Origin of the sequence: Natronospirillum operosum, assembly GCF_004768465.1 — a bacterium.
Taxonomy (GTDB): domain Bacteria; phylum Pseudomonadota; class Gammaproteobacteria; order Pseudomonadales; family Natronospirillaceae; genus Natronospirillum; species Natronospirillum operosum.
The window spans coordinates 1-56,583 of sequence record NZ_SRMF01000011.1 but is presented as its reverse complement, the minus strand read 5'-3'; the positions used below and the strand labels follow the sequence as shown (position 1 = coordinate 56,583).

The window sequence follows — 56,583 nt, the reverse complement described above, 5'->3', positions numbered from 1 at the left end:
GATGGTTTCCTCGACCGTACCGGTCCCCTCGGCCACCGCATTGAGGACAGTGAACTGCGCCTGCATGTCGGTGGGAAAGGCCGGATAGGGTGCCGTGGTCACGTTGACGGCCTTGGCCCGCCGCCCTTCCATGTCCAGTGTAATGCTGTTGTCGTCGGTCTCGATGAGCGCACCCGCTTCCTGCAGTTTGCGCAGCACGGCTTCCATGGTTTTCGGGTCGACATTCTTCAGCTTCACGCGACCACCGGAAATGGCCCCGGCGACCAGATAGGTACCGGCCTCGATGCGGTCCGGACAGACGGTGTGGTCACACCCGTGCAGCTTCTCGACACCCTGTATCACCATGGTGTCGGTGCCGATGCCTTCAATCTGCGCGCCCATGGCGACCAGGCAATTGGCCAGGTCGACCACCTCCGGTTCACGGGCTGCGTTTTCGATCACGGTTTCGCCTTCCGCCAGCACCGCCGCCATCAGAACGTTCTCGGTGCCGGTCACCGATACCGTATCAAAAAAGTACTTGGCGCCCTGCAGTCGTCCGTCGACCCGGGCCTTGATATAGCCATCTTCCATCGCCACCGTGGCCCCGAGTGCCTCCATGCCACGCAGGTGCAGATCGACCGGCCGACTGCCGATGGCACAACCGCCGGGCAGCGATACATTCGCCTCGCCATAGTGCGCCAGCAGCGGCCCGAGCACGAGTATCGAGGCGCGCATGGTCTTTACCAGTGAATAGGGCGCGGTGCAGTCCTTCAGCGTCCCGGCATTGATCTGGACCCCCATGTCCTCATTGATCAGTACCTCCACGCCCATGCACACCAGCAGCTCGATCATGGTGGTGATGTCATTCAGGTGGGGCAGATTGCGCAGGGTAACCGGTTCATCGGTCAACAGTGTGGCCGCCAGTATGGGCAGGGCAGCGTTCTTGGCACCCGAGATACGGATGCTGCCGGAGATGGGTTCTCCGCCGGTAATCAACAACTTGTCCATGGGTTCAGTCCGCCGCTCCCAGATCCATCGTCACCGCGTGAATGGCGCCGCTCCGGATGTGTTCATTCAGGTGTCCATAGACAATCTGCTGCTGCTTCACCGGCATCTTGCCCTGAAACACCTCGCCCCGGGCCCGAACATGAAACTTGGCATCGCCACCGGTGACCTCAATGGTACAGTCCGGAAGCGCGGCTTGCAGAATCTCTTTGACCTGCTCTGGGGTCATGGCACACCTCACTGATAAAAGGGCTGGCATTATAGGGTAAATGCGCTCCGTTCACCACCGGAGCAGTTGCAGGTTACCCCCGAATTACCGTCTAATGCGGCCTTTGGTCACGACTGGCTGGACTGAACCCATGCTTATTCCAATGCTGGCCTTTGGCGCCGGGCTGGTGGTGCTGATCTGGAGCGCCGATCGCTTCGTTGCGGCGGCGGCGGCGCTGTCGTTGCGCCTGGGTGTATCGTCACTGGCGGTGGGGCTCACCGTGGTGGCCCTCGGCACCAGCGCCCCGGAAGTATTGGTCTCCGGCAGCGCGGCCTGGCAGGGCAGCCTGGGTGTGGCTCTGGGCAATGCTCAGGGGTCCAATATTGCCAATATCGGCCTGGTCCTGGGGCTGGTCCTGATCCTGGCGGCCCAGCCGGCCATGCCGGGTCTGGCTGGCCGGCAGTCCATTGCCCTGCTGCTGGCCATGGCCGCGCTGGGCGTGGCGCTCTACGATCTGCATCTGCAGCGCCCGGAAGCGGGCCTGCTGCTGTTCGGGCTGCTGGTCTTTCTGGCCGGCACGGCGCATCAGGCGCGCCGGGATCGCCGGCTGGCCAGAGAGCTGCAGCAAACTGCCGTCGGCGAGCTGACCGCGACCGGTTCGCCCTGGCGGCTGTCCGCGGTACTGGTGTTCACCCTTGTGCTGCTGCTGGCCGGCGCCCAGCTTCTGGTCTGGGGCGCCGTTTCCACAGCCCGCCAGTTGGGCCTCAACGAACTGGTGATCGGCGCCACCATAGTGGCGCTCGGCACCAGCCTGCCGGAACTGGCCACCGCGATCAGCAGTACACTGAAACGGCATCACGGCATGACGCTGGGCAATCTTCTGGGCTCGAATGTATTCAATATATTCGCCGTGATCGGGGTTGCTGGTATGATAGGACCCGGGCCGCTGGACGCGGCCGTCTGGCAACGTGACTATGTGTTCTTGCTGCTGACCGGAGGCCTGCTGTTGCTGCTGATTGCGGTCTACAGCCGCCGCCGACAACCCATACCACGCATCTATGCCTTGCCATTGCTCGCACTGTACGGACTTTACCTGCTACTCAACTACAGGGCCCTGATTGCATGACCTCCAACCACGACTACCTGACGGCCGCGCGACGGACCATCACCATGGAAGCCGAGGCCCTGACGGCACTGACAGAACGCCTGGATGAACAGTTCATCAGGGCCTGCGAGCTGATTCTGCAAACCCGGGGGCGCGTGGTGGTCACCGGCATGGGCAAATCCGGTCATGTGGGCAACAAGATTGCCGCCACCCTGGCCAGTACCGGCACCCCGTCCTTCTTCATGCATCCCGGTGAGGCCAGCCATGGTGATCTGGGCATGATCACGCGCCAGGACATCATCATTGCCCTGTCCAACAGCGGTGAAACCCACGAAATCATCGCCCTGCTGCCCGCCATCAAGCGGCTGGGCATCGGTGTCATCGCGATCACCGGCCAGGTCGAGTCCACCCTGGGGCAGGAAGCCGACGCTGCCCTCGACAGCGGTGTGGATGTCGAGGCCTGCCCGCTGAACCTGGCGCCCACCTCCAGCACCACCACGGCCCTGGTTCTGGGTGACGCCCTGGCGATCGCCCTGCTGGAAGCGCGCGGTTTCTCGGCCGAAGATTTCGCCTTTTCTCATCCCGGCGGCAGCCTGGGCAAACGTCTGTTGCTCAAAGTCGCCGATATCATGCAGACCGGCGACCGGGTGCCGCGTGTCGGTGCCGACGCCTCGTTGCAGGAAGCCCTGCTGGAGATGACCCGCAAGGGCATGGGCATGACCACCATTACCAGCACTGAAGGCCACCTGCTCGGAGTCTACACCGACGGCGATCTGCGGCGCACCTTCGAGCGGCAGTTGGACCTGCACAGTGCCCGTATCCGGGATGTCATGCACTCCGGGGGCAAAACCATTGATCCGGGTGCGCTGGCGGCCGAGGCCCTGTTCCGCATGGAGCAGGCGCAGATCACGTCACTGATTGTTGCCGAACAGGATGGCCCCATACTGGGCGTGGTTCACATGCATGACCTCCTGCGTGCCGGAGTCGCCTGATGAGCCGCTGGCTGGCCCTCCTGTTTGCCGCCCTGGCAGTGGGTATCGGCATCCTGCTGCTCAACTGGCAGACACCCGACGCGCCGCCCGAGACGGATGAGCCAACCGCCACTCCGCCCCAGTTGATCATGGACGGCCTGCGCCAGATCACCACGGCAGCGGATGGCACCTGGCGTTCCACCCTGCATGCTTCGCAGGCGCGCTATTTTGAAGCTGATGACCGCCTGGAGCTGGTGCTGCCGCAGCTCTGGCAACAACGGGACGACGACCAGCAGGAACTGAGGGCCGACTTTGCCGAGCTGCTGGCAGGCAACCTGTGGACGCTGTCTGACAATGTACTGATCATCAACAACCCGGGTGCCGCTGACGCGGCACTGATCCATACGGAGTATCTGGAATATGATACGCTGTCGGACATAGCACAAACGCAATGGCCGGTCCGGATCGAACAGACGGACCGGCTGTTCACCACAGCCGTTGGCATGACCCTGAATTTTACCGCGCAGGAGTTCGAACTGCATGAGGACGTGCGTACCCGCATCATTCCGGAGTCGGCGCAAGATGACCGCTGAGCGCAGCCGGCACTGGCTGGCACGCCCACTGGCCGCAGCCCTTGTGCTCGGGGGTCTGGCGGCCGGCGTCAGTGCGCTGCCCGGCGACCGGGAGCTGCCGATCGATATAGAGGCAGACCGCAACCGGGGTAACCTAGCCGCCAATGAAATCGTCTATCTGGGTGATGTTCGCATCACCCAGGGCGCCATGATCATTGTCGGCGACGAGGTCCGCATCTACCGCACGGACACCAACGAGGTCCGGCGCATGGAGGCCTTCGGCGCGGAACCGGCCCGGGTTTCGGACCGTCTGCAGGAAGATCAGCCCTACACCCATCTGTTCGGGCACGAGGTCATCTATGATGCTGAAGCAGGCTATATCACCGCTACCGGAGAAGCCCGACTGCAGCAGGGCCGCAATCTGGTGACCGCCCATTACATCCGCTACGACCTGGAAACAGAGGAATTCGAATCCGACCGTCAGGCCCCGGACGGTTCCACCGGGGCGCGGGTCAGCATGTGTCTGATCCCCGACTCCGAAGACACAGAAGAGGAACTCAGCCCCGATGCCGAAGCAGCTCAGCGCCCGTCATCTTGCGAAGCAATACGGTAAACGCCGGGTTGTTACCGATGTGTCTCTGTCGGTAGCCACCGGTGAGGTCGTCGGCCTGCTGGGTCCCAACGGCGCCGGCAAGACCACCTGCTTCTACATGATCGTTGGTCTGGTGCCGGTCGACGGCGGTGACATCCTGCTGGATGACCGTTCCATCACCGGCCTGCCGATGCATAAACGCGCCCGGCTCGGCCTGGGCTATCTGCCGCAGGAAGCGTCCGTGTTTCGCAAGCTGACCGTGGCCCAGAACCTGATGGCCGTGCTGGAACTGCGCAAGGAACTGACCCGGGCCCAGCGCCGCGAGAAGATGGAAGCGCTGCTGGAGGAGTTCACCATTACCCATATTCGCGACAGCCAGGGCATTGCGCTGTCCGGAGGCGAGCGGCGGCGCGTCGAAATCGCCCGCGCCCTGGCTTCGGAGCCCGACTTCATTCTGCTCGACGAACCCTTTGCCGGCGTTGACCCGATTTCGGTGACAGACATCAAGAGCATTGTCTACCACTTGCGGGACAAGGGCATTGGGGTACTCATCACCGATCACAATGTGCGTGAAACCCTGGATATCTGCGAGCGTGCTTACATCGTTGGAGGTGGTACTATAATTGCAGAGGGCGGTGCCGACGATATACTATCCAACCAGAAAGTTCGCGAAGTCTATCTGGGCGAAAACTTCCGCCTGTAAACCCGTTTTCAATTATCCGTTGGCATGACCAGCCTGGGCCAACTTGAGGCTGTATCAGGAGCATTATGAAGACCAGTCTGCAGTTAAAGATGAGTCAGCAGTTGACCATGACGCCGCAACTGCAACAGGCTATTCGACTGTTACAACTTTCGACACTCGATCTGCAGCAGGAAATTCAGTCAGCACTGGATTCCAACCCGCTGCTGGAAGTCGAGGAGGAAGTGCTCCCCGAGAAACCCGACCTGCCCTCGGACAATACCGACTATGACCGCAATGCCCAGCAGGAAGCGGCAGAGGCACAGACAGAAGAATCTCCGGAACTGAACTGGGAAGAGCGCATACCGGAGAATCTGGCGGTCGACAGCAACTGGGATGATATCTATCAGCATACGCCCACATCGGCGTCAGCACCCGGCCCGGATGATGACTACAACTTCGAGAATCAGACTGTTACCGGGGATGACCTCTACGACCACCTGATGTGGCAGCTCAACCTGACCCCGATGAGTGAGCGCGACCAGATCATTGCCCGCGCCATTCTCGATTCGGTCGAGCCTTCGGGCCTGCTGTCATCGACGCTGGAAGACATTCACAGCGGCCTGGTCGATGACCTGAGCCATGACGGCGATCCGCTGGAAATGGATGAAATGGTGGCCGTGCTGCATCGGCTGCAGCAGTTCGAACCCGCCGGTGTCTGCGCCCGCACGCTCAGTGAATGCCTGACCATTCAGCTACAGCAGTTCCCGGAGGGCACGCCGCTGGTCAGGGAGGCGGTGCAACTGGTCAATGAACACACGGCGCTGCTGGTCAGCAAGGACTACCAGCAGATCATGCGCAAGATGCGCATCAAGGAAGATCAACTGCGCGATACCCTGTTGCTGATTCAGCAGACCAACCCGCGCCCAGGTTCCGTCATCGCCAGTGGCGACTCCGAGTATGTCATTCCCGATGTCGTCGTCACCAAGGATCAGGAGCGTCAGCGCTGGCGCGTCGAGCTCAATCCGGAAATTGCCCCCCGTCTGCGCGTCAACAGTGACTACGCCTCCATGATCCGCCGCGCCGACAACAGTGCCGACAACACCTATATCAAGGACAACCTGCAGGAAGCCAAGTGGTTCATCAAGAGCCTGCAGAGCCGCAACGAGACCCTGCTCAAGGTGGCCACCCAGATTGTGGAGCACCAGAAAGGATTCCTCGAGTTTGGCGAGGAAGCCATGAAGCCGCTGGTCCTGCATGACATCGCCGAGGCGGTCGAGATGCACGAGTCCACCATCTCCCGTGTCACCACGCAGAAATACATGCACACACCGCGTGGCGTGTTCGAACTCAAGTACTTCTTCTCCAGCCATGTCAGCACCAACAGCGGCGGCGAATGCTCCTCCACGGCCATCCGGGCGCTGATCCGCAAGCTGGTTGATGCGGAGAATACCCGCAAGCCACTGAGTGACAGCAAGATCGCCAACCTGCTCAAGGATCAGGGCATTAACGTGGCCCGGCGCACCATCGCCAAATACCGGGAGGCCATGGGCATTCCGCCGTCAAATGAGCGCAAAAGTCTGGTCTGATCAAATGCTGTAGTTGATCTGCAAAGCAGCTACACTTATCAATAGAGGTAGCCGCTTCAGACACGGACCGGAACTGGCTGCTGCGGGTCCGGTCAGGGTTCAACCAACGGCACCGAGGCCAGTGGATCGCGGTGCCACGACATCCGTCAGAAGGAGTCAATCTATGCAAATCAACATCAGTGGTCACCATGTGGAACTGACTGACGCTCTGCGTGAGTATGTCAACACCAAGATGGATCGCCTCGAGCGACACTTTGATCAGATCAGCAATGTGCAGACGACCCTGAGCGTAGAAAAACAGCGGCAGAAAGCCGAATCTTCTGTCAACATCAAGGGCGGTCAGCTGTTTGCCGACGCCGAGCATGACGACATGTATGCGGCCATCGACCTGATGATCGACAAACTGGACCGACAACTGCTTAAACACAAGGAAAAGGCCGTCAACCGTGCCCACGGTAATGGCCGCTGATACTTTATGACCGATCTCGAGCACATCCTGACTGTCGAGCGCACCCTGGTGGGTGCGCCCGGCAACAGCAAAAAGAAGGCCCTCGAGCTGATCAGCGAACACCTGCAACAGGCGGAACCCGGCCTGCAGGCTGATCAGATATTCACCAGTCTCAATGAGCGCGAGCGTCTGGGCTCCACCGGCTTCGGCAATGGTGTCGCCATTCCCCACTGCCGGCTGGAGGGCTGCCGGCAACCCGTGGGGATGCTGGTGCGTCTGGCCGAAGCCATCGACTTTGATGCCATGGATCAGAAAAAGGTCGATCTGCTGTTCGCGCTCGTCGTCCCGCAGGAAGCCAGCAACGAGCATCTGCAGCTGCTGTCTCGCATTGCCGAACGATTCAGTGATGATGACCGACTGACCAGACTGCGGGCAGCAGACACCCCGGAGGCGCTGTTCAACGCCTTCGTTCGCGACTGAGGCACCCACACCACCATGGAACTCGTTCTGATCAGTGGCCGTTCCGGCTCCGGCAAAAGCAGCGCGCTCAACGTGCTGGAAGATGTCGGCTACAACTGCATCGACAATCTGCCGGTCACCCTCCTGCCCGAGCTGGCCAGAGACATGCAGGCAGGTCATCTGGGCGAAAAGGTGGCCATCTGCATTGATGCCCGCAATGCACTGAAATCGCTGCAGCGTTTCCCCGACATCGTGCGTCAGTTGCCCGCCGCGCTCAGTCTGGATATCGTCTACCTGGATGCGCAGGATGAAACCCTGTCCAAGCGCTTTTCGGAGACCCGCCGCAAGCACCCGCTGACCAGTGACTCGGTGTCACTGATGGAAGCCATCCGCAATGAGCGGGAACTGCTCGATCCCATCATCAACATGGCACAACTGAATATAGACACCACGGGGCTGTCGATCTACGAACTGCGTGACCAGGTCAAGACCCGGGTGTCCGGCACCAGCCGCCAGAAGATGGCGCTGCTGTTCATGTCATTCGGTTTCAAGCACGGCGTGCCGCATGATGCCGACCTGGTCTACGATGTCCGCTGCCTGCCCAACCCCTACTGGGACCCGGCCCTGCGCAAGTTTTCGGGCCTGGATGAGCCGGTACAGAAATTTCTGCATCAGGAACCCGATGTGCATGACATGATCGGCAGCATAGAGGGCTATCTGGACCGCTGGCTACCCGCCTACGAAGCCAACAATCGCTCCTACCTGACCATTGCCATCGGCTGCACCGGCGGCCAGCATCGCTCGGTCTTTATTGCCCAGCATCTGGGGCGTACCTATCGGCAGGAAGAACTGACCGTGCAGGTCCGTCACCGTGAGCTGAAATCCACTCTGTCATGATCCGCGAGTCTGTCACCATCATCAACAAACTGGGCCTGCATGCCCGCGCCTCGGCCAAGCTCAATGCAGTGGCGCAGCAGTTCGAATCCAGTATCCAGATCGAGAAGGCAGGCCAGCGGGCCGACGCCAAGAGCATCATGTCCATCATGATGCTGGCCGCCAGCCAGGGCACGGAAATTCTGGTTGAAGTGGAAGGCCCGGATGAAGAAGCGGCGTTCGCGGCTGTCAAGGCCCTGATCGACAATTATTTTGAGGAAGGTGAATAACCGGCATGAGCACTTCATCAGAACGGCCGTCGCCGTACGAACTCCCGGCAGACGACGAGATCGAATGGGTCTCCAAGTCGGAGATGAAACGCGAGGCTCAGCGCACCGAAGCCCTGGCAGAACAGTTGATCGGGCTGTCCCAGAGCCGCCTGCAGAGTCTGGAGCTGCCCTCTCCGGTAGTGCAGGCGGTGCGGGAAGCACGCCGGCTCACCAAGCCGGATGCCGTGCGCCGGCAGACCCGTCATGTCAGCCGCCTGCTGCAGAAGCTGGACCTCGACCTGCTGAGCAGCCGCCTGGCGCTGTTCGATCCGGACAGCGATACCTTCCGGCAGATCAACCAGTTGGCAGAGCGCTGGCGTGATGACCTGCTGCAGGACAGCGCGGCGCTGACCCGTTTCCTCGAAGACTACCCCGAGGTAGATCGGCAGGCGCTCAGACAACTGATAATGAACACGCAGCGCGAACTCAAAAAGCAGCCTGCAGAGGCACCGCCCAGTCCGACACTGCAGAAAAACCGCAAGCGATTGCTGCAGACCCTGCGTACCGCCATCACTGAACAGTTCCCCGGCTGAGCGACCTTTACACTCGCAAGGCACCTGCACATGATCCGGTTGTAAATAGCCGCCGTAATTCTGGCAAACAACCGAAGGCTGTCTCATGATGATGAGTAGACACACAACAAAAACAGGCGGTACCCGGACCGTGACAGCAACTGACGAATGGGCAGATTGCCTGGAAGCCATTGCTGAGCATCAGGACCGTAAGTCCTTTGTTCATCTATTCAATCATTTTGCGCCCCAGATCAAGGGCTATGCCCGCTCCAGCGGCCTGACCGGCATGGGCGAGGCGCTGGCCGATGAGTTGGTGCAGGAAACCATGACCAACCTCTGGCGCAAGGCACACCTGTTTGATCGCTCCAAGGCCTCGGCAACTACATGGGTGTTTACCATCGCCCGTAATCTGCGGGTTGATCTGCTGCGGCGCCAGAGCAAACACCACACCACCCTGTCGTCCGATGACCTGTGGCTGGAGCCACATACCGAGGGCGACGGATCAGACTGGGTAGCACAGAGCAATATGGAGCGACAGATTCGCCTTGGCATCGCCCAACTGCCAGTCGATCAACGGCAGGTGATCGGCAAGGTTTTCCTGGAGGACAAGTCACACCAGGAGGCGGCAGAAGACCTCAACCTGCCTTTGGGTACAGTAAAATCGCGTATCCGCCTGGCGCTGAAGAAGCTGCGCGTCGGCCTGGAGGTTGATAGCCATGAGTAATTTTCACCCTGATCAGACCAAGCTGGCCGAATATGTCGCCGGCACGCTGAGCTATCACGAGACACTTCTGATCTCGGTACACCTGCACTATTGCAAGGAATGCCAGCAGGCCGTGCAGCGTCTGGAAGCGCTGGGGGGCGTCCTGCTGGATGATCTGCCCGGTGAGCCGGTCGGTGAAGACCTGCTGCAGGCCACACTGGCTTCCATTCAGAATGACGAGCCAGTCCATCGGGCACGGCGCGAGGAAGTTGGCCGCTACTATCGACACCCGGAGGTGCCGGCGCCGCTGCAGAAACTGGTGCCCAGGGGCTTCGACGCCCTGCCCTGGCGCAAGCTGCTGCCCCACCTGCAGGTGTGCGATATCGAGCTCAGCCCGCAGGGGCCGAAGATCTCGTTGCACCGGATTCGTCCCGGCGGCCGCATTCCACGCCACACACACCGGGGCTCCGAATACACAGTGGTGCTCAAGGGCGGTTTTTCCGACGCTCTGGGGGACTACAACCCGGGTGACTACCTGCACCGTGATGCCGATCACGAGCACGAACCGGTAGCGGCCGAAAGTGAAGAGTGCATCTGTCTGACCGTGACTGAAGATCCGCTGAAAATGACCAGTTGGAAGTGGCGCTGGATGAACCCCTTCCTGAGCTGAGTCGGCTGGCCAGTGGGTGCGTTGCACCCATCGCCTGTCAACTGGCGTGACTCATTTTGATATGAGGAATGTCGTCTTCCAGATAGGGCAGACCCTCGGCCCGAAAACCCAGCGCCTGATAGAACCCGCGCAACCGGAGCTGCGCCCCGATCCAGATGGGACATCCGGGAAAGTGATTCCGGGTGACCGCCAGCGCCTGCTGCATCAGTTCCTTGCCGGCCCCGGAACGGCGGCTCGCGGCCGGCACCAGAACCCGACCAATCCAGACCCTGCCAGCACTGTCCGGTGGCAGGATGCGCGCATAAGCCGCAAGGCCTTCGGCGTTCCAGCCCTGCAAATGCAGTGCAGTCTGATCTTCATCGTCCAGTTCGGGGTAGGGGCAGATCTGCTCCACCACAAAGATATCGACCCGTGCTTTCAGAATGGCATACAGGCTGTGCGTCGACAGCGCCGCAAACGGATCAGCCCGCCAGACCACCGAGCCCGGTGGAGATTCGTATCCGTTTGCCGCTGTACGCTGGCCGTCAATAAACATGGGCTGACCTGCCTCCTGCTTCAATAGTTGTGATACCAGAACGCAGTTTAACCGGCCGCCCTGCTGCTGCAAGCCATTCGCCTGCCAGTCCGGCTTTGCCAGTCTCCGGCAGAGCGGCTAGAATCGGCCGAGTCCAGCCCTGACCAACACTTGGAGAATTGCATGGCAACCCCTGCCCAGGCCGCAATCAGCCAACAGCCCATGATCGGCCACCACCCGGGCTGCAACCCGACCGTATACACGCTGCAGCGTGACGGCATCGAGGTGCAAATCACCGACGCCGGCGCCAGCCTGTACCGGCTGCGGGTGCCGGATGCTCAGGGTCAGCCTGATGATATCCTGTGCGCACCGCGCCTGGCAGAACACTTTGTAGCCAACCCGGCCTACATGGGCGCCACCGTCGGTCGCTATGCCAACCGCATCGCCGGGGCCCGCTTCACGCTGGACGGTACCGAGCACAGCCTGGTGGCCAACGAGGGCGACAATCAACTGCACGGCGGCGAGGGCTGGCATCGGCAGCTCTGGCAAGCCGATATCCTGGATACCGACAGCGGGCCGTCGCTGAAGTTCACCTATCGCTCTGTGGCCGGTGAAGGCGGCTTCCCCGGTACCGTGGTGGCCCGGGTACGCTACAGCCTGCTGGCGGATCGCACCCTGCAGATCGCCTACTACGCCGAAACCGATGCCCCGACCGTCGTCAACATGACCAACCATGCCTACTTCAACCTGCATGGGGCCCACTATCAGGGGCTGCGCGGTCACCATATGCGCATACCGGCCCGTCAGATCACCGAGACCGGGCCGGGCAACCTGCCCACCGGGCGTCTGCTGGATGTGGCCGGCACCCCCTTTGACCTGCGTCAGGCCCAGGATGTCGGCATGGTGGTGGAAGGCCAGCCAGAGGCGCTGCAGGCGACCCAGGGCTATGATCACAACTATGTGTTCACCACCGAGAACACGGAGCAGTTGCTCGACATGGCCATAGCGCACAGCACGCTCACGGGCCGCACGCTGCGCATCAGCAGCACGCAGCCCGGCATGCAGTTCTATACCGGCAATTTCATGGGCGGCCAGCCGGGGCCGGAGCCCGACCGCCCCTATGACAATCACCAGGCCTTCTGCTGCGAGCCGCAGCACTTCCCGGATACGCCGAACCAGCCCGGGTTCCCGACCTGCGTGATTACACCTGACCGGCCCTACCGGCAGACCCTGGTCTATCGCTTTGGCGTCGAAGACTGACGCAGGCGCTCAGCGCCGGACAAACAGCGCCACCAGCAGTTGAAAGTACATCTCGGTCAACTGGTCCAGATCGGCCGCACGCACACATTCATCAACCTGATGGATGGTGCGGTTGATCGGGCCCAGTTCCACCACCTGTGAATTCATGATGCTGGCAATAAAGCGGCCGTCCGAGGTGCCGCCGGCCGTAGACAGCACCGGCGGCCGGCCGCGGACGGTTTCTACCGCGCGCACTGCGGCTTCGACCAACGAGCCCTCGTCGGTCAGAAAGGGCAGCCCCTTGACCTCGAAATCAAGCCGATAGTTCAGGTCATGCCGGTCCAGAATGGCCCGCATCCGCTCCTGCAGTTGCTCGGCAGTGACCTCGGTGGAATAGCGAAAACTGAATTGCACACGCGCCTCACCCGGAATCACATTGGTGGCCCCGGTGCCGCTGTTCATGTTGGCCACCTGAAAACTGGTGGCGGGAAAATATTCGTTGCCCTGATCCCATTCCGTGGCCGCCAGCTCTGCCAGTGCCGGCGCCAGCCGGTGCACCGGATTGTCCGCCAGATGCGGATAGGCCACATGCCCCTGGCGACCATGCACGGTCAGGTAGCCCAGCATGGACCCGCGGCGCCCGTTCTTGATCACATCACCCACGACTTCGGTACTGGAGGGCTCACCGACCAGTGCCATGTCGATATTGTCCCCTCTGGCCTTCAGCGCTTCCACCACCTTGACGGTACCATGGTAGGCATCGCCTTCCTCGTCACTGGTAATCAGAAAGCCGATGCGCCCGTCATGATCTGGATGGGCTTCCACAAAGCGCTCGGCGGCCACCACCATGGCGGCCAGCGAGCCCTTCATGTCGGCGGCGCCCCGGCCATGCAGATAGCCGTCGACCAGCCTGGCGGCGAAGGGCGGATGCGTCCACTGGCTCTCATCCCCGACCGGCACCACATCGGTGTGACCGGCAAAGGCCAGCAGCGGCCCGCTGTCACCCCGGATGGCCCAGAAATTGGTGACGTTCTCGAAATTCATGTCCTCACACCGAAAGCCGGCACGCTGCAGACGCTCGCGCATCATGGGCTGACAGTTGCCATCTTCGGGGGTAATGGAGGTCTCGCGAATCAGGGCCTGAGCCAGCTCTATCGTCGGGGTCATGGGCAAGTCTGTCACCAAATCTGTACAATGAGCGCGCGAGTATAGCAAAGTCGTCATTTCCTCAACAGGCAGCCCCCGTTCGTCATGACAGCAACCCCAACCCGCCGCCTGCGCGACTGGCTCAGGCGACAGGCCAGCCAGGCAGCCCGGCACTGGTCACTGTTCACCTCCGGCAGCCTGCTGCTGATGGGCGGCCTGTTCCTGATCATCATGTCGGAACGCCTGCTGACGCCATCACTCCAGCAGGAACTGGTGGCCGCCCTTGGCGTACTGATCGCCGCCATCGGTGCCCTGCGCGCAATCTATGGCTATTTGTGTATTGGCCTGTTTAAATTGCTGAAATACTTTCTGTCGGACGATTGATGCAGAGCGACATCGAAATCTACCTGCCTGACACCGACCCGCAGGCTATCTGCCAGTGGTTGCGGACTGTGTTCGGACGGGCCCCTGAGCCGGTGAACAGCAGCGACCGCAACAAGGTGCTGCGTTATCGGCTCGCCGTCAACGGTGTCATCATACCGCTGCTGTTGGTGACCCGGGGCGGCTGGACTTCTGTATGGTTCAATTCGGAGCGCACGCCCTGGGCCACTGATCTGGACTGCGCGCGCGCTGCCGTGGCGCATCTGGGCGGTCGGGCCCGCTGTACCGACGGCGGCTGGCAGGAAGGTGATGACCCCGATCGTTTTCTGGAAGTCACTATCAACGGCGTAGAGACGGTAATCTGGCAGGATGGCTAAACAACACAATTTCGATATCCGACGCCCGTCCGGCTTCTGGGCCTGGCTGCGCCGGCTCCTCTTTGCAGCGCTGAGCGGCCTCGGCCTGATTCTGATCTGTATCGCCGCCATTGATGTATGGATTTCACTGCAAGCCAGAGGCAAGCTGACCAGCGACCTGGAACAGTTGCGCCCGACCGATTACGGTGTGGTACTGGGCACCGCCAAGTTTTACCCCGGCGGCGGTCTGAACCCGTTCTACCAGGCCCGTATCGATGCCACGGTGCAGCTTTATCAGGCCGGCATGATCGAGCAGGTGATTGCTTCCGGCGACCACAGCACCCCCTTTTATGACGAACCGGGCATGATGCGGGATGACCTGATACAGCGCGGCATACCGGCGCAGATCATCCTGCGTGATGGCGGCGGCATTCGCACCCTGAATTCCGTACAGCGCCTGCAGACCGAATTCGGTCAGACCGACATCATCATCATCAGCCAGCGCTTCCACCTGGAGCGGGCCCTCTACCAGGCCCAGGCGGCAGGGATCGATGCACAGGGGTTTGTCGCCGCTGATGCGCCCCTGAACTGGCATGCCAGGGTGCGCGCGCGCGAAGTACTGGCACGGGTTTCAGCCATGATCGACATTCACGTGCTGCGCCGGACCCGGACGCCCATGCTGCATCCCTGACAATCAGAGTTCCATGGCCCTGATGGCGTCCATGGCGCTGCTGGCCCGGATGATGCCAGCGGGCTCTATCGGCAATCCGGCGGCAGCCAGCACCTCGACCGTCCAGGTATTGCAGGTGCGGCGCAGGTGGAAGCGCCCTTCACCGGTAAAGAACAGGCTGTCAGCATAGAGTCCCGGGCCACCGGGTTCCACCGCCCCGTCCTCGGTGCGTGCAAAGGAGTCAGCGATAAAGTCGTTCATGGCCTCCATGCCCTCCTGATCCACCGTCAGGTGCTCGACCTCACTGGCCGGAAAATAGCGCTCCGGATGGTCCGGCAGCGCCACCACATGCATCACCGAATCGGTCGGCCACAGGGCCGCCGGTGCCATCAGCCAGGGGCTGTCCTCACCACGCTGATAATACTCCGCATCCCCCCAGCCAAATTCATAGTAGGGCGCCTCGCCAAGGTGATCCGGCACAAAGTCGAGCGCTGCAGTCAGGTCCTCGGCGGCGATCACTATGCCGGTATGCCAGCTGTAGCGGGTCACGTGCACCTCGCTGGCCACTGCGGGCAGCATCAGCAGCATGCCGACCCCCATCACAGCGAGCCACCGTCCGCTCAGACGAAGCCAACCCGGTGCTCTGCTGTTCCCCTGCCACATAGGCACCTCGATACGCCTGCAATACCTTCAACATAGGCCAGCCTCTCGAGGCAGGCAACCTCTTGACCTTCCAGTTACAGGAAGCATTAGCCTCTGACTCGCATCCTGACAAGGCAGTTTCAAAAAAATGTTTACAACATTAAGTTTACAGTGTTAACTCGGCATAAAGTTAACAGAGTAAATATCGACAGGGAGAAATCATGCAAGACTTTATACGAAGCTGGTCGGAGTGGGTGCTGCGCCTGCGCCATGCCATCATTGGCGGGGTCATCCTGCTCTGTGGTCTGGCTTTCTGGCCCATCAGCCAACTCTACTACGACAATTCCAATGAACTGTTTTTCCTCGAGGGTGACCCCAATCTGGTGGCCTACAACAACCTGATCGATCTGTTCGGAGACCCGGAGTATCTGTCTGTCAGTGTCCGCGTGCCGGCGCATCAGCAGGACGTCTTCCACCCCGACACGCTGACGCTGATCGAGGAGGTCACCCGGTTTCTGGAGCGCCGCCCGGAGGTGACTCAGGTCCGTTCGCTGACGCGCTATCAGCACACCCACTCCGGCAGCGGCATGCTGGCCACCGACGACGTCATCACCAGTCTGGAGTCGACCGACGCGCTGGACCGTGCGCGCGCGATCATCCGCCAGCAGCCCATGGCGCTGGGTACCCTGGTCACCGAGGACCTGCAGCATACGCGCGTGGTGGCCCGCACCCGCTACGAATCCAATGGCGGCCAGTTGGAGGTCGAACTGGTACAGGCACTGCGCACCTTTCTGGATTCGGACACCCTGAGCATCGCCGAGCACTCGGTGCATCTGAGCGGGCAGCCGGTGTTCACGGAACAGTTTGAAACCCTGAGCAAACGCGACCAGGCCTGGCTCAATCCGCTGATGGCACTGGTCATGATTGTGCTGCTGTGGCTGAGCTTCCGCTCCATTGTCGCCACCCTGCTGCCCTGGACCATCATCGGTACCGCCATCCTGTTGGTCAGCGGCTTTCAGGGCCTGATGGGCTGGCCGCATACAGTGGTGGAGTCGGCACTGATCCCGACCCTGATCATTATCGGCGTCGGGCTGTCCGTGCATGTTCTGGTCACCTTCTTCCATCAGCGGGCTCAGGGTCTGGCCCCGCCGGAGGCAGCCGCCGCCATGGTGCGCAAGCTGTGGACGCCGACCTTCTATACGGCCCTGACCACGGCCGCCGGTTTCCTCGCCCTGAGCGTGACGCAACTGGTGCCGGTGCGGGAGTTTGCCTGGCTGGGCGCCGTCGGTGCCATGACACTGTTCCTGCTGTCCATGACGCTGTTTCCGGCCCTCCTCAGCCACGTCAGCGCCTTTTCGATCCGTACTGAGCGCATCATGACCGAAGGCGCCATTGCCCGCTTCACGCACTGGGTGCCCGGGTTCACGCTGCGCCATCGTCGAAGCCTGCTGGCACTGGGCGGCGGGCTGTTGGTCACCAGTCTGGCCATCGTGCCGCGCATTGAGGTGGACTCCAACTTCATCACCTATTTCAAGCAGGACAACCCGACCCGCTCCGATCTGCTGTACTTCAACGAGACCTACAACGGTATTCAGAATATCGACATCATTGTGGACAGCGGCACACCAGGCGGCATTCACGAGCCCGCGTTTCTGCAGCAGTTTGCCGACCTCCAGACCTGGCTCGAAGCCCAGCCGGAGACAGGAAATGTCAACACCCTGGTCGACTTCCTGCGTACCACCAATCAGGCCCTGAACGAGGACGACCCGGCACACTACCAACTGCCGGACAACCGCCAGATGGCGGCTCAGTTGCTGTTTCTGTATGACAATACCGGCCCGGAAGAAGATCTGAGCGACATCAAGGACTTTGACGAGCAGTACCTGCGGCTCAGCGTGCCGGTGCTGAACATGCCGGCCAGCGCCACCAGCGAGTTTCTGCAGCGCGTCAGTCGGCACCTGCAGGAGCAGCATGCCGAACTGCCCGTGCAACTGACCGGCAGCCTGGTCATGTACAACGCGCAGGACCTCTACATCGCCGAGGGCATGTTCCGTTCCTTCATGATCGCGCTGCTGATCATTGCACTCAGCTTCATGGTGCTGTTCCGCTCGGTGAAGTACGGGCTGATCGCCCTGGTGCCCAGCGTGGTGCCCATCATCATGACCGGCTCGCTGCTGGTGCTGCTCGGCATACCGCTCAACCTGGGCACCATGGTCGTGGGTGCCATGACCATGGGTATAGCGGTGGATGACGCCATCCATGTCATGAACCGCTATCTGACCGCGCGGCGGTCAGGGGAAAGCACCTACCCGGCGATTCTGCGGGCCATGACCGAGTCCGGCCGGGCGGTGATCTTCACCTCCATCGTGCTGATCATCGGTTTCAGCGTCATGCTGCTCGGCTCCTTCGTGCCCTATATCTATGTGGGTCTGTTCGCCGCCACCATCATGGCCCTGGCCCTGATCGGCGACCTGATATTCCTGCCAGCCGTCCTGCACTGGGTCGATCGCGCAGCGACAGACCGCTCCGACACTCCAACCTATTCTCCCCCCGCCCTGACCAAGGAGGTCTCATGATCATTCTCACAACCCGACTCATGCTCGTTCTGCTGCTGGCCGCCCTGATGGCCACAGTGCTGTCGGCACAGGCTGAAACGCCCGAAGCCCGCGACATCATGACGCAGGTGGACAATCGCTATACCGGTGACTCGTCACATGCCGAGGCACAGTTGATCCTGATCGACCGCCGCGAACGTGAGCGCGTGCGCGACCTGGTGATGTACGAGTTGGAAGCCGAGGGCACCAGCAAGTCCATTGTGTTTTTTCGCTCTCCGGCCGATGTGGCAGGCACGTCCTATCTGAGCCATGACCATGACGGAGCCGACAATGATGCCTGGCTGTACCTGCCGGCGCTGGGCCAGGTCCGGCGCGTGGCTGCTGGTGACCGGGCCGGTGCCTTCATGGGCAGCGACTTCAGCTATTCCGACATGGATGGTATGGAGATCGACTGGTGGCAATACCGGTTGCTGGACGACAGCCAGACCGTCAACGATCACCCGGTGTGGCATCTGGAGGCCGTGCCGCACCCCGACCATGCCGACCAGGTGCTGGAGGAAACCGGCTACGAGCGCGCCCGGATCTGGGTACGACAGGACAATCTGGTGCTGATCCGTGGTCAGTACTGGCTGGCCGACTCCGACCGCAGCAAGTACTTCAGCGCCTCGGAGCTGACGGAGATCGACGGCATCTGGACCCCGCTGCGGCTGCAGATGGTGACCACTCGTAATGGCGAGCGCGAGCACTCCAGTGTGCTGTCCATCAGTCACATCGAGTACAACAGCCACAGTGATGCCGATCTGTTCACCACCCGGGCCATGGAAAGGGGGCTGGAATGAGCCTGCTCACGCTGCCCCGACTGCTGACCCCGTTGCTGCTGGCCCCCCTGCTGTCAGTGTCGGTGCAGGCGGATGATTTCTTCGGCGATGTGTCCACGCGCTCGACACCGCAGTCCACGCCGGGGAGCTCGATCAGCTACCGGTTCTGGATCCAGCAGCAGGCCGCCTTCGGCCTGGCCGACCCGGACCCCGGCTTCAGCCGTGACCAGGCGGACTGGACGCGGTTTGAAACCGAACTGTTCGGGCAGGCCAATCATCGCATTGGCGCCTGGCGACTGCAGGCCTCGGGCGCGTTGATCCATGACTGGCTGCCGGACACCCGTGATCAGTTGGACTGGCCCGGTTACGACTTCACGGATGATCAGGAAGACGCCCGGCGCTGGCAATGGCGCCTGCGCGACACCCATGTGTCCCGGACCTGGGGCGACCTGTGGTTGCGCGGTGGCTACCAAACCCTGGCCTGGGGTGAGGCCGAAACACTGAATGTCATCGACGTGGCGGGCCGGCGGGACGAACGCTGGCCCGGCCAGGCCAGTCTGGACGACCTGCGCCTGCCGGTGCCGGCGTTGCAGGCCCAGTGGCACAGTCTGGACGCCGTGGTGTTCTGGAATGACCAGCCGCACAGGCAACCTGCTGCCGGTGACGATTTTGACCCCTGGACCGGCCTGCGCAATGCCGGTGCTGATGTGAAGACCATTGATGCCGACAACCCGGCCGGGTTGGCCCTGCGCTGGCAGCATCGATGGCCCGGCACCGACCTGCAACTGATTGCTGCCGACGTCAATGCCTTTCAGCCTGCCCCTGTTGAAGTGCGCACCGAGATGATTGGTGGGCAGCCCGTGCCGTCGGAACTGCGCCTGCAGATGCCCCGCAACCGGGTTCTGGGCGCTGGCCTGCAGCACAGCCGCGGCAACTGGGTCTGGCGCACCGAGCAGGCACTGCATACCGATGTACCGCTGGTGCCGGAACAGCCGGTGGCAGCATGGCCGCAGGCCGACCAGTGGCGGGCCATGTGGGGAGCCGATTTCAGCGGCTGGCGCAATCTTACCCTGACCGGCGAGGCCGCCCTGACCTGGACTCCAGATCGCCCTGCCGACGTGCGCCAGTCGGAGTGGCACTGGGCGCAGTCACTGCGCGCCAGCCATCAGTCTTTCAGCGACCGGCTGACGCTGGAAGGCCAGGCTGCGCATCTGGGTGCGGACCAGGGTGGCCTGCTGCGTGTGGGCGCCCAATGGGACCTCAGTGATCACTGGAATCTGGAGGCCACCGGCGTGGCCTATGTGGCCGATGATGATCAGTTGCTGGACCCGTTTCGCCAGCAGGATGCCGTAATCTTCCGCGTCCGCTGGTTGCCCTAAGAGGGTGGGCGCAACAGGGAAGTTGCGCCGCTATTCTGTTAAACTGCTCTCTGATACAGAGAACGGTGCGGAGAGCGTCTGGATGGTCTTTAGCTGCAAACGCGGGTACCACCACGGCAACCTGAAAACGGCCCTGATCAAGGCCGCCATGAAACAGCTTCAGGAAGACAGCCTGGAGAGCCTGAGCCTGCGGGGTCTGGCCCGCAGCGTCGGGGTCACGCCGACGGCAGCCTATAATCACTTTGCCGACAAGACCGCCCTGCTGGTGGACCTCAAATCAGCCGCCCTCAGCCAATTCGACAGCTTTCTCGCCGATGCCCTGAAGGATATTCCCGCTGACCAGCCCGAACAGCGCATTCGTGCCATGGCCCATGCCTATCTGGCCTTTTCCTCGGTCCACCCGGCTCTGTTCAATCTGGTCTTCAACTGGGTGCCCGATCTGGAGCGGCTGACTGAAGAATTCATGGTCGCCGGCGGTCGCGGCGAAGAACTGCTGCGCGAGGAAATCGTGGGTTTTCTGCAGCAGCAGGGACAGCAGCCGGATGACTATCAGGCGGCCATCGCCAGCCTCAGCGCCTGGTCCATGGTGCATGGCATCACTACACTGCTGAAATCATCCACGGTCGAAGCCATCATCTACTGCCACAACTGGCCGGAAGACCTCAATGCACGCGACTGTGATGGCTGCTACCGCATGCTGGATCATCTGGTGGATCTGACCCTGGCCGGGCTGCGCACAGGCATCCCGCTTATTGAGCGACACCCCCCATCCCCAGCATAGCCATCAACTGATTCCCGCCGGCGACATAGAAGGTAATCAGTATGCCCTCTCCGATACCCACCGCCACCAGACAGCGCACCAGTGACAGGCGCAGCGTGGCGGCACAGTAGATAATGACATCGGTCGGTACCGCCGGGAAAAAGCTCCAGCCTATGATCACCGGCTCCCCATGCTTTTCCATCAACCGGCTGAGCTGGCGTGCCCGCGCTGCGTAGCGTTCCCGCACCAGATAGTCGAAACCGAAACCACGCACCATGACATAGACAATGGCCGATGAGGTCAGAATGCCGATCATGTTGAGGGACCAGACCCAGACCGGGGGAAAGACAGCAATACCCATGAACAGCAAGGGTGTGCTGGGAATCAGGAACAGACCACGCAGTGACAGAATCAGCGTGTAGACAAGACTGGCCACCAGCAGGTTGTCATTGAACCACAGGCTCAGGTGATCTGCCGACAGGCGATGCCGGAACAGCAGAAACAGGCTGAGCGCCAGTGCAGCCACAGAGGCCCATGCAATCAGAGCAGCATAGCGTCCCTGCCCCCGCAGCCAGCTTTTCACCTCATAGCACTCCCTGCTCGATCATGGCATCTGCCACGCGTCGGAAACCGGCAATATTGGCCCCGACCACCAGATCACCCGGCGAACCAAAATGCTCAGCCGCCGCGCTGGCCCGATCATGAATATCCCGCATGATGCCCTGCAGACGCCGATCGACCTTGTCGAGCGGCCAGGCCTGCATGCTGGCATTCTGCGCCATTTCGAGCTGACTGACTGCGACGCCACCCGCATTGGCCGCCTTGCCCGGCCCATAGGCTGCTTTCGAATCCTGCAGCAGCGCCACTGCCTCCGCCTCGCAGGGCATGTTGGCGCCCTCGGCCAGGCAGACACAGCCATTGCCCAGCAACACTTCGGCATCGGCCCGGGTCAGTTCATTCTGGGTGGCACAGGGGAAGGCTGCCTCAGCCTTGTACCGCCAGACGGCATGACCGTCATCCGGATATTCATCGGCCGGGGTATAGTCCGCATCCGGATGATCATCCAGATAACACTTGAGGCTGACCCGACGCTCTATCTTCAGCTCTTTGAGCAGCTTCAGGTCAATGCCATCCTGGTGATACAGCGTGCCACGTGAATCGGTGACGGTGACTGGCACGGCGCCCAGATCATACAGCTTTTCCACCGTATGAATGGCCACATTGCCGGCCCCGGAGACCAGACAACGTTTGCCTTTCAGCGTGTCATTCCGGGCCTGCAGCATGTTCTCGGCAAAATAGACGCAGCCATAGCCGGTGGCCGCCACCCTGCCCTCGGACCCACCCCACAGCAGACCCTTGCCGGTCAGCACGCCGTCAAACCGTGTCGTCAGTCGCTTGTACTGGCCGAACATATAGCCGATCTCGCGCGCCCCGACACCGATATCCCCGGCCGGTACATCCGTGGTGGCACCGACATGACGCCACAGCTCATTCATGAAGGACTGGCAGAAACGCATGATTTCCAGATCACTGCGCCCGCGCGGATCGAAATCGGAGCCGCCCTTGCCACCGCCCAGGGCCAGCCCGGTCAGCGCATTCTTGAAAATCTGCTCAAAGCCCAGAAACTTGATGATGCTGGCATTGACTGACGGATGAAAACGCAGGCCGCCCTTGTAGGGTCCAAGGGCCGAGTTGAACTGCACCCGATAGCCCTTGTTGACCTGAACCTGTCCGTCATCGTCCACCCAGCTGACGCGGAACATGATCTGCCGTTCCGGTTCCACAATGCGCTGAATGATACCTTCACGCTGGTACTGCGGGTTGTCGTTCAGCAAGGGTCGCAAGGTATCCAGTACCTCCTCAACCGCCTGAAAGAATTCGCTCTCGGCCGGGCTGCTTTTCTTCAGGCGATTCAGGGTGTCTTCAACATAGGGCATAGGAAATTCCTGTGAGTCTCCATGAATTTGGGCATCGGAGGCGGTGCAAGTCGACAGTAGACGGCCGACAGAATTAAAGCAGGCAACCGGGCACTCAGTACACTGTCATTTGTCACCCATCTGCTGCTTGTGCGGTTTTTCGAACAGCGCCACATCAGGGTGGGTCAGGCGAACCGGGGCCTGCCAGCGCCGGGAGAGCCACTGCAACGTCGCGATGCTGAAAAAGATGACGTGGGTCGGGTCCCGGGTATAGTGCCAGCCTGCAAAGTGTGCCTGACTGACCACTCGCTTGGTCTGCACGGCCAGCACCCCACCGGGTTTCAGGCATTGCCACAGGCGCTGCAGCCAGGCAGCAGGGTCATGCAGATGTTCCAGCACCTCGGTGGCGGTAATAAAGTCATACTCCCGAGTCAGCACCGACTCGTCCGGATAATAAAACAGGTCGTACAGGGCCATGTCATAGCCCGCTTCCTCGAACATACGGGCCAGGGCCGGGCCGGGACCACAGCCAAAATCAAGACCGCTGGCCGGCGGCGCAACCCGTTCACGGACCGGGTTCAGTGTACGTGACAGGAAGCGCCGGTAACCCGGGTCATCAGGGCGATTGTCATGCTGGTCATATTCTTTTTTTTCTGCCGCTGCAGACAGCCAGAATGGCTTCGGCACCTGTACCAGGCTGCATGTCTCACACACCCAGTAGATGCGCCGGCTGTCCTGATGATACAGCGACAGCCGCTGCGAACCGCAGAGCGTGCAGGCGTCGGGGGCCGGAGAATGAAGCGTGGCGGCGGAATGGGTCACTGCGCTGACCGAGTTTGGCATTTGGCCAAAGGGTAGCATATCGGTCCACAGTCCACAGTCCACAGTCGACAGTCCACAGTCGACAGTCGACCGTCGACTAAAATCTATTCGAACAGCTTCAACTGCGTCGGTGCGCCTTCCCCCGGCTGTTGCAGCCGATACCCCACGCCGAGCAGGCGCACCGGCATGGCGCGGCGGGCCCAGCCTTCCTGCAGCAATTGCTCGAACAGGGCATCATCCGGCTTCGGGTGGCTGTGCTCCACCGTGGTCTGGGTGAAATCGGCAAACTTCACCTTCACCAGAGCGCCCTGGATACGGTAGCCCTGCAGCCGGGCATAGCGTGCCGTGAGGTCCTCGATCAGTTCCGGCAACCGGTCCTGACAGGCGGCCAGGTCAGGCAGATCTTCCCGGTAGGTATGCTCGGTGCTGATCGACTTGCGCTCCCGGCTGACCTTGACCGGTCGCTCATCGCGCCCGTGAGCCAGTTCATGCAAACGCTGACCAAAGCTGCCAAAGCGTTCCAACATGGTCTGCAGGCTGAGCTTGCGGATATCACCGCAGGTGAACAGCCCCTGAGCATGGAGTTTCTCCGCCGTTCGCTTGCCCACCCCGTGCAGCTTGCTGACCGGCAGGTCATGTACAAAGGCTTCCACCTCCTGCGGCAGGATCACCTTCAGCCCGTCGGGCTTGTTCCAGTCACTGGCTATCTTGGCGAGAAACTTGTTGGACGCCACGCCAATGGAAACGGTCAGGCCGACCTCGGCCAGTACCTGAGCCCGAATGGCTTCCGCCATGCGGGTGGCGCTGCCCTGGCAGGCTGTGCTGTGACTGACATCCATAAAGGCTTCATCCAGCGACAGCGGCTCGATCAGGTCGGTATAACGGCGATAGATATCAAAGATCTGCCGGGACACCGTCTTGTAGACGTCCATGCGACCGCGCACCAGCGTCAGATGCGGACACAGACGCAGTGCGCGCGCACTGGACATGGCAGAGTGAACACCATAGGCCCGGGCTTCATAGTTGCAGGTGGCGATCACACCGCGGCCGTCAGCCGAACCGCCCACGGCCAGCGGGATGCCCCGGTACTGCGGGAAATCGCGCATCTCCACGGCGGCGTAGAAGCAGTCGGCATCACTGTGCAGTATCTTGCGCATGACAGGCCCCGCTCAGTCGAGCAGAATCTTCTTGGCCTCGTTGATCCGCGCCGCCAACCAGTCACTGCCCCCGCGATCCGGGTGCAACTTCTGCATCAGCCGTCGGTGCGCCATGACAATGTCGTCGCGCGTAGCGTCTTCTTCCAGGCCGAGGATGTCGAGCGCCTCGCGGCGGTTCATCGGGCCACCGCCCGAGGCAGAACCCGATTGTTCTTCCTGCTGGCCCGCCCCCGCACCCTGTTGCGGGTCGTCGGCACGCCAGCTGTCGCCAAAACGCTTGTCGAGGTAGGTTTCCAGCAGGCGGGCCGAGTCGGCATCCCGCTGGCGGCAGAACTGCAGCAGTTCAATAAAGTCGGACTCACCCAGGCTCACCAGTTCGCGACCCTCCATGGGGCCCTGCAGCACTCGCCCCTGCATCTCGCCGCTGTCATGGTCCAGTGCCATCTCCAGCACATCGGTAGTGACCTTGGACTGATTGCCCGGCTTGGGCTGACTGCGCCCCCCGCCCATGCCGGGAATACCGCCACCCATGCCACCCGGGATACCACCGCGGAAAATGCGCCCGAGCAGAAACGCCGGCAGCAGACGCCGCAGGAAAGGCACCATGGCGGCCAGCAGACCGAACACCAGATGCAGACGGCCAGTCAGAGCCAGAAAGATCACTCCGACCAGGGCGCAGGCCACCAGTACCTTGATCAGCGCCTGCCGGCGCTGACCCGGTGGCTGGGCACGCATATAGACCCAGCCGGCAAAGGCCATCAGGAGAGCAAACAGGATGAGCGGCAAACGGTTTTCTCCGTGCAATCAGACAATATGGACAGGGAGAGTGTAACCCGATGTAGCGCCGGCGTCAGTGCAGTCAGGCGGTTCCGTCACTCAGCGAATCTGCTGCGTCAGCCGTTTCACATCCGCACTGCCGCGCCGGGAGAAATCTTCCAGCGCCCGGCTGCCGCCAGACGCATAGACCGCCACCGCCGCCAGCAGTTCCTTCAGCACCCTGGGGCTGCTGCGATCAAACGGCACATAGGCGCCGCCGGACAGTTTGCTGATCTGCTCGAAGACAGCTTTGGCGTGCGCGTCATGCCCTTCATGAAACATGAACACGGGCGTGCGCAGCATGCCCAACTCGCCGGCGGTGTGGCACAGCTGATCGACCGGCTCTTCACAGCAGTCGCCAATGAAAATGGCGGCTTTCACCGGTGTATCACGAGTCTCGGCGGCGGCATGGCTCAGTACACGGCCGATCTGGGTGCGCCCGCCCAGGCAACGGACCCCATTCATCAACTGCAGCAGTTGATCCGTCTGACTGACAAAGCGGGTGGCCTTGAATTCACCATAGCCCCGGTAGTAGCAGAGCTGGATGGCCAGCCCGCCCAGATCCCGGGTGGCAGAAAAGAGTTCGCTCTGCAGATCACAGGCCTGATCCCAGGTGGGCTCACGGCTGGCGGTCGCATCCAGCGCGAATATCAGGCGGCCCTGACCCGTGCCGCCGCTCTGCGGCATGGTGCGCACTTCATTGATGAACTGGTCGATGGCCGTACTGTCGGACTTGGGACGCAGTGACTTGTCAGACATGACATTCCCATTGCTACTCATGATCTGTAAAGAATAGTGTTTCCGTGCCCGCTTGCCCACCGGGCAGGTCGACCCTCACCGAGACTTTACTCTGCGGGGGCCCAGGCCTGCGGGGGTCAACGGTAGACAGTTGGTATTAGTCGACAGATGACAGTCGACTAAATTCACTTTCAACTCACAACCTTCGACTCACAACTTGCTAGGCCTTCGGCTGCCCCAGCACCTGATAGGACACCGCCGTCAGATGCGAGCTGATCCGCTGCAGGTCACGCAGAATATCCATAAACACCTGCGTGGCTTCCATGTTGTCTCCGACGCCACCGGTGAGACCCTCGATATGCTTGCGACGCTGCCGCAGGATATCCGCCCGGTAGGTGCGCTTGGTCGCCAGCAGTTCCTTGGCCAGTTGCTCGCTGTCACTGGTGAACACGGCCTGCGAGAGACGGAAAGCATCGACGAGTTCTTCGTGCAGGCGCGCAATGGTCTTGCGCTGCTCGGGGCTGAACTCGATGTTCTGGCGCAGCTTGGTGTTGGCCAGGTGCATCAGACTGGACTCGATAATGTCGCCTATGTGTTCCAGGTTGGTCATGAAGTCGATAATGCGGTTGCTGCGCTTGCGCAGCAGGGCCTGCAGTTCTTCGTCCTTGTCTTCCTCGATGGAGACAATGTACAGCAGAGCCTCCCGATGGAGGTTGTCTATATCATCATCCAGCAGGCGAATCTGCCGGACCACTTCCGGGTCCTTTAGGGCTTCCAGGCTGTAGTTCAGCATCTTGTAGACGATGTCGGCGATGTGCAGTGCTTCATTGCGTGCATTGGCCAGCGCCCGATCCGGGTTCTGCCGGTCATTTGCAGACAGGTAGATGGTGCGATGGCCCTGCTCATTGATGGAAAAGCGCTTCTTCTCCCCGGCCAGCATCCGCGGCTCGGCCCGGCGCACAATGAGCGGCAGCCCGGCCAGCAGGATCAGGCCTGCAACCAGGTTGAGTGCGAAGTGGAACAGTACTATCCCCTGGGCGCCCTCCGGCAGCAGGTCCAATACCGGTGCTTCCGCCACCCAGAGCAGAATCATGCCGGCCACCACGACACAGGTCCGGAAGCCCAGGTTGGCTACCACTACGCCACGCCCGGCACCCTTCATCGCCCAGCCGGCCACCAGAGCCGGCATGGCACCACCCAGATTGGCCCCCAGAATCAGCACCAGGGCCAGCCCCGGATCGATGGCACCGTCCTGAACAAACTGGGCCAGAATCAGGATGACGGCAAGCGTCGAATGTATCAGCCAGGTCAGCAGGGCCATCAGAATCAGGGCCAGTGAACTGTCTGCGGCCACGGTATCGAGAACGACGCTGAGCAGTTCGCTGTCATGCAGGACGGAAGTAACGCGACTGATCAGGGTCAGCGCGAGCAGGACCAGACCAAGCCCGATAACGATCCGGCCGATATGCTTGTTGACGCGATTCTGGCTGGTAATGAACAGCATGTAGCCGAGGAACAGCAGGGGTGCTGCGAGCACGCGCACATCCAGATTCAGGATCAGGGCGGCGATACTGGCACCCAGCTCGGCGCCCAGTACAGTGGCCAGGGCGGCGCTGACGGTCATCATGCCGGAGGATGCGAAGCCGGCGATCATGAGCACGACTGCGGTCGAGGACTGTAGCATCAGGGCGCTGCCGGCACCCACGGAAAAAGCCTGGGGCCGCGTTCGGGTGGCGCGCCGCAGCACTCGCTCCAGCTTGCTGCCCAGCAGTCGACTGAAGCCGGTCTGCACCATGCGAATGCCCCACAGCAACAGGGCAACGGCACCGGCAAGTTCAAGAAATGCGGTCATGAGATCCTTTCATCGCCAAAAGGACAATGATAGCAGGCGTCAGGTTGGCTGTCCTGTGGTGCACGCGTCTGCAGGCCGTGTGCTGCGTCCACACAGGTGTACTGGGGCCGGTGCCGCGTGATGCCCTTGCCAATCGGACCGTCGCCAAGCTCGGGCACATGCCTGTGAGACACGCAAAAAACTCATACCAGGCAGGCGACTCCATACGTGCCACCGTACCGTAGGCTGTGGCCCTTGGCCACGCATGCGTGAGCAAGCCCCGAAACGTCGGACCGCACAGCCCGTAGAAGAGCCTATGCTTGGAGACCGCCTTGGCCAATCGCGCACGGGGTGCGCTCCTACCTTACGATGGGTGCCTGAATTTCGTAGGAGGCCAGCCTCCTGGCCGATGGCGGCGCCAGCCGCCTGTAGAAAGTAGCCACTGATGGTGCGGCCGCCGGGCGGCGGTGCCCTGACCGCAGACCGTCTCCGCACAGGGATGTGCGGAGTCGAGCTGTCAGGGACGACGTTTTTTGCGTGTCTGCGGTCAGGGCACCCCGCCATCAGGCGGCATTGGCACCCTTTACTACTTGGCAACCATTATAAGTATGCGTGGCCAGGGGCCCACAGCCCACAGATGTGGCTCAGGGCAACATGGTGGCGCCCATAAGATCGCGGTCGATCTCGCGGGCGGCTTCGCGGCCTTCGTTGATGGCCCAGACGATCAGGCTCTGCCCGCGTCGGCAGTCGCCGGCGGCGTAGAGGCCATCGACACTGGTGCGGTAGTCGCCGTAGCCCGCGTTGGCATTGGACCGCGCATCGGTATCGACACCGAACTGCTCCAGCAGCGGCTGCTCCGGGCCCAGAAAGCCCATGGCCAGCAGCACCAGATCGGCGTCCAGCTCACGCTCACTGCCCTCAACCGGCTGCGGCCCCATACGGCCGTTCTCATCTTTCTTCCACTCGATGCCGGTCAGATGCAGTTTCTTTACCTGGCCGTTCTCGCCGCTCAGCTTCTGCGTCAGCTGCAGATACTGACGCGGGTCTTCACCCTGCACCGCAATCGCCTCGGCCTGACCATAGTCGACCTTGAGCGTGCGCTTGAATTCCGGCCAGGGGTTGTCCGGCGCGCGCTCCAGCGGCGGCTTGGGCATGATCTCCAGTTGCGTCACGCTCTTGCAGCCGTGGCGCAGCGAGGTGCCCACACAGTCGGTACCGGTGTCACCGCCGCCGATGATGACCACATGCTTGTCCCTGGCGGAAATGAAGTTCCCGTCTTCATGATCACTGTCGAGCAGGCTTTTGGTGTTCGGCCCCAGGAAATCCATCGCGAAGTGCACACCCTCCAGGTCCCGTCCCTCGATCGGCAGATCGCGCGGCTTGGTGGCGCCGGTGGCCAGCAGCACGGCATCGAAATCAGCCTGCAACTGTTCGGCCGTGACATCCCTGCCCACCTCGGTATTGACGCGGAACTCGATGCCCTCTGCGCGCAGGATGTCGATGCGGCGATCCACAATGTGCTTTTCCAGCTTCATGTTCGGAATGCCGTACATCAGCAGACCACCGATGCGGTCGGCACGCTCGAAGACGGTAACCGAATGGCCTACAGAGTTGAGCTGGGCAGCTGCGGCCAGCCCGGCCGGGCCGGAGCCGATCACCGCCACCGACTTGCCGGTGCGCTCGCTCGGCGGCTCCGGCTGCACCCAGCCTTCCTCGAAGCCGCGTTCGATGATGGCATTCTCGTGGTGCTTGATGGTCACCGGCGGCTGGTTGATGCCCAGCACGCAGGAATCCTCGCACGGCGCCGGACAGACCCGACCGGTGAATTCGGGGAAGTTGTTGGTCTTGTGCAGCCGGTCCAGCGCCTCGCGCCAGCGATTGCGGTAAATCAGGTCATTCCACTCGGGAATCAGGTTGTTCACCGGGCAGCCGCCCACCTGGGGCGCCTCGGCCGATTCACCCGAGTGGCAGAACGGCACCCCGCAGTCCATGCAGCGCGCACCCTGCTGGCGGATCTCCTCCACCGGCATCTCGGTGTGGATTTCCTGCCAGTCGATCAGCCGCGCCTTGGGGTCGCGATCAGCCGGCAGTTCACGGCCATATTCCAGGAATCCAGTCACTTTACCCATGGTTGTAATCCTCCGTCGCTCAGTGGGCAGCCATCTGCTTCAGGTGCATGTCAAACGCCTCGACGGCGACTTCGTACTCGTCGTCAAGCTGCTTCTCTTCACGCACCTGTTGCATGTAGCCCTGCATGCGTTCGTAGTCGACGGGCATGACCCGCACGAACTCCTGCACCGAGCGTTCCCAGTTCGCCAGTACCTCGGCGGCCACATCGGAACCGGTATTGTCGTAATGCTTCTGTATCCAGTCTTTCAGTTCGGCGATCTCGTCGGCCTCTTCCACCGGACCCAGCTTCACCATTTCCATGTTGCAGCGGCTGGCAAAGGCGCCGGACCGGTCCAGCACATAGGCCACGCCACCGGACATGCCGGCCGCGAAATTGCGCCCGGTCTCGCCCAGAATGATCGCCTTGCCACCTGTCATGTATTCACAGCCGTGGTCGCCCACGCCCTCGACCACCGCCGTCACACCCGAGTTGCGCACACAGAAGCGCTCGCCGGCCTGACCGCGGATAAAGGCTTCACCACTGGTGCCACCGAAGAAGGCCACATTGCCGACAATGATGTTGTCACGCGCGGCAAATGTTGCTTTCTCGTCCGGGTAGACAATCATCCGGCCACCCGAAAGCCCCTTGCCGAAGTAGTCATTGGCATCTCCCGCCAGCTCGAAGGTCACACCACGCGCCATGAAGACGCCGAAGCTCTGACCGGCCGAGCCGTTGAACTTCACATGAATGGTGTCGTCCGGGAGGCCGTCGGCTTCGTAGCGCTTGGAGATCTCGTTGGACAGCATGGCACCGACACTGCGGTCGGTATTGCGAATGCCGTAGTCCAGTGTCACCTTCTGCTGCTGTTCCAGCGCTGGTTCGGCATCCCGCATCAGCTTGCGGTCGATGATGTCGTGAATCAGATGCTTCTGCTCCACCGACTTGTACAGCGTATCGCCGTTCACCGGTTCGGCCTTGACCAGCAGCGGCGACAGGTCCACATGCTTGAATTTCCAGTGGCTCAGGTTGTCGCGCACCTTCAGCACCTGACTCTGGCCCACCATCTCCTCGATGCTGCGGAAGCCGAGTTCGGCCATGATCTCGCGCAGGCCCTCGGCCATCATGGTGAAGAAGTTCACCACATGTTCGACCTGACCCTCATAACGTCCGCGCAGCACCCGATCCTGGGTGGCAATGCCGACCGGACAGGTGTTGGTGTGGCACTTGCGCATCATGATGCAACCTTCCACTACCAGCGCAGCGGTGGCCACACCCCATTCCTCGGCCCCCAGCAGGGTGGCGATGGCGAGGTCACGCGGTGTCTTCATCTGGCCGTCGGCCTGCAGCGTCACGCGACTGCGCAGGCGGTTGGCGACCAGCGTCTGGTGTGCCTCGGCCACGCCCAGTTCCCAGGGCAGACCGGCATGCTTGATGGAGCTCAGCGGTGAGGCACCGGTGCCGCCGTCATGGCCAGCAATCAGCACCACATCGGAATAGCCCTTGGTGACGCCCGCAGCGATAGTACCCACGCCGGCCAGCGATACCAGCTTGACGTTGACCCGGGCGTCGCGGTTGGCGTTCTTCAGGTCATAGATCAGTTGCGCCAGATCCTCGATGGAGTAGATGTCATGGTGCGGCGGCGGTGAAATCAGGCCGACCCCGGGCGTGGACAGGCGCGTGCGACCGATCCAGGCATCCACCTTGTGGCCCGGCAACTGGCCGCCCTCACCGGGCTTGGCGCCCTGTGCCATCTTGATCTGCAGTTCATCGGCATTGGTCAGGTAGTGGCTGGTCACGCCAAAGCGACCGGACGCCACCTGCTTGATGCGCGAGATCATGGAGTCGCCATTGTCCAGCGGCTTGAAGCGCACCGGGTCTTCACCGCCCTCGCCGCTGTTGCTCTTGCCGCCGATGCGGTTCATGGCAATGGCGAGCGTGGTATGCGCCTCCCAGGAAATGGAACCGAACGACATGGCGCCGGTGGCAAAGCGTTTGAAGATGCTCTCTGCCGGCTCGACCTCATCCAGCGGAATCGATTTCCGGTCGGATTTGAAATCCAGCAGGCCGCGCAGCGTGTAGGCCTCGGTCGCCTGATTATTGACTGTCTGTTCGTACTCGCGGAACAGGTCGCGGTCATTGCGCGCACTGGAGTGCTGCAGCAGCCGAATGACCTTGGGGCTGAACAGATGGCGTTCGCCATCCTTGCGCCAGCTGTAGTCACCGCCACTGCGCAGTATCAGGTTGTCCGGGGCATTGTCGATGTTTGGATAGCCCAGACGATGTGTCAGCAGTCGCTCTTCGGCGATCTCGTCGAGACCGATGCCTTCGATGCGGCTGATGGTGCCGGCAAAGTAGTGGTCGATCACTTCGGAACTGAGCCCCAGGGCCTCAAAAATCTGCGCCCCCTGATAGGACTGCAGGGTCGAGATGCCCATCTTGGAGAAGATCTTCAGCAGGCCGCCATTGACCGCCTTGGTAAAGCGGCTGACCAGCTCTTCATTGCTCCAGTCCTCCTCCACGGCACCGCTGTCACGCAGGTCATACAGTGACTCGAAGGCCATGTAGGGATTGACGGCTGCCGCGCCATAGCCCAGCAGCGTGGCAAAATGATGGGTTTCGCGCACATCACCGGCCTCGACCACGATGCCGGTGTGCGAGCGCAGCCCTTCGCGGATCAGGAAGTGGTGCACGGCCCCCACGGCCAGCAGCGACGGAATGCCGGCATGGTCGGTGCTGACTTTGCGATCACTCAATACCAGAATCGAATAGCCGTCTTCCACTGCATCGCGCGCATGGCGGCACACCCGGTCCAGAGCGCGCTTCAGTTCACCCGGTTTGCCGGTGGCCCGGAAGGTAATGTCGATGGTGGCCGACTGGAAGCGCTTGTGATCAATGTGCTGCAGCTTGCGCAGTTGTTCATTGGTCAGCACCGGCTGCTTGATTTCGACCATGCGGCAATGCGCCGGCGTTTCGTCCAGCAGGTTCAGCGATTTGCCGACAAAGGTTTGCAACGACATGACCATCTCTTCGCGGATCGGATCGATCGGCGGGTTGGTCACCTGGGCAAAGAACTGCTTGAAATAGTTGGCCAGATGCTGCGGCTGATCCGACAGCACGGCCAGAGGGTTGTCAGCACCCATCGAGCCCAGCGGCTCCTTGGCGGTACCCACCATCTGTGTCAGGATGACACTGAGGTCCTCCTGCGAATAGCCAAACGCCTGCTGACGACGGCGCAGGCTTTTCGGGCCGTGCGGGCGCTCCTCGATATTGGACGCCGGCAGATCGTCCAGCACAATCTTGTTCTTCGCCAGCCACTCGCCATAGGGCTGGCTGGAGCAGACGCCTTCCTTTACTTCATCATCACTGATGATGCGACCTTCCTCCAGATCGGCAATAAAGATCTTGCCGGGCTGCAGGCGGCCTTTCATTTTCACTTTGGACTGGTCCACCACCAGCGCCCCGGTTTCGGAGCCCATGACGATGGTGTCGTCCTCGGTAACCAGATAGCGCGACGGGCGCAGGCCGTTGCGGTCCAGCGTGGCGCCGATCACCCGGCCATCGGTGAAGCTGACCGAGGCGGGGCCGTCCCAGGGTTCCATGATGCAGGCATAGTACTCATAGAAGGCCCGCTTCATGGGCTCCATGTCTTCCTGCCGCTGCCAGGCCTCCGGAATCACCATCATCATGACCTTTTCCAGCGGCCGGCCGCTGAGCACCAGCAGTTCGATCACCAGATCCATGTTGGCGGAATCCGACTGGGTGTGGTCACAGATGGGCTTGAGCATGGCCAGCTCTTCATCGGTGAAGACATCGCTGGACAGCAGATCGTCACGGGCGCGCATCCAGTTGATGTTGCCCTTGACGGTGTTGATCTCGCCATTGTGCGACAGATAGCGGAACGGCTGGGCCCGGCGCCAGGCCGGGAAGGTGTTGGTCGAGAACCGGCTGTGGTGCATCGCCAGTGCCGTCATCGACTTTTCGTTCTGCAGATCCAGATAGTATTCACGCACCTGGGCGGTGGTGAACTGACCCTTGTAGACCATGGTGCGGGTCGACAGCGACGCAATATAGAAATGGTCTTCCACGTTTGCGACTTCACGGCGCACAACAGCTGCGGTGTGCTTGCGCAGGATGTACAGTTTACGCTCGAGGACCTGTTGCTCGAGATTCTGCGGCGCCACGACAAAGACCTGCTCGATCTTCGGTTCATTGTCCAGCGCTGCCTGCCCGAGTGTGCTGTTGTCGGTCGGCACTTCGCGGTAGCCCAGCAGCGTCAGGCCCAGTTTCTCGATACTCTGGTTGATAATGCTGCGGCAGGCTTCGCGCGCACTGGCATCCTGGGGAAAGAAAATCATGCCGGCGCCATAGGCACCGGGCGCTGGCAGCTCAATGCCCTGGCCAGCCAGCTCATCCTGCAGCAGTTCGTGCGGAATCTGGATCAGGATACCGGCGCCGTCACCGCTTTTGACGTCATAGCCGGTACCGCCTCGGTGTTCCATGCAGGTCAGCATGGACAGGGCGTTCTCGATGATGTCATGGCTGCGTCGCCCTTTCAGGTTGGCGACAAAGCCGATGCCACAGCTGTCGTGGTCCAGCTCCGGCCGGTACAGGCCGAGACCATGGCGGTAATCGTGCTGCTGGTTGTCGTGCTTCATAACCTTCAATCCTCTGTTGCCGGGCCAGGCTGGCGGACCCTTGCGACCGACCGGGAACATCTGAAAACTGCTGTCCCGCAAAGCCAGGCATCAAAAATACTTTCCGGACCTTGCGCAGACGTCACTTTTTTCGGATGCCCCCTGACGACCATTCGCGTTCTTGTATCAGGGTCATTCGCCCGCAGTCACCAGACAGGTAACTGCGCCAAAACGGTGCGCTAACCTATCACAGGCAACGAAATGAATTCAGGCAGGCACAGGCTGTAGCCCGGGCTTTCAGGCTCACTTTTTTGTTTATAACGGTATAAATTACAAAAAATCACAATCATTGCACAGCAAATGAACCCAATTTGACCCTGGTGGTCTCGTCTGGCTACAATAATTGAATGAACGTTCAATCAACTGAATATCAATTCAATTTTCGTCTGACGCTGCACGGACTTTCTATTTTATGCCGAGATTCAATGTCGAACCCATCCGCCGCCGTCAACTGATCGAAGCCACGCTGCGGGTGATCGAAGACCATGGCTTTCAGGGCACCACTATAGGCCGCATCAGCGCAGCTTCCGGCCTGTCGGTCGGTATTGTCAGCCACTATTTCGGGGGCAAGCAGGGCCTGCTGGAAGCCACCATGCGCCACCTGCTGACCGAGCTGCGCAACGATATGCGACGCTTCATGGCCGACTACCCGCGCACTCCGGAAGGTCGCCTGCAGGCGATTGTGGATGCGAACTTCTCCGGTGTGCAGACGCAGTCCAAATCCGCCCGTACCTGGTTGATCTTCTGGTCACAGGCAGCCCATTCGCCGGACCTGGCCCGCCTGCAGCGCGTCAATGAACGACGTCTCTACTCCAATCTGGTGCACAGCCTGCGCCCCCTCTTGCCGGCGCACGCAGTGTCCGGCACGGCTCATACCATAGCGGCCATGATCGACGGTTTCTGGCTGCGCACCGCACTCAGCGAAGGGCGCATCGGCCATACGCAGGCAGTCGAACTCTGCAAGGCCTATATCGATCAGGCCATCCATGCCGGTGCCGAACACGAGCCCACTGATACCTACCCTGCGCAATCTGGAGCAACACGATGAATGATACGGTTCTGACATCCTGGGTTGATGGCCAGCCGCTAAGCAATGCCGGCGGCGAAACCTTTGCGGTCACCAACCCCGCCACTGGCAAGACGGCCTATCGGGTGGAACAGGCCGATGAAGCCGTGATGGAAGCCGCCGTACAGGCGGCCCGCAAGGGGTTCGTGGCCTGGTCCGCGCTCTCTGCCATGGAACGCAGTCGTATTCTGCGTCGTGCGGCCGATCTGCTGCGCGAGCGCAATGACGAGCTGGCACGCCTTGAAGTGATCGATACCGGCAAGCCATGGCAGGAAGCCAGCGCCGTCGATGTACAGACCGGCGCCGACGCCATCGAATTCTTTGCCGGCGAGGCTCCGGGACTGGAAGGCGCCACTCAGGATCTGGGCGGCGATTTTTATTACACCCGCCGCGAGCCCCTGGGGATCTGTGCCGGCATCGGCGCCTGGAACTACCCGCTGCAGATAGCCTGCTGGAAGGCAGCGCCCGCCCTGGCCTGCGGCAACAGCATGATCTACAAGCCGTCCGAGGAGACACCGCGCGGTGCCGTGGAGCTGGCGCGTATCTTCCAGGAAGCCGGGGTGCCGGATGGTGTTTTCAATGTCATCCAGGGCGACTACCGGGCCGGCCAGATGCTGACCGGCCATCCTGATATTGCCAAGGTGTCATTCACCGGCGAGTCCGGCACCGGGCGCACCGTCATGGGGGATGCGGCCAAATCCCTGAAGCAGGTGACCATGGAACTGGGCGGCAAGTCACCCATGCTGGTGTTCGACGATACCAACCTGGATGACGCGGTCTCGGCCGCCATGCTGTCGAATTTCTATACCCAGGGTGAAATCTGTACCAACACCACCCGGGTCTTCGTGCAGCGCTCGGTTTACGACGCCTTCATGGAACGCCTGCTGCAACGCACTCGTGACAACATTGTGGCCGGCGACCCGATGGACCCGGAGACCAATCTCGGCGCCCTGATTTCCGAACGCCACATGGAAAAGGTACTGGGTTATATCGAATCGGCTCAGACCGAAGGCGCCACCCTGGCCATCGGAGGTCATCGCATTACCGACGGCGCCTGTGCCCACGGCTACTTCGTGGCACCCACGGTTTTCACCGACTGTACAGATGACATGACCTTTGTGCGTGAAGAGATTTTCGGCCCGGTGATGGCCGTGCTGGTGTTTGACGATGAAGACGAAGCCATCCGCCGTGCCAATGACACCGATTACGGCCTGGCCGCCAGCGTGTTCACCCGCGATATCCAGCGTGCCCATCGGGTGATTCACCAGTTGCAGGCCGGCATCTGCTGGCTCAACAGCTATGGCGAATCACCGGCTGAAATGCCGGTCGGCGGTTACAAGCTGTCCGGCCTGGGCCGCGAGAACGGCCGCGCCACCCTGGCGCATTACACCCAGATCAAATCGGTCTACGTCGGCATGGGGCCGGTGGAAGCCCCGTTTTGACAGACCTCGGTACCTCCTGGAGAACAGTGAACAGCGCCCTATGAAATTCGACCGCAGTTTTGATTACGTGATTGTGGGTACCGGCTCCGCCGGTTGTGTGCTTGCCGCCCGGCTGACCGAAGACAGGGACAGCCAGGTGCTGGTACTGGAAGCCGGCCGCCGCGACGACACCTGGAAAATCCACATGCCGGCGGCATTGATGTACAACCTGCGTGATGCCAAATACAACTGGTATTACCACACCGAGCCCCAGGCCCATATGGACAATCGCCGGCTGTACTGGCCGCGCGGCAAGGTCTGGGGTGGCGGTTCCGCACTCAACGCCATGGTCTACATCCGCGGCCATGCACTCGACTATGACCGCTGGCACGACGAAGGCGCCACCGGCTGGACCTATGCCGATGTGCTGCCCTATTTCCGCAAGGCAGAAAGTCGCGAGCAGGGCGGTGACGACTGGCGCGGCGATACCGGTCCACTCAGCGTGCATACTGGCGATGAGCCCAATCCGCTGTTTCATGCCTTTCTGGAAGCCACGCAACAGGCCGGCTACCCACTGACCGACGACATGAACGGCTACCAGCAGGAAGGCTTCGGAAAGATGGACATGACCATCCGCAAGGGCAAGCGCTGGAGCGCCGCGCAGGCTTACCTGCGCCCTGCCCTCTCACGCCCGAACCTGACCGCTGAAACCGGCGCCATGACCACCCGCATCCTGTTCGAAGGGCAGCGCGCCGTTGGGGTGGAGTATGTACAGAACGGCAAGACACTGCGCGTCCGGGCCGAACGCGAAGTGATCGTCAGCGGTGGCGCCATCAATTCACCGCAGTTGCTGATGCTGTCCGGCATCGGCCCGGCTGAACATCTGCGCGAGCACGGCATCGAGGTGCAACAGGACCTGCCCGGCGTCGGCCAGAACCTGCAGGACCATCTGGAACTCTATGTCCAGCAGGCCTGCAAGGAACCGATCACGCTGTACAAGTACACTACCCAGCCCGGCATGGTGCTGGCCGGCATGCAGTGGTTCCTGAATCATGACTGGGGCGCCTGTCGCTCGGCGCACCTGGAAGCCGGCGGTTTCATTCGCTCCGAGCCCGGCGTGAAACATCCGGATATCCAGTATCACTTCCTGCCCTCGCAGGTCATTGATCACGGCCGCAAGGACCCCGAACTGCATGCCTATCAGGCCCATGTCGGCCCCATGCGCCCGGAGAGCCGCGGCTGGCTGAAACTGAAATCCGCCGACCCGCTGGCGCACCCAATCATCCAGCCCAATCTGCTCAGCACCGAGCGTGATCGCTGGGAAATGCGCCAAAGCGTCAGGCTGACCCGGGAGATCTTTGCCCAGGACGCCTTCAAGCCCTTCCGTGGCGAAGAGCTGCAACCGGGACCGGAGTGCCAGTCCGACGCCGAGATCGACGCCTTTGTGCGCCAGCATGCGGACAGCGCCTATCACCCGTCCTGCACCTGCCGCATGGGCAGTGCCGACGATGCCATGGCCGTGGTCAACGAGCAGGCCCAGGTACACGGCATCGAGAACCTGCGGGTGGTCGATGCCTCCATCATGCCCAGCATCGTCAGCGGCAATCTCAATGCCCCGACCATCATGCTGGCCGAGAAATGCGCCGACCATATTCGTGGTCGGCAGCCTCTGGCGCCTGCGGACGCGCCGGTCTGGATTCACCCCGAATACCAGAACAAACAAAGATGACAGAGTCCGACAACCGCAACGACATACAAGAGAGAAAAATGAGGATCACGACAATGACTACACGACCACTGATTCTGGCCAGCGTGACTCTGGCCACCATGACACTCACCGGCCAGGCTCTGGCCGTCAGCGACCAATGCCGCACAGTAGAGTTTTCCGATGTCGGCTGGACCGATATTACTGCCACCACAGCACTGACCTCCGAGGTGCTGGAAGCCATCGGTTATGAAGCCAATGATACGGTGCTGTCAGTGCCGGTCACCTACCGCTCACTGAGCAACAACGATATCGATGTATTCCTCGGCAACTGGATGCCGACCATGGAAGCCGATATCGCGCCCTATCGCGAGGACGGCTCGGTAGAAACCATTCGCGCCAACCTCGAAGGGGCCAAGTACACCCTGGCCGTGCCGCGCAATGTCTATGCGGCTGGCCTGACCAGCTTCGAGAACATTGCCGACTTTGCCGACGAACTCGATGGTCGCATCTACGGCATCGAGCCAGGCAACGATGGCAATCGCCTGATTCAGGACATGATCGACGCCGATGCCTTCGGGCTGGGCGACTTCCGCCTGATGGAGTCCAGTGAAGCCGGCATGTTGAGCCAGGTGGCCCGCGCCGAGCGCCGCGACGAGTGGATCGTCTTCCTGGGCTGGGAGCCGCATCCCATGAATGCCAACCACGACCTGGAATACCTGGCCGATGGCGATGACTGGTTCGGCCCGGACTTCGGCGGTGCCACCGTCTATACCAATACCCGCGCCGGCCTGGTGGATGAATGCGCCAACCTGGGCACCTTCCTGCACAATCTGGAATTCACCCTGGACATGGAAAACGAAGTCATGGCCGGCATCCTGAACGACGGCCAGGACCCGCGGGTAGCGGCTCGCAGCTGGCTGGAAGCCAACCCGGGTATTCTGGAGGCCTGGCTGGACGGCGTGCAGACCGTGGATGGTGAGGACGCCCTGCCGGTGGCCCGCGCCGCCTTCGGTCACTAACAGGTCGGGCCGCCTGGCGGCCCGCGTCGTTCTCCCCTTCCTCCCGGAGCCTGGGCATCGCAGTGCCCCAAGATCGGCTCCGGCGGGGAAGCACTGTGCAGGACACCTCTCATGATGCAATGGTTCTATGACAACAAGCTGCCTTTCGGCCGCTGGATGGCCAACCTGATCGACTGGATGGTGGACAGCGGCAGTCTGTTCTTCGATGCGATCTCCGACAACCTGGCGGATCTGATTCACGGCCTGACCGGTACCCTGCTGTGGTTTCCGCCGCTGGTGCTGATAGCCGTGTTCACCGCAATTACCTATGCTGTGCAGCGGCGTCGGGACTTGCAGTGTTCACCGCTATCAGCTTCCTGCTGATTCTCAATCTCGGCTACTGGGTGGCGACCATGGCCACCCTGTCACTGATTCTCTATGCCACCCTGATCTGTATCGTGATCGGCCTCCCGACCGGCATCTACGCCGCGCACCATCCGCGGCTCTATCGTGCGCTGCAACCGGTGCTGGATCTGATGCAGACCATTCCGCCGTTCGTGTACCTGATTCCGACCCTGACCATGTTCGGTCTGGGTGTGGTGCCGGGTGTCATTTCCACCGTGGTGTTCGCTATCGCTGCGCCCATCAGGCTGACCTACCTGGGTATTTCCCAGGTACCGAAGGAATTTCTGGAGGCAGGGCGCGCCTTTGGCTACACCCAGCGCCAGATCCTGTTTCGCATCGAACTGCCGGCCGCCATGAACAGCATCGGCGCCGGCATCACCCAGTGCATCATGCTGTCGCTGTCGATGGTGGTCATCGCCGCTCTGGTCGGCGCCGATGGTCTGGGCGTACCCGTGGTGCGTGCACTCAACACGGTCGATATCGCCCGCGGCTTCGAAGCCGGTCTGGCCATTGTGCTGGTGGCCATCTGGCTGGACCGTCTGTTCCGCCAACGCTCCAGACATGAGGCAAGCTGAAATGATTGAACTCAATAATGTCAGTGTGGTCTTCGGCCAGCGCCCGCAGCGTGCTCTGGAGATGCTGGACCAGGGCGCCGACCGGGACGCCATCAAGGCCGAAACCGGGCAGATTCTCGGCGTACAGGAAGCCAACCTGACCATACCGCGCGGAGAAATATGCGTGCTGATGGGGCTCTCCGGCTCCGGCAAATCCAGCCTGCTGCGCACCGTCAACGGCCTCAATGCCGTGACCCGGGGCGAGGTGCTGATAGAGCATGAGGGTCAGCAGGTCGACTTTGCCAAAGTCGATGCAGCCACCCAGCGCGACATCCGCACGCGACGGATTTCCATGGTGTTTCAGAGTTTTGCCCTGATGCCCTGGCTGACTGTGGAGGAAAATGTGGCCTTCGGTCTGCGCCAGCAGCACCTGAGCAAGACTGATCAGCAGGCCAGGGTGGATCACCAGTTGGCGCTGGTCGGTCTGGATGCCTGGCGCCATGCCTACCCGGATGAACTGTCCGGCGGCATGCGCCAGCGTGTGGGTCTGGCCCGGGCACTGGCGACCGAATCGGATATTCTGCTGATGGATGAGCCCTTCTCCGCCCTGGACCCGCTGATTCGCCATCAATTGCAAAGCGAACTGCTGGAGCTGCAGGCAAAACTGCAGAAAACCATCCTGTTCGTCAGCCATGATCTGGATGAAGCCCTGCGTCTGGGCAATAATATCGTGATCATGAAGGATGGCCGCATCGTGCAGCAGGGGCCGCCGGAAGACATCATCCTGTACCCGGCCGATGACTATGTAAAAAGCTTTGTCGCCAACACCAACCCACTCAACACGCTCGAGGCCGGGTCCGTCATGCGGCGCCTGGACGATATTCCGGCCGATGCCGACAACAACCGCTGTATCAGTCAGCGGCATGATGTCTGGGTCATGACCAGCGAAGATATCATGGCGACCCGGGTCACCATGGGCGGCGAGTCATTCAGCACTCAGCGCTGGCAGCCCGGTCAGGCTATCGAGTCGCTGGACCGGCTGCCGACACGGATTCCGGCCGCCACACCCATGCGCAACGCCGTGGAGATCTGCTATGTCACCGGGCACAACCTGCTGGTGGAAGCTGACGGGCGGCTGGTGGGCGCGCTGGGAGAACGGGAAATCTACCACACTCTGCTGAGCAAGCATCTGAGTGACAGCTGACAGGCCGGAAGCGCACCGGCAGGACAAAAGGTGCGCTTTTACAGCCCAAAGAATGTCAACTTCTGATATAAAAACTGCTCCCCAGGTTCAGTATGCTGAACAGGCTTGTCCGTCAGGGTAGTTGGAGCCCACAGGAATAAAGGGCACCACCTGGCATAATGTCACCGCAGAGAGGACCTCACCATGACGGCATGCCACTCCCCCATTAGCCATCTGCCCCCGCAAACCGACCTTATGAAGCCCCACTGGGTGGGCCGGGGCGTCGACCTGACGCCGTTGAAAGCGACCATCAAACGGCACTGGGTGCCACGCAAACTCGACTTCGAGCGACTGGAGGCCAACGAGGCATCCACTATCGGCCTCAACCTCCGTCGCTGCCGACTGGCGTTGCAGGCTCATCAGTACGAAATTGCCGCCCTGCTGAATGTCTCGCGAACACAATACCGCAACTATGAAGATGGGCGGCACCAGTTGCGTCTGCTGACCACGGCCCAGTACATGATGCGCACCGGCATACCGCTGCACTACCTGCTTGCCGGCAGTTGCTACGAACACCTGTTCAGCCATCTGACCCTGCGGCGTGAGTTCCTGCCGCTGCAAAGCTATGTCGGACGTTGCAGTGACGGCGCCTTCAACGGGCTGGCAGCCCTGCTGTGTCATCAGTTGGAACTGGACCAGGCAGCACCGCCCGAACTCGAGTTGCACTGGCCCGAGAATTCACAGATCGATGCCGAACTGGATGCCTACTACCAGATCATAGGTGAAGGCCTGTATCAGCTCCGGCAGATCGTCGGCATCGGACAAGAGGAACTTGCCGAGCTGCTGGGCATCACCTACAGCACATTGTCAGCCTACGAGCGCAACCGGCTGCAGGGCGTGCGTCAGTTCGGCACCCATATGGCCATGCGCCTGTGGGCGGCCACCGGCATCAACCCGCTGTGGATCACCTGTGGTTCCCATTTCTACGCTCGCCGCTGGCTACAGCATTTGCGCATGGAATACCTGCACGGGCTGTTCAGTCGACACCCCGACAGCCTGTTGCATCAGGTGCAACAGGTGGTGCAGCAACTGCCCGGCGTGGCATGGCCGGGAGAGATTCAGGGTCATGGCTGATAGTAACCGGCAGCGGAACGCTCGAAATAACGCTCATAGCGGCCATCTTCCCGGAAGTCGGCCAGGGTCCGGTTGAACAGGGACAGCAGCGGCTCTGACTCCGGCAAGGCGGCGGTCAGCAGGAGGAAGCTGTAGTCGCTGTGAATCGGTCTGGGGTGGTGGGTCAACTGCGCGGCTTCTTCTGCCGACAGCGTGCTCTGTATATTGGCGTAACCGACATTGATCTCCTGAGGGTAGAGGTCAATACGGCCGCGCAGCAGCTTCTGCAGGTTGAGCGCCTCGTCTGCCACCCAGTCCACCGAGAAGATGTTGTCAGCATGGGCCCGGTCAAATGCCGGCCCATAGCTGTAGCCATAGACGCCGCCCATGATCAGAGCACGCAGATCGTCAAAGGAGTTCCAGTCGAAGTCGTGGCCTGCGCGGTGAAAAAAGACAAACGTCTCTTCCAGCACCGGATCGCTGTACAGGAAATCATCATGGCGCTCTGCCTGATCCATCCAGACCGCAGTTCCATGCGCCTGGCCCGCTGCGGCATGCTGATAGGCTCTGGCCCAGGGCATGAACTGAAACTCGACATCAATATCATGCTCTGCGAACACATCGCGAATCAGGTGGGCAATAAAGCCCTGCTGATAATGATCCTCAACCAGGAACGGAGGCCAGCCACCGGTAGTCAGAAGAATATGATCCGGCAGCTCTACCGACGCCTGATCCGAGGCCAGGGAACTGCCAGCAGCCGAAACAACCAGCACCGCTGCCAATACCAGCCCGGCAACAGCTCCCCGTTCTGCACGGCGTAGTGCTTTTCTCATGACTGCTGCCTCTGCGCATGAACCGCATCACACTCAGTCTAGCAGTGACCGCTGTCACCGTCACTCGGTGGGCGTGATCTCCGTACCGTCGGCAAAACGGGCAAAGCGGCCACGATCTTTCGCATGCACCTGATCACGGTCCGGCCACGGCCAGCCACCGAATTCATCGCGACGGAAGTCGGCAAAGGCCTGATGAATTTCCTGCTCTGTGTTCATCACAAAGGGACCATGACTGGCGAAGGGCTCGGCAATCGGGCGACCCTGCAGCATCAGGGCCCAGGTGACGTCCTCCCCTGCCCGCAGTCGGGCCGCCTGATCGGAGTGCAGCACGGCACCCTGCTGCGGCCTGATGGTCTGCCCTTCGACCGTCAGCAGTGAACCTCGGTAGACATAGAGGCAGCGGTTCAGACCCGGACTGGCCGCCGGCAAGGTCCACTCGGCGCCAGGTTCCAGGCACAGTGTCCACACGGCCACCTCGTTGGCGGCATCGGCAGCCCAACTGGCAGGCGGCGGTGGCGGGGCCTGCAGATCCTCCAGCCGGCCGGCAATCAGATTCACCTCGGTCACACGCCCGGCGCTGTCCTCGTGCCGATAAACGGGCACATCCTCGTTCCACAGCATGGCGAAATGAGGCTCTGTCATCTTGTTGCGTGCCGGCAGATTGATCCAGATCTGAAACAGTTCCAGCTCATTGCCGGCCTCATCATTCAGCAGCGGAAACATCTCCGAATGCTGCACGCCGCGGCCTGCCGTCATCCACTGGGTATCACCTTCGCCGTAGCGGCCGGCGGCACCCAGGGAATCCGCGTGGTCGACAAAGCCCCGCGTAACCACGGTAATAGTCTCGAAGCCTCGGTGCGGGTGCGCCGGGAAACCCGGGATACGCTCCCCGTGATACATGCGCCAGCCATCCCGGATTTCAAAATCCATGCCCAGATTCCGACCCGCCAGCGAGGCGTCAGGCCCCATCTGCCCATTCCCCCGCGGGAAGTGATCTTCATGATGCACACAGAACAGAAACGGGTCGGCAGTCTGCCAGGGAAACCCGAGATCCAGCACACGTTTCAGGGCGGAGCCGCTCATACCAGTCATCCTCGGAACAATCAATTCAGGCTGCACATATACATGGGGCTGCCCCGACTCGATCACAACCGCTTTCCGTCAAGTTGCTCAGAAGGCCTCGCCGAAATTGATGACCAGGCCACCACGGCCGTCTACCCAGCCCATATCCACACGAATGTTCTGCCGGCGTTCATTGCTGATCGAATAGCGCAAGCCGACCCCGCCGCCGCTTTTCCAGTCTTCGTCCCACCAGCGACCCGGGTTGCTGGCGACCTGTCCGGTATGCACAAAGGTGGTGGCTGCAAAGCGGGGACTCAGCGGCAGACGGGCTTCAAGCTGGGTGGCCACTGTCGTTTGGTGTCGATACTGCCCGTCGCGCAGACCGCGCATCCACTGACTGCCGGTGAGTGTCGGCATGTACAGAAACGGCGTGTTGTCGGTGGCGGCCTGCACCTGCCCCCCGAGTGCCAGGATGACATCGGCCGGGATCTGGTAGTACACGGCCGCACTCTGACTGGCCCAGGCAAAGGTTTCGCTGTCGTCATCCCGGGCGACCGTCGCCTCGGTGCGTGCCCAGGTGCCCATGGTTGGCCAGCTCATGCTGTCCCGTGAATCCCGGGTCAGGCTGCCTTCCAGCCCGAACAGGCGGCCACCCTCGGTCCAGGCCACATCATCCAGCAGCGGATCCTGCGGGTCATCAAACTCGACCTCGGAAACAGCGGCTATGCCACCGACACCCACCCGCCAGCGGCTGTCGAGCGGGTAGGACCAGGCCAGCCGGAAGCGCAGAGTTTCCTCATCATAGCCGGCGCCGTCCTCCAGAAAGGTGGCCCGGTAGCCGAAAAACTCATTGGGGAAGTAGCTGGCATGAATCTCGGCCTCGAAGTAGTCTCGGCGTCCGGATACAACACCCGGTATGCGCAGGCCCACCGAGCCCATGGCCTGCCGGTTCTCCGTCCCCAGCAGAAACAGATTGACCGCATAGCTGTCTGCCACCGGCTCGCTCTCCCAGATGGCCGCCACGCCCAACTGAACCCCGGTGTCCGGCTGACTGCCGAACACCGGCAGCACAATATAGTCTGCTGCCAACACCGTCTGGGCCTGCAACAGCCCCAGCATCAACAACCCTCTGACAAGCCCCCGCCTCCACACGACTCCGCGTCGCGTTCCGGCCTCGACCCGACTGGCGACAATCTGACTTGCGGCAACACGGTGCCGGTTAATTGGGGCAACCATCAAAACTCCCTCATGCATGGTGAATGACTGTCTGCAACGGCCTGCTCATTACGCAGGCTGCCGACAAACCGATCCCTGGACGACCTGTGCCGCAACAACAGCCATTGTGCCCGGGCCGCCACTGCCGTTTGGTCGGCAGATATGGCAGCATAGCCCGCCTGCACAGGATCAAGGAAGTGACAGATGACACATACATACAGAGAATACAGAACCGTACTCGGCATCAGTCTGCCGTTGCTGGCCTATTATTTCTCTGAAGTGGCCATTGGACTGACTGATCTCTATATCGTCGGTCAGCTCGGCAGTGTCGAACTGGCCGCAGTCGGCCTGGGCAAGACCATCGTCTTCGGCTGGTTGGTAATGGGGTTCTGCATCCTGTCCATGGTATCGGTACTCAGTGCCGAGGCACTGGCGCAGGACCGGCCCGGAGATGTGACCCTGACCGTGGTGCAGGGTTTCTGGCTGGCCTTGCTGATTGCCCTGCTCGGCATTCTGGTGGTGATACTGACACCCTGGGTCTTGCGCCAGCTGGACTATGAAGCCGCCATGCAGACGGAAATCGAGTCCTACCTGTTCTGGGTCGCCTGGATGCTGGTGCCCGGTCTCTGGTTCGCTGTGGTACGGAACTTTCTGACCGTCATGAAGCGGGCTTCGGTGTTTCTGCTCGTGTCCATCGCCGCCGTGGTGGTGAACTACCTGCTGAACCAGTTGCTGGTATTTGGTCGCTTCGGCTTTCCTGCCCTGGGCGTAGTCGGTGCTGCCGTGGCCACTGTACTGGTCAACGTTCTGTCACTGCTCATCCTGCTGGCCTATGCCTGGGCGGCAGAGCGCGCCTACAGCCTGGACTTTCTGCGTCAATTGCTGGTGCTGCGCTGGCGACGCCTGTGGGAGCTGACCCGGCTCGGACTGCCGGCGGGCGCCATGCAGTTGCTGGAAAGCGGCTTCTTTATAGTGATCTCGATGCTGATCGGTATCTATGGCGCGGCCTGGCTGGCGGCCAACAATGTGGTGCTGGCGGTGATCGACGTCAACTTCATCATTGCGCTGTCCATGGGTGAAGCCCTGGCCGTGCGCATTGCCTATTACAAGGGGGCCGGTGACAGGGTGATGGTGCGCCGTCTGGCCTGGTTCGGTTACGCCGTAACTGCCGCCGTGACCCTGTGCATCATGTTGCTGCTTCTGCTGCGCCCGCAGTGGGTGGTGGGACTGTTCATGAACCCCGACGCGGAGGGCTATGCCCAGACGCTGGAATACGCCGTGATTCTGGCCGGTATCGCCGCGCTGTTTCTGATCTTCGACGGTTATCAGGTGCTCTCGACCTGGATGCTGCGCGGCCTCAAGGACACCGTGGTGCCCGTCGTGATTGGTGTGGGCGGCTACTGGCTGGCCGGTATTGGCCTGGGCGCCCTGCTCAGTTTCGGTCTGGGGTTCGGCCCCACCGCCCTCTGGTGGGGCTTTGCCATCGGCCTGACCACGGCCGGTGCCCTGCTGGTAATACGGGTGATGATCAAGACGCGTCCGGTCTGACGCTCTGGTGGCTCCAGATCGAAACATCGCAACGCCGCTATCAGAGCGCTTCAGGGGCTCCCGGAGGGCGTGCCTCTGCGGCCCCTGGCCTGTGTTGACATCCCTTGAAGTGGGCCCACCACGCCAGCGGGATGTCGCCTTGGCCAGACACCGCAGACCGCACACAGAGAGTTGTCGAACTAACCAGACAGGACACTAGACTACTGTCAGAATATGGCAGTAGTCCCGAGTAGAATGATCTGGACTCAGCAACCCTATGTCGGCCACCTTGCGGAGAACCCCATGTCCAGTGCTGAACGACTGTTTGACCTGCTGCAGGCCCTGCGCCGGCGCCGGCGCCCCGTGACGGCTGCCGTGCTGGCGGACGAGTTGGGGGTATCGCAGCGCACCCTGTATCGGGACATCAATCGCCTGAAAGCCATCGGGGCTGATGTGCAGGGTGAGCCGGGCATGGGGTATGTCCTCAAACCCGGTTTTCTGTTGCCGCCACTGATGCTGTCCGAAGAGGAGATCGAAGCCCTGACCCTGGGCCTCAGTTGGGTGCGCAAGGGTGATGATCAGGAGTTGTCGCTTGCTGCCCGCGAGGCCCTGAGCAAGATCGCCTCCATCCTGCCCGCAGAGCTCCGTTTTCGCGTGGACGACTCGCCGCTGCTCGTGGGCAATCGCCCGGCCCTGCAGACGCCCGCCGACCCCGGACTGCTGCGACGCGCCATTCGATCCGGGCAGACAATTCGCCTGCACTACCGAGATCAGGCCGGCGCTGTGACTGAACGTCTGGTCTGGCCCATTGCCATCGGCTACCTGGACTCCCGGCGCACCCTGATCGCCTGGTGCGAATTGCGTCAGGACTTCCGACAGTTCCGCCTGGACCGCGCACTGGACATCGAATGCCTGGAAACGCGTTACCCCGGGCGACGGTCCGAGCTGTATCGGCGCTGGCAGAAATCGCTGCTGCCAGTTTCTGGCATCAGTGCCGCACATACTGGGTCAACCCCAACGGAAAACGAGGACAAAGCCATGAACCGCACCATTACCCTGTACACCAATCCGATGTCGCGCGGTGCCATTGCCCACTGGATGCTGGAAGAGGTGGCCGCACCCTACCGGACCGAAATTCTGGACTTTGGCACCAGCATGAAGGCGGAGCCCTATCTGACCATCAACCCCATGGGCAAGGTGCCTGCCATTCAGCACGGGGATGTCATCGTCACGGAAGCACCGGCGATCTGCGCCTATCTGGCGGATGCCTTCCCGGAGGCAGGCCTGGCGCCGCCACGGGATCAGCGCGGCGACTACTATCGCTGGCTGTTTTTCGCCGCCGGCCCGCTGGAGCAGACGGTTTCACTGCAGAGCCTGGGCTACAAGTTGAATGAACAGGAACAGATGAGCCTGGGTTGCGGGACCCTGCCCACAGTGCTTGATACCCTGGCCAGTGCCTTGCGCCACAGACCCTATATCACCGGCCGGCAATTTACCGCCGCCGATGTCTATGTCGGCTCTCATATCGGCTGGGGCATGCAGTTTGGCACCATCGACAGCCGCCCGGAGTTTACCGCCTACTGGAACCGCATCAAGGACAGGCCCGCTCAGCAACGGGTGGACGAGTTCATTCACAAGCTAACGGCCAAGCAGGCCTGGGTGGAAGAATAGGAGCACAACTGTAACGAGAAAGGAGGGCCGCAAAGCCCTCCTTTGATTTCTGCACAATCAGCCGCTGAGTTTTTGGGCCCGCAAGGCCAGAAACAGCGGGATCTCGCGCAGGGCCCGCTTTTCTGCCCGTGACACCGACTGTTCTTTGGGCAGTCGGGTCATGGGAATTTCCTGTAGTTGATCAATCATCAGTCCCTGTGCACTGAGTTCACTGACATAGCTCGACAGCGGCCAGTGGTAACTGCGGGTAATACCGCCGGTGCCCTGATGCGGCTGCATGGGTACCTGCAACGGCGACAGGTAATGGTCGACCCGGCGGTACTGCAGCTTGCGGCCACCATCCCAGCCCCAGCCACTCTGACGGGGTATGCGAAAGCAGGGATGCGTCATCAGAATCACCAGCCGGCCGCCCGGGCGCAGGATCGCTGCCGCGTTGGCAATGGCTGCCGACATGGGGTGGATATCCTGCAGACTGAGCAGAAACACGGCGGCATCGAAACGGGCCGGGCCCAGAGTGCGTGCCAGATCTGCATCAGTCAGGTCGCCGACCTGGAAATCCGCCTGTCGACTCTGGTTGTGCTTGCGCGCAAACCGGATCAACTTGCGGCTCAGGTCAACGCCGGTATACCGTGCGCCGGCCTGAGCAACGGCAGACGCCAGGGCCCCCGGACCACAGCCCAGATCAATAACGCTCTCCCCTGCCCTGCAGCGGAGCAGATCCATTACTGTGGGGATGGCTACCTTGCGATGGTGAAAGCTGCCCCTGGCGCCGGACCAGCCGGCATACCAGTCTGCTACCCCGTCCCAGCTCTGGCTGGTGGCGGCTGTCTTGCGATGTATTTTAGCCATACTGAATTCCTCATAGTGAACCTCATGGGAATCAGTGGCAGACAGGTGTTGAAGCACCGCTTACGCACGGGCAACTGCCCGAAGCGCGGGTTCTTCACTCTGTGAATTGGGGTCGACTTCTGCCCGCCACTCAGGCGGCGCGCTGACGGCCCAGCAGGAAGGTCATGATGACAGGAAAATGCATGGCCTAGCCTTACGAATGGATGAACCGGCAGATTAACCAGCACCGGCCAGAATCGCAAGCATCGAGACAATTCCGTACACGAATCATGTGGGACTGACACCCTGATTGCGCCATCGTAAAAACGGTCAACCAATCGGATCGGAGGTAAAAACATGAACAGCCGATTGCGCTGGGTTTTTCACCTGTGTCTCGGCTATGGCGCCTTGTTTCTGGTCGTCTTTGGTGGTGCGGCTTTCGTGATGCTCGACTCAGGGGTGCCCGGCCTGCACCCGGGAATTGAAACTGCCCTGTTCGTGCTGCTTGCCGGTTCCCTGGCCTACATTGGGGTTTACCTGATCACCTCGGCCTATACTCAATGGCGTGACCAGCAACAGGATGAAGACTGAAACTGCCGCTCCGACTGACCCGTGACAAACCCATACAAAAAATTGGGCTGTTGATACCAGCCAGCATGGATAAAATGCAGCCTATGGACACTATTCAGACAGTACTGGTAGAGGATGACCGCAAGCTGGCGGGAATACTGAACGAGTATCTCACTGCTCAGGGTATCGATATCGTGTGTGTGACAGACGGTCGAGAAGCCGTGGATGTCATCCTGACCCGACAACCTCATCTGGTGCTGCTTGATCTGATGCTGCCTGGCATGGATGGCCTGAGTGTCTGCCGTGCTCTGCGTCCCAGATACACCGGCCGCATTCTCTTTCTTACCGCCAGTGATGACGACATGGATCAGGTCGCGGCGCTGGAACTGGGCGCAGATGACTTTGTCGTCAAGCCCATTCAGCCCAGAGTGCTGCTGGCCCGTATCCGCATGCTGATTCGCCGCCAGAAACCGACAGACAACCAGTTCCCGGATCAACCCGATGTCCGCCAATACGGACACCTGACCCTGCATGGCAGTCGGAGACAATGCCTGCTGGACGGAGAGTCCGTGGTGCTGAGTGACGGCGAATTCGAAGTCCTGTGGTTGCTGGCCAATCACCCCGATGAAGTGGTGACACGGGAGTTTCTGGTCAGACAGACCCGTGGCATCGACTACGACGGTCTGGACCGCACCGTGGACAACAAGATCGCCTCCCTGCGCCGCAAGCTGGGCGACAGTGCGCACTTGCCGAGGCGGATCATCACCGTACGCGGCAAGGGCTACCTGTTTGTACCGGACACCTGGAATCAGCCCAGAGAATACCTGTGAAACGGCTCTACCTCACCTTGCTGCTCTGGCTGATCATCCCATTGGCCATCCTGATGTCCTCACTGCACCTGCTTCTGCATCACCTGGCCCCTGACGACCTGACTCTGGAAGACCGCCTGAATCGCTTGCTGGTGTTGATAGACCAGGTCGCTGAAGACCAGGGCATGGAGTATGCCGAAGCACTGGCATACAGCGTGGCGGAACTCAATTTCCATCAGTTGGAACGACTGTCCTGGGATGACCCTGCCCTGCCCGATGACGTTCGCGACCAACTCAGTGAGGGCGAACTGCAAGTATGGAATTACAAACTGGACCAGGGTTACCTTACCTTCGGTACCCGAGAGTATGTCTACTTGTCCCGGGAAGAGCACAGCATACGGACCCTGAACCGAGTGCTGCTCAGCCTGCTGTTCGGCTGTCTGGTATTGTGCAGCCTGTTCTGGCTGCTGGGTCTGAAGGTGCGCATAAGAAAGCTGGAAGCCACCACCAGCGCTTTTGCAGAGGGCGACTTTTCGGCGCGTGCTTCCACGCGCCTCGCCGACAGTGTGGGAGACCTCAACAAACGCTTCAACACCATGGCCGACCGCATCGCTGCCTTGCTGAGCAGCCATCGGCAACTGACCAATGCCATGGCCCACGAGTTGCGCACACCGCTGTTCAGGCTCAAATGCCAGCTTGAAATGCTGTCGGAAGGCAATGACACCGACATCAGAGAACAACGCATCGCTGATATGCATGAGGATCTGGATGAACTCAACGACATGGCCAACGAAATACTCTGCCACGCCCGTCTGGAGCGTGAGCAGTTGCAGCCGGACCCGAAGCCCGCCAGTCTGACTCAGGTCATGCGGCGGCTCCAACAGAAACTGGGCCGGGAAGCCCATGACCGACACCTGTCGTTTGATATTCCAGCAGAGGTCTGGCTGCCCATGAACACCCAGCATATCGAGAGAGCTCTGGGCAATCTGCTGCGCAACGCGCTGCGACACAGCACCAGTGAGGTCAGGGTGTCTGTCGAATCGACAGCAGACCAGGTTCTGATCTGCGTGGACGACGACGGGCCCGGCATACCGGCAGAGCATCGCCAGCGTATTTTCGAGCCGTTCGTGCGCCTGGATAAAGCACGCAACCGCGATACCGGCGGCCATGGCCTGGGGCTCTCGATCGCGCATCAGATCATCGCGCTGCACGGCGGCACCATCTCTGCAGAATCGAGCCCTCTGGGTGGTGCGCGGTTTCGAATTGAATGGCCGCTCCCGGCCCCACCCTGCAGCCAAAATACGATACAATGAATCCATCAGCCGAAAGCGGCCAGCAGGAAGTTTCATTGAGTTCATTATGGCATCCAGACCGTTGAAAGGGTCCAACCTGACCACAGTTCGCGGCATCAACGAGCGGCTGATACTTCACCTGCTGCGTGTGCATCAGCGACTGACCAAGGCTGAAGCCACCAGAATCACCGGTCTGTCGGCCAACGCGGTGTCGGTACTGTTTCGCTCGCTGGAGTCCGATGGGCTGCTGTTGCGCGATGAGCCGATCAGAGGCCGCATCGGCCAGCCATCTGTGCCCATGCGGCTGAACCCGGATGCCCTGCATTATGTCGGGATGAAAATTGGCCGGCGCTCTTTCGATCTGGTGGTGGTCAACTTCACCGGGCAGGTGAAAGCCGTGATTTCCAGGCAGCACGCCTACCCGACACCGGCCACGACCCTGCAGTTCATCAATGAGCACCTGGACGCCGTAGTGCAGGAAGCCGGACTGGCACGTGACGATATTTCAGCTTTCAATATCGCCACTCCATTCGAACTCTGGAGCTGGACGTCCGATTTCGGTGCCCCACGGGAAGAGATGGCCCTGTGGAAGTCATTTGACCTGGCCGGCGAAATTTCCAGGGCAGTGCCCTGGCCCGTGACCATCAGCAATGACGGCACCGCCGCCTGCCGGGCAGAGCTGGTATTTGGCCCACCGGTTGATGTTCAGGATCTGGCCTATTTCTTTATCGGCAGCTTTATCGGTGGTGGTATCGTACTGAATGGCAGCGTCTTTCCCGGGCGTCGTGGCAATGCCGGTGGTGTAGGCCCGTTACGAATTCCCGACGAGTCCGGTGGCGATCGGCTGGTGGACCATGCTTCACTGGTGGTGCTCGAGCGTTTGCTCGCCCAGCGCGATACCGACCTGGCCCAGAGCATATACACGGAGACCGAACACTGGGAGCAGTTCGAGTCGGAACTGACCATCTGGGTCAACCGGGCAGGCCGCAGCCTGGGTCACGCCATCGTGTCGGCCCTCGCCATTCTCGAATTCGAGACGGTGGTCATTGACGGTGCTTTCCCGCCGGCAGTGCGTCAGCGGCTGGTGAGTGCTATCGAACAGCAACTGGATCGGCTGGATCTGCAGGGAGTCAACCGCCCTGAGCTCAGAGCCGGCCACTTCGGCGCCCTGGCCAGAGCCATCGGTGCGGCTGCCTACCAAATTTCTACCGACTACATGATTGATCAGAATACCCTGTTGCGCGAAACACCGGCCAAAGTGCCTCTGGCCAGTGCTCCGAGTCCATAAAGTCGAGAGATTTCAGGCCAGACGCTGGCGCAACAGTGCTTCCAGCTTGTGCTGATCCGCCGCAAAGCCCCGAATACCCTCAGCCAGCTTCTCTGTTGCCATGGTGTCTTCGTTGAACGCCCAGCGGAATTCGCTTTCGGTCAGTCTTGCAGGGCGCTCGACCCGCTCTCCCGTATCGTGCAGCTTCTGCTCCAGCGGCTCCGCTGTCTGTTCCAGAGCCTCCAGCAGCGCCGGACTGATGGTCAGGCGGTCACAGCCGGCCAGCGCCAGAATTTCACCCGCATTGCGGAAGCTTGCACCCATCACGATGGTGTCGTACTCCCGGCTGCGAAAATACCGATAAATCTCACTGACCGATCGGACACCAGGTTCTTCTTCCGGGCTAAAATCACGTTCCGGTTCAGCCTTGCGATACCAATCCAGAATACGGCCGACAAAGGGTGAAATCAGATAGACGCCCGCCTCGGCGCAGGCTCTGGCCTGCACAAAGCTGAAGATCAGCGTCAGGTTGCACTGAATGCCCTCTTTTTCGAGGAGTTCTGCTGCCGCGATACCTTCCCATGTGGCCGCCAGCTTGATCAGCACCCGGTCACGTCCAATGCCCAGATTTTCATAAAGCGCGATCAGATGGCGCGCCTTGTCCAGACTGCCCCGGGTGTCAAAGGAGAGGTCCGCATTGACCTCGGTCGATACCCTGCCGGGCACATGTTGCAGAATGGCCTTCCCCATACCCACAGTCAGATGATCACAGGCGCTGCGAATGCGTTGTTCAGCGTTATCGTGCTGTTCCGCGCGCACCATAGCGATAACCTGGTCCAGCAGAGTTTCATAGCGACCCGATTCTACCGCTTTGAGAACCAGTGAGGGGTTGGTCGTGGCATCCACAGGCCGATAGCGACGAATGGCGTCCAGGTCTCCGGTGTCGGCCACAACAGTGCTGTACTGCTTCAGTTGATCAAGTAAACTTTTCATACTGTTGACTCTTTCGCTGTCATGGACGGATGTCATACAAGGGTTTCTTCATTCAGACGAATGTCGGCCGATGTGCTCTCCAACATGACCAGTCGCGCATTTATCAGATCATTGCCATACACTTTCTCTCGGGCCTTCTCGGACGAAAAGCCGAGATTCAGCCACCGATCCATCAATCTTTGTTCCAGCGTTGCGATGGGTGTTTCCAGAAATACAGTCAGATCGAATAAGGGTTTCATCTTCCGCCATACAGGTGCATCCAGCAGCAGATAGTTGCCCTCTGCAACGACAATTTCCGTCTCCTCGCAGAGAACCCCGGCATCAGGGATGGCTCGGTCCTGAACCCGATCAAAAATGGGATACCTCACATCACCCGAATACTTGCGCGCTGCTTTCAGCAAATCCAGAAAACCCTGCGGATCGAAGGTATTGGGTGCACCACGGCGGGACACCAGCCCCAGCGGCTTGAGTTCTTCCACATCCAGATGAAAACCGTCCATCGGCAGCACGGCGGCCTTGCCGAGTGTCGGCTCAGACCCTGCACGCAGACGCTCAACCAATGCTTCGGACAGCGTCGACTTGCCTGACCCCGGCGGCCCGGCCACCGCGACCATAGTGCGTTTGCCGGGTTTGGCCACGGTAGAGATCATGTCTACCACCGTTTCGATATTTGATTTCAGATTGCTCATATCACAGTTCTGTCAATCGCGGGTTAAAAGCACACTGCCCCATCCTTCAGGCCGCCCTGGCTAGCCCTTCACGGCTCCCGCCGTCATGCCGCTGATGATGAAGCGGTTGGCCACCAGCGCGAACAGCACCACCGGCGCCAC

The 56,583-nt window shown here is 61.1% G+C and carries 55 protein-coding genes (1 of these 55 only partly in view); 35 read left to right on the top strand and 20 right to left on the bottom strand.

From position 1 onward, the window contains the following. Both murA and E4656_RS17665 read right to left on the bottom strand, forming a co-directional pair. Positions 1-987: the 5' portion of a UDP-N-acetylglucosamine 1-carboxyvinyltransferase gene (gene murA, locus E4656_RS17670; protein WP_135484644.1), read on the bottom strand. It extends 276 nt beyond the left edge of the window; the window shows 987 of its 1,263 coding nt (coding positions 1-987); the start codon lies at positions 985-987; the stop codon falls past the left edge of the window. A 4-nt stretch (positions 988-991) separates the two neighbouring features. Beyond that, complete coding sequence (locus E4656_RS17665) at positions 992-1,213, bottom strand: BolA family protein (RefSeq protein ID WP_135484643.1); 222 nt, start codon at positions 1,211-1,213, stop codon at positions 992-994. Between the two features lie 130 nt (positions 1,214-1,343). On the opposite strand from E4656_RS17665, the gene E4656_RS17660 reads away from it, so the two are divergent. The 13 genes from E4656_RS17660 to E4656_RS17600 all read left to right on the top strand — a co-directional run bounded on the left by E4656_RS17660 (position 1,344) and on the right by E4656_RS17600 (position 10,694). Then, positions 1,344-2,318: a calcium/sodium antiporter gene (locus E4656_RS17660; RefSeq protein WP_167856121.1), complete on the top strand. Its 975-nt coding sequence runs from the start codon at positions 1,344-1,346 to the stop codon at positions 2,316-2,318. Beyond that, positions 2,315-3,289, top strand: a complete 975-nt coding sequence (locus E4656_RS17655) for a KpsF/GutQ family sugar-phosphate isomerase (RefSeq protein WP_135484641.1) — start codon at positions 2,315-2,317, stop codon at positions 3,287-3,289. Before E4656_RS17660 ends, E4656_RS17655 begins: the two co-directional genes overlap by 4 nt. Then, entirely contained in the window at positions 3,289-3,861 is a 573-nt protein-coding gene (gene lptC, locus E4656_RS17650) for an LPS export ABC transporter periplasmic protein LptC (RefSeq protein ID WP_135484640.1), read from the top strand. Before E4656_RS17655 ends, lptC begins: the two co-directional genes overlap by 1 nt. Then, complete coding sequence (gene lptA / locus E4656_RS17645) at positions 3,851-4,453, top strand: lipopolysaccharide transport periplasmic protein LptA (RefSeq protein WP_167856120.1); 603 nt, start codon at positions 3,851-3,853, stop codon at positions 4,451-4,453. The genes lptC and lptA overlap by 11 nt, the downstream gene beginning before the upstream one ends. Continuing rightward, entirely contained in the window at positions 4,407-5,135 is a 729-nt protein-coding gene (gene lptB, locus E4656_RS17640; RefSeq protein WP_135484638.1) for an LPS export ABC transporter ATP-binding protein, read from the top strand. The genes lptA and lptB overlap by 47 nt, the downstream gene beginning before the upstream one ends. Before the next feature lie 65 nt (positions 5,136-5,200). After that, positions 5,201-6,700: an RNA polymerase factor sigma-54 gene (locus E4656_RS17635; RefSeq protein WP_135484637.1), complete on the top strand. Its 1,500-nt coding sequence runs from the start codon at positions 5,201-5,203 to the stop codon at positions 6,698-6,700. A 163-nt stretch (positions 6,701-6,863) separates the two neighbouring features. Further along, a complete protein-coding gene (gene hpf, locus E4656_RS17630; RefSeq protein WP_135484636.1) occupies positions 6,864-7,169 on the top strand; it encodes a ribosome hibernation-promoting factor, HPF/YfiA family in 306 nt (101 codons plus the stop codon). Between the two features lie 6 nt (positions 7,170-7,175). Next, the gene (gene ptsN / locus E4656_RS17625) at positions 7,176-7,628 is read left to right on the top strand and encodes a PTS IIA-like nitrogen regulatory protein PtsN (RefSeq protein ID WP_135484635.1); all 453 of its coding nucleotides are present in this window, start codon (positions 7,176-7,178) and stop codon (positions 7,626-7,628) included. A 15-nt stretch (positions 7,629-7,643) separates the two neighbouring features. Further along, entirely contained in the window at positions 7,644-8,504 is an 861-nt protein-coding gene (gene rapZ / locus E4656_RS17620; protein WP_135484634.1) for an RNase adapter RapZ, read from the top strand. Further along, positions 8,501-8,770: an HPr family phosphocarrier protein gene (locus tag E4656_RS17615; protein ID WP_135484633.1), complete on the top strand. Its 270-nt coding sequence runs from the start codon at positions 8,501-8,503 to the stop codon at positions 8,768-8,770. Before rapZ ends, E4656_RS17615 begins: the two co-directional genes overlap by 4 nt. A 5-nt stretch (positions 8,771-8,775) precedes the next feature. Then, a complete protein-coding gene (gene yjgA, locus E4656_RS17610; protein ID WP_135484632.1) occupies positions 8,776-9,342 on the top strand; it encodes a ribosome biogenesis factor YjgA in 567 nt (188 codons plus the stop codon). Between the two features lie 130 nt (positions 9,343-9,472). Then, positions 9,473-10,045: a sigma-70 family RNA polymerase sigma factor gene (locus E4656_RS17605; RefSeq protein WP_167856119.1), complete on the top strand. Its 573-nt coding sequence runs from the start codon at positions 9,473-9,475 to the stop codon at positions 10,043-10,045. After that, positions 10,038-10,694, top strand: a complete 657-nt coding sequence (locus tag E4656_RS17600) for a ChrR family anti-sigma-E factor (RefSeq protein ID WP_135484630.1) — start codon at positions 10,038-10,040, stop codon at positions 10,692-10,694. The genes E4656_RS17605 and E4656_RS17600 overlap by 8 nt, the downstream gene beginning before the upstream one ends. Positions 10,695-10,731: 37 nt before the next feature. Here the strand turns inward: E4656_RS17600 and E4656_RS17595 are convergent, their stop codons facing one another. Continuing rightward, complete coding sequence (locus E4656_RS17595; protein ID WP_135484629.1) at positions 10,732-11,229, bottom strand: GNAT family N-acetyltransferase; 498 nt, start codon at positions 11,227-11,229, stop codon at positions 10,732-10,734. A 162-nt stretch (positions 11,230-11,391) separates the two neighbouring features. Between E4656_RS17595 and E4656_RS17590 the strand changes: the two genes are divergently transcribed. Next, a complete protein-coding gene (locus E4656_RS17590; protein WP_135484628.1) occupies positions 11,392-12,468 on the top strand; it encodes an aldose epimerase family protein in 1,077 nt (358 codons plus the stop codon). A gap of 9 nt (positions 12,469-12,477) precedes the next feature. Here E4656_RS17590 and dapE read toward each other — a convergent pair whose 3' ends face one another. Next, a complete protein-coding gene (dapE, locus tag E4656_RS17585) occupies positions 12,478-13,614 on the bottom strand; it encodes a succinyl-diaminopimelate desuccinylase (protein ID WP_135484627.1) in 1,137 nt (378 codons plus the stop codon). An 84-nt stretch (positions 13,615-13,698) separates the two neighbouring features. On the opposite strand from dapE, the gene E4656_RS17580 reads away from it, so the two are divergent. Genes E4656_RS17580 through E4656_RS17570 form a run of 3 tightly spaced genes read left to right on the top strand, consistent with a single transcriptional unit; the run spans position 13,699 to position 15,021 of the window. Next, the gene (locus E4656_RS17580; protein WP_135484626.1) at positions 13,699-13,977 is read left to right on the top strand and encodes a hypothetical protein; all 279 of its coding nucleotides are present in this window, start codon (positions 13,699-13,701) and stop codon (positions 13,975-13,977) included. Further along, positions 13,977-14,351, top strand: coding sequence for a hypothetical protein (locus tag E4656_RS17575; protein ID WP_135484625.1), 375 nt, complete (start codon positions 13,977-13,979; stop codon positions 14,349-14,351). Before E4656_RS17580 ends, E4656_RS17575 begins: the two co-directional genes overlap by 1 nt. Beyond that, positions 14,344-15,021 (top strand): SanA/YdcF family protein, encoded by a 678-nt coding sequence (locus E4656_RS17570; protein ID WP_135484624.1) that lies wholly within the window; start codon positions 14,344-14,346, stop codon positions 15,019-15,021. Before E4656_RS17575 ends, E4656_RS17570 begins: the two co-directional genes overlap by 8 nt. 3 nt (positions 15,022-15,024) lie before the next feature. Here E4656_RS17570 and E4656_RS17565 read toward each other — a convergent pair whose 3' ends face one another. After that, positions 15,025-15,588: a DUF2459 domain-containing protein gene (locus E4656_RS17565; RefSeq protein ID WP_167856118.1), complete on the bottom strand. Its 564-nt coding sequence runs from the start codon at positions 15,586-15,588 to the stop codon at positions 15,025-15,027. Positions 15,589-15,863: 275 nt separating this feature from the next. On the opposite strand from E4656_RS17565, the gene E4656_RS17560 reads away from it, so the two are divergent. The 4 genes from E4656_RS17560 (at position 15,864) to E4656_RS17545 (ending at position 21,175) form a co-directional block, all read left to right on the top strand. Next, positions 15,864-18,218 carry an efflux RND transporter permease subunit gene (locus E4656_RS17560; RefSeq protein ID WP_135484622.1) on the top strand — a complete coding sequence of 785 codons (2,355 nt, stop codon included), beginning with the start codon at positions 15,864-15,866 and terminating at the stop codon, positions 18,216-18,218. Next, complete coding sequence (locus E4656_RS17555; RefSeq protein ID WP_205849263.1) at positions 18,215-19,036, top strand: outer membrane lipoprotein-sorting protein; 822 nt, start codon at positions 18,215-18,217, stop codon at positions 19,034-19,036. Before E4656_RS17560 ends, E4656_RS17555 begins: the two co-directional genes overlap by 4 nt. After that, positions 19,033-20,394 carry a DUF1302 domain-containing protein gene (locus tag E4656_RS17550; RefSeq protein WP_135484621.1) on the top strand — a complete coding sequence of 454 codons (1,362 nt, stop codon included), beginning with the start codon at positions 19,033-19,035 and terminating at the stop codon, positions 20,392-20,394. The genes E4656_RS17555 and E4656_RS17550 overlap by 4 nt, the downstream gene beginning before the upstream one ends. An 82-nt stretch (positions 20,395-20,476) precedes the next feature. Then, positions 20,477-21,175: a TetR/AcrR family transcriptional regulator gene (locus E4656_RS17545; RefSeq protein ID WP_135484620.1), complete on the top strand. Its 699-nt coding sequence runs from the start codon at positions 20,477-20,479 to the stop codon at positions 21,173-21,175. On the opposite strand, the gene E4656_RS17540 is transcribed toward E4656_RS17545, so the two are convergent. The 9 genes from E4656_RS17540 to gltB all read right to left on the bottom strand — a co-directional run bounded on the left by E4656_RS17540 (position 21,144) and on the right by gltB (position 35,199). Beyond that, positions 21,144-21,737 carry a TVP38/TMEM64 family protein gene (locus E4656_RS17540; RefSeq protein WP_135484619.1) on the bottom strand — a complete coding sequence of 198 codons (594 nt, stop codon included), beginning with the start codon at positions 21,735-21,737 and terminating at the stop codon, positions 21,144-21,146. The genes E4656_RS17545 and E4656_RS17540 overlap by 32 nt on opposite strands. A 1-nt stretch (position 21,738) precedes the next feature. Then, positions 21,739-23,091: an NADP-specific glutamate dehydrogenase gene (gdhA, locus tag E4656_RS17535; protein WP_135484618.1), complete on the bottom strand. Its 1,353-nt coding sequence runs from the start codon at positions 23,089-23,091 to the stop codon at positions 21,739-21,741. Positions 23,092-23,196: 105 nt separating this feature from the next. Continuing rightward, positions 23,197-23,892 carry a class I SAM-dependent methyltransferase gene (locus E4656_RS17530; protein ID WP_240754020.1) on the bottom strand — a complete coding sequence of 232 codons (696 nt, stop codon included), beginning with the start codon at positions 23,890-23,892 and terminating at the stop codon, positions 23,197-23,199. Between the two features lie 104 nt (positions 23,893-23,996). Then, complete coding sequence (gene dinB / locus E4656_RS17525) at positions 23,997-25,049, bottom strand: DNA polymerase IV (protein ID WP_135484616.1); 1,053 nt, start codon at positions 25,047-25,049, stop codon at positions 23,997-23,999. Positions 25,050-25,061: 12 nt separating this feature from the next. Further along, a complete protein-coding gene (locus tag E4656_RS17520; RefSeq protein WP_135484615.1) occupies positions 25,062-25,835 on the bottom strand; it encodes a DnaJ domain-containing protein in 774 nt (257 codons plus the stop codon). 90 nt (positions 25,836-25,925) lie between these two features. Next, positions 25,926-26,624, bottom strand: coding sequence for a VWA domain-containing protein (locus E4656_RS17515; protein WP_135484614.1), 699 nt, complete (start codon positions 26,622-26,624; stop codon positions 25,926-25,928). A 199-nt stretch (positions 26,625-26,823) separates the two neighbouring features. Further along, positions 26,824-28,455 carry a Na/Pi cotransporter family protein gene (locus E4656_RS17510; RefSeq protein ID WP_135484613.1) on the bottom strand — a complete coding sequence of 544 codons (1,632 nt, stop codon included), beginning with the start codon at positions 28,453-28,455 and terminating at the stop codon, positions 26,824-26,826. Positions 28,456-29,078: 623 nt separating this feature from the next. Next, positions 29,079-30,563, bottom strand: a complete 1,485-nt coding sequence (locus E4656_RS17505; RefSeq protein ID WP_135484612.1) for a glutamate synthase subunit beta — start codon at positions 30,561-30,563, stop codon at positions 29,079-29,081. Positions 30,564-30,582: 19 nt separating this feature from the next. Further along, positions 30,583-35,199, bottom strand: coding sequence for a glutamate synthase large subunit (gene gltB / locus E4656_RS17500; protein WP_135484611.1), 4,617 nt, complete (start codon positions 35,197-35,199; stop codon positions 30,583-30,585). Between the two features lie 451 nt (positions 35,200-35,650). Here gltB and betI point away from each other — a divergent pair, with 451 nt between their 5' ends. The 8 genes from betI (at position 35,651) to E4656_RS17465 (ending at position 43,707) form a co-directional block, all read left to right on the top strand. Then, positions 35,651-36,286: a transcriptional regulator BetI gene (gene betI / locus E4656_RS17495; protein WP_135484610.1), complete on the top strand. Its 636-nt coding sequence runs from the start codon at positions 35,651-35,653 to the stop codon at positions 36,284-36,286. Continuing rightward, positions 36,283-37,746: a betaine-aldehyde dehydrogenase gene (gene betB, locus E4656_RS17490; RefSeq protein WP_135484609.1), complete on the top strand. Its 1,464-nt coding sequence runs from the start codon at positions 36,283-36,285 to the stop codon at positions 37,744-37,746. The genes betI and betB overlap by 4 nt, the downstream gene beginning before the upstream one ends. Positions 37,747-37,786: 40 nt before the next feature. Then, the gene (betA, locus tag E4656_RS17485; RefSeq protein WP_135484608.1) at positions 37,787-39,454 is read left to right on the top strand and encodes a choline dehydrogenase; all 1,668 of its coding nucleotides are present in this window, start codon (positions 37,787-37,789) and stop codon (positions 39,452-39,454) included. A gap of 53 nt (positions 39,455-39,507) precedes the next feature. Beyond that, entirely contained in the window at positions 39,508-40,452 is a 945-nt protein-coding gene (locus tag E4656_RS17480) for a choline ABC transporter substrate-binding protein (protein ID WP_135484607.1), read from the top strand. A 111-nt stretch (positions 40,453-40,563) separates the two neighbouring features. Then, on the top strand, positions 40,564-40,815 hold the full coding sequence (locus E4656_RS20835) for a hypothetical protein (RefSeq protein WP_476703737.1): 252 nt from the start codon (positions 40,564-40,566) through the stop codon (positions 40,813-40,815). Beyond that, positions 40,788-41,411: an ABC transporter permease gene (locus tag E4656_RS17475; RefSeq protein ID WP_476703736.1), complete on the top strand. Its 624-nt coding sequence runs from the start codon at positions 40,788-40,790 to the stop codon at positions 41,409-41,411. Before E4656_RS20835 ends, E4656_RS17475 begins: the two co-directional genes overlap by 28 nt. A gap of 1 nt (position 41,412) precedes the next feature. Beyond that, a complete protein-coding gene (gene choV, locus E4656_RS17470) occupies positions 41,413-42,594 on the top strand; it encodes a choline ABC transporter ATP-binding protein (protein ID WP_135484606.1) in 1,182 nt (393 codons plus the stop codon). A 234-nt stretch (positions 42,595-42,828) separates the two neighbouring features. Then, positions 42,829-43,707: a helix-turn-helix transcriptional regulator gene (locus E4656_RS17465; protein ID WP_167856117.1), complete on the top strand. Its 879-nt coding sequence runs from the start codon at positions 42,829-42,831 to the stop codon at positions 43,705-43,707. On the opposite strand, the gene E4656_RS17460 is transcribed toward E4656_RS17465, so the two are convergent. The 3 genes from E4656_RS17460 to E4656_RS17450 form a co-directional block, all read right to left on the bottom strand. Continuing rightward, on the bottom strand, positions 43,698-44,519 hold the full coding sequence (locus E4656_RS17460; protein ID WP_135484604.1) for a substrate-binding periplasmic protein: 822 nt from the start codon (positions 44,517-44,519) through the stop codon (positions 43,698-43,700). The genes E4656_RS17465 and E4656_RS17460 overlap by 10 nt on opposite strands. A gap of 60 nt (positions 44,520-44,579) precedes the next feature. Beyond that, the gene (locus E4656_RS17455; protein ID WP_135484603.1) at positions 44,580-45,602 is read right to left on the bottom strand and encodes a pirin family protein; all 1,023 of its coding nucleotides are present in this window, start codon (positions 45,600-45,602) and stop codon (positions 44,580-44,582) included. Between the two features lie 87 nt (positions 45,603-45,689). Further along, entirely contained in the window at positions 45,690-46,700 is a 1,011-nt protein-coding gene (locus E4656_RS17450) for a BamA/TamA family outer membrane protein (RefSeq protein WP_167856116.1), read from the bottom strand. A 300-nt stretch (positions 46,701-47,000) separates the two neighbouring features. Here E4656_RS17450 and E4656_RS17445 point away from each other — a divergent pair, with 300 nt between their 5' ends. Together E4656_RS17445 and E4656_RS17440 are read left to right on the top strand one after the other, a co-directional pair. Continuing rightward, on the top strand, positions 47,001-48,344 hold the full coding sequence (locus tag E4656_RS17445) for an MATE family efflux transporter (protein WP_135484601.1): 1,344 nt from the start codon (positions 47,001-47,003) through the stop codon (positions 48,342-48,344). 282 nt (positions 48,345-48,626) lie between these two features. Beyond that, complete coding sequence (locus tag E4656_RS17440; RefSeq protein WP_135484680.1) at positions 48,627-49,994, top strand: HTH domain-containing protein; 1,368 nt, start codon at positions 48,627-48,629, stop codon at positions 49,992-49,994. Positions 49,995-50,051: 57 nt separating this feature from the next. On the opposite strand, the gene E4656_RS17435 is transcribed toward E4656_RS17440, so the two are convergent. Continuing rightward, positions 50,052-50,843 carry a class I SAM-dependent methyltransferase gene (locus tag E4656_RS17435; protein ID WP_135484600.1) on the bottom strand — a complete coding sequence of 264 codons (792 nt, stop codon included), beginning with the start codon at positions 50,841-50,843 and terminating at the stop codon, positions 50,052-50,054. Positions 50,844-51,179: 336 nt separating this feature from the next. On the opposite strand from E4656_RS17435, the gene E4656_RS17430 reads away from it, so the two are divergent. The 4 genes from E4656_RS17430 (at position 51,180) to E4656_RS17415 (ending at position 54,781) form a co-directional block, all read left to right on the top strand. Then, the gene (locus tag E4656_RS17430; RefSeq protein WP_135484599.1) at positions 51,180-51,413 is read left to right on the top strand and encodes a hypothetical protein; all 234 of its coding nucleotides are present in this window, start codon (positions 51,180-51,182) and stop codon (positions 51,411-51,413) included. Positions 51,414-51,496: 83 nt separating this feature from the next. Continuing rightward, a complete protein-coding gene (locus E4656_RS17425; RefSeq protein ID WP_135484598.1) occupies positions 51,497-52,222 on the top strand; it encodes a response regulator in 726 nt (241 codons plus the stop codon). Next, on the top strand, positions 52,219-53,514 hold the full coding sequence (locus E4656_RS17420; protein WP_135484597.1) for an ATP-binding protein: 1,296 nt from the start codon (positions 52,219-52,221) through the stop codon (positions 53,512-53,514). Before E4656_RS17425 ends, E4656_RS17420 begins: the two co-directional genes overlap by 4 nt. Positions 53,515-53,560: 46 nt before the next feature. Next, entirely contained in the window at positions 53,561-54,781 is a 1,221-nt protein-coding gene (locus E4656_RS17415) for an ROK family transcriptional regulator (protein ID WP_167856115.1), read from the top strand. A 12-nt stretch (positions 54,782-54,793) separates the two neighbouring features. Here E4656_RS17415 and tal read toward each other — a convergent pair whose 3' ends face one another. Both tal and E4656_RS17405 read right to left on the bottom strand, forming a co-directional pair. Next, positions 54,794-55,753, bottom strand: a complete 960-nt coding sequence (gene tal / locus E4656_RS17410) for a transaldolase (protein ID WP_135484595.1) — start codon at positions 55,751-55,753, stop codon at positions 54,794-54,796. 32 nt (positions 55,754-55,785) lie between these two features. Further along, a complete protein-coding gene (locus tag E4656_RS17405) occupies positions 55,786-56,442 on the bottom strand; it encodes a nucleoside/nucleotide kinase family protein (RefSeq protein WP_135484594.1) in 657 nt (218 codons plus the stop codon). Between the last annotated feature and the right edge of the window lie 141 nt (positions 56,443-56,583).

Excerpts from the sequence above, each read along its gene's own strand:
- E4656_RS17430 (WP_135484599.1), top strand. The coding sequence starts at position 51,180 with ATGAACAGCCGATTGCGCTGGGTTTTTCACCTGTGTCTCGGCTATGGC.
- E4656_RS17580 (WP_135484626.1), top strand. The coding sequence starts at position 13,699 with ATGACAGCAACCCCAACCCGCCGCCTGCGCGACTGGCTCAGGCGACAG.
- lptA (WP_167856120.1), top strand. The coding sequence starts at position 3,851 with ATGACCGCTGAGCGCAGCCGGCACTGGCTGGCACGCCCACTGGCCGCA.
- betI (WP_135484610.1), top strand. The coding sequence starts at position 35,651 with ATGCCGAGATTCAATGTCGAACCCATCCGCCGCCGTCAACTGATCGAA.
- tal (WP_135484595.1), bottom strand. The coding sequence starts at position 55,753 with ATGAAAAGTTTACTTGATCAACTGAAGCAGTACAGCACTGTTGTGGCC.
- E4656_RS17425 (WP_135484598.1), top strand. The coding sequence starts at position 51,497 with ATGGACACTATTCAGACAGTACTGGTAGAGGATGACCGCAAGCTGGCG.
- E4656_RS17545 (WP_135484620.1), top strand. The coding sequence starts at position 20,477 with ATGGTCTTTAGCTGCAAACGCGGGTACCACCACGGCAACCTGAAAACG.
- E4656_RS17575 (WP_135484625.1), top strand. The coding sequence starts at position 13,977 with ATGCAGAGCGACATCGAAATCTACCTGCCTGACACCGACCCGCAGGCT.
- E4656_RS17440 (WP_135484680.1), top strand. The coding sequence starts at position 48,627 with ATGTCCAGTGCTGAACGACTGTTTGACCTGCTGCAGGCCCTGCGCCGG.
- E4656_RS17515 (WP_135484614.1), bottom strand. The coding sequence starts at position 26,624 with ATGTCTGACAAGTCACTGCGTCCCAAGTCCGACAGTACGGCCATCGAC.
- E4656_RS17570 (WP_135484624.1), top strand. The coding sequence starts at position 14,344 with ATGGCTAAACAACACAATTTCGATATCCGACGCCCGTCCGGCTTCTGG.
- E4656_RS17635 (WP_135484637.1), top strand. The coding sequence starts at position 5,201 with ATGAAGACCAGTCTGCAGTTAAAGATGAGTCAGCAGTTGACCATGACG.
- ptsN (WP_135484635.1), top strand. The coding sequence starts at position 7,176 with ATGACCGATCTCGAGCACATCCTGACTGTCGAGCGCACCCTGGTGGGT.
- E4656_RS17565 (WP_167856118.1), bottom strand. The coding sequence starts at position 15,588 with ATGCTGCTGATGCTGCCCGCAGTGGCCAGCGAGGTGCACGTGACCCGC.
- E4656_RS17555 (WP_205849263.1), top strand. The coding sequence starts at position 18,215 with ATGATCATTCTCACAACCCGACTCATGCTCGTTCTGCTGCTGGCCGCC.
- E4656_RS17415 (WP_167856115.1), top strand. The coding sequence starts at position 53,561 with ATGGCATCCAGACCGTTGAAAGGGTCCAACCTGACCACAGTTCGCGGC.
- E4656_RS17560 (WP_135484622.1), top strand. The coding sequence starts at position 15,864 with ATGCAAGACTTTATACGAAGCTGGTCGGAGTGGGTGCTGCGCCTGCGC.
- E4656_RS17460 (WP_135484604.1), bottom strand. The coding sequence starts at position 44,519 with ATGAGAAAAGCACTACGCCGTGCAGAACGGGGAGCTGTTGCCGGGCTG.
- lptB (WP_135484638.1), top strand. The coding sequence starts at position 4,407 with ATGCCGAAGCAGCTCAGCGCCCGTCATCTTGCGAAGCAATACGGTAAA.
- E4656_RS20835 (WP_476703737.1), top strand. The coding sequence starts at position 40,564 with ATGATGCAATGGTTCTATGACAACAAGCTGCCTTTCGGCCGCTGGATG.
- yjgA (WP_135484632.1), top strand. The coding sequence starts at position 8,776 with ATGAGCACTTCATCAGAACGGCCGTCGCCGTACGAACTCCCGGCAGAC.
- dinB (WP_135484616.1), bottom strand. The coding sequence starts at position 25,049 with ATGCGCAAGATACTGCACAGTGATGCCGACTGCTTCTACGCCGCCGTG.
- E4656_RS17465 (WP_167856117.1), top strand. The coding sequence starts at position 42,829 with ATGAAGCCCCACTGGGTGGGCCGGGGCGTCGACCTGACGCCGTTGAAA.
- E4656_RS17615 (WP_135484633.1), top strand. The coding sequence starts at position 8,501 with ATGATCCGCGAGTCTGTCACCATCATCAACAAACTGGGCCTGCATGCC.
- betB (WP_135484609.1), top strand. The coding sequence starts at position 36,283 with ATGAATGATACGGTTCTGACATCCTGGGTTGATGGCCAGCCGCTAAGC.
- dapE (WP_135484627.1), bottom strand. The coding sequence starts at position 13,614 with ATGACCCCGACGATAGAGCTGGCTCAGGCCCTGATTCGCGAGACCTCC.
- hpf (WP_135484636.1), top strand. The coding sequence starts at position 6,864 with ATGCAAATCAACATCAGTGGTCACCATGTGGAACTGACTGACGCTCTG.
- E4656_RS17435 (WP_135484600.1), bottom strand. The coding sequence starts at position 50,843 with ATGGCTAAAATACATCGCAAGACAGCCGCCACCAGCCAGAGCTGGGAC.
- E4656_RS17450 (WP_167856116.1), bottom strand. The coding sequence starts at position 46,700 with ATGCTGGGGCTGTTGCAGGCCCAGACGGTGTTGGCAGCAGACTATATT.
- E4656_RS17505 (WP_135484612.1), bottom strand. The coding sequence starts at position 30,563 with ATGGGTAAAGTGACTGGATTCCTGGAATATGGCCGTGAACTGCCGGCT.
- E4656_RS17510 (WP_135484613.1), bottom strand. The coding sequence starts at position 28,455 with ATGACCGCATTTCTTGAACTTGCCGGTGCCGTTGCCCTGTTGCTGTGG.
- betA (WP_135484608.1), top strand. The coding sequence starts at position 37,787 with ATGAAATTCGACCGCAGTTTTGATTACGTGATTGTGGGTACCGGCTCC.
- rapZ (WP_135484634.1), top strand. The coding sequence starts at position 7,644 with ATGGAACTCGTTCTGATCAGTGGCCGTTCCGGCTCCGGCAAAAGCAGC.
- E4656_RS17405 (WP_135484594.1), bottom strand. The coding sequence starts at position 56,442 with ATGAGCAATCTGAAATCAAATATCGAAACGGTGGTAGACATGATCTCT.
- E4656_RS17600 (WP_135484630.1), top strand. The coding sequence starts at position 10,038 with ATGAGTAATTTTCACCCTGATCAGACCAAGCTGGCCGAATATGTCGCC.
- E4656_RS17445 (WP_135484601.1), top strand. The coding sequence starts at position 47,001 with ATGACACATACATACAGAGAATACAGAACCGTACTCGGCATCAGTCTG.
- E4656_RS17665 (WP_135484643.1), bottom strand. The coding sequence starts at position 1,213 with ATGACCCCAGAGCAGGTCAAAGAGATTCTGCAAGCCGCGCTTCCGGAC.
- lptC (WP_135484640.1), top strand. The coding sequence starts at position 3,289 with ATGAGCCGCTGGCTGGCCCTCCTGTTTGCCGCCCTGGCAGTGGGTATC.
- gltB (WP_135484611.1), bottom strand. The coding sequence starts at position 35,199 with ATGAAGCACGACAACCAGCAGCACGATTACCGCCATGGTCTCGGCCTG.
- E4656_RS17595 (WP_135484629.1), bottom strand. The coding sequence starts at position 11,229 with ATGTTTATTGACGGCCAGCGTACAGCGGCAAACGGATACGAATCTCCA.
- choV (WP_135484606.1), top strand. The coding sequence starts at position 41,413 with ATGATTGAACTCAATAATGTCAGTGTGGTCTTCGGCCAGCGCCCGCAG.
- E4656_RS17480 (WP_135484607.1), top strand. The coding sequence starts at position 39,508 with ATGACTACACGACCACTGATTCTGGCCAGCGTGACTCTGGCCACCATG.
- E4656_RS17660 (WP_167856121.1), top strand. The coding sequence starts at position 1,344 with ATGCTTATTCCAATGCTGGCCTTTGGCGCCGGGCTGGTGGTGCTGATC.
- E4656_RS17550 (WP_135484621.1), top strand. The coding sequence starts at position 19,033 with ATGAGCCTGCTCACGCTGCCCCGACTGCTGACCCCGTTGCTGCTGGCC.
- E4656_RS17590 (WP_135484628.1), top strand. The coding sequence starts at position 11,392 with ATGGCAACCCCTGCCCAGGCCGCAATCAGCCAACAGCCCATGATCGGC.
- E4656_RS17455 (WP_135484603.1), bottom strand. The coding sequence starts at position 45,602 with ATGAGCGGCTCCGCCCTGAAACGTGTGCTGGATCTCGGGTTTCCCTGG.
- E4656_RS17655 (WP_135484641.1), top strand. The coding sequence starts at position 2,315 with ATGACCTCCAACCACGACTACCTGACGGCCGCGCGACGGACCATCACC.
- gdhA (WP_135484618.1), bottom strand. The coding sequence starts at position 23,091 with ATGCCCTATGTTGAAGACACCCTGAATCGCCTGAAGAAAAGCAGCCCG.